We start from the raw sequence: 57671 nt of genomic DNA on the forward strand, positions 1-57671 counted from the left end.
AACCAGCATTTTAAAGAACTCTCACCAACTAATCTATGACCTATGCCCCATTCGTTAGCGGCTGCAAATATACAACCCTTTTCTTCTTTTAACCTAATTAATTTTGAAGTTTTTTTTAAATATTTCTTGATAAAAAACTAACCCATTGATTTTGGGATTTTTAAAAGGACAACTAATTTAGTGAAATAAGTTGAAAACAAAAAAAATCTCGATTTAAAATAATTTCAAATCGAGATTCAAGAGTAACAAAGGATTAATACCAACGCTTCTTTTTCTTTTTTGACGCCTCAGACTTACGTCCTTTTCTGTGTTTACTACCTTTTTTCTTATGAACTTCTGGTTTTGATTTTGGATCTAAAGGATAAGGATGCTCTTCTTCTACGGTTATATGGGTGTTAATTAATTTTTGAATACTTGCTAAATACACCTTTTCATCAGCAGAACAAAAAGAATAAGCAGTACCTATTTCACCTGCTCTACCTGTTCTACCTATTCTATGAACATAGGTTTCTGGGACATTCGGCAAATCGAAGTTAACTACTGCATCTAGATCTTTTACGTCAATCCCTCGAGCAGCAACATCAGTAGCTATCAAAACATTTACCTCGCCTTTCTTGAACTTATTCAATGCAACTTGTCTTTCTGACTGAGGCTTATCACCATGAATACTATCTACTTTATACCCATTACGAGAAAGTGTTTTCTCTAATTTGTCTACACCATATTTGGTTCTACGAAAAATAAGGATACTTCCTTTTATGGTATTTCTCAATAAATGCAAGCACAGTTCTATTTTCTTTGGTTTCGGCGTATAGTACAACACCTGACTTACATTCTTAGCAGCCGAAGAAACTGGTGAAACCTCAACTTTTTTCGGAGACTTTAAAATCTCGTTTGCCAACTGAGCCACTTTATGAGGCATTGTTGCAGAAAAAAGCAATACTTGCTTTTCTTCAGGACAAAGACGTTCAATTTTGTTAACATCATCAATAAAGCCCATATCGAGCATTAAATCTGCTTCATCTAAAACTAACATTTCAACAGCATCCAAATGCACTATATCTTGTTTATGCAAATCAAGCAACCTTCCGGGAGTTGCTATTAAAACATCTAAACCTTTAGTTAGCACTTCCTTTTGTGGTTCAATAGAAGTTCCTCCAAACACAACGGTAGATCTTAAATTCGTATACCTTGCATATTTTTTGAAATTCTCTTCTATTTGAACCGCTAATTCACGCGTAGGACTCACAACCAGTGCTCTAATTTTCTTTCCTCTTTTCGGAGCATCTTGTTTATCGAACAATAATTGAAGTATAGGCAAAGCAAAGGCCGCAGTTTTCCCTGTTCCTGTTTGCGCAGAAACAACAACATCATTCTTTTCTAAAATTAGTGGAATTGCCTGCTGTTGCACCAAAGTAGGAGTTTCGTAACCATTTTCAAGCAACGACCTTACTATCGGTTTGTTTAATTTTAAATCTTTAAAATCCATTTATTTGAATATTTTACTACGCCTCTTCTTCATAAGCTTTCATTTCATCATCGTAGAACTGAGATGCCTCTTCAATAAATTCGGCAACTTGAATAGATAATTCTTCTTCATCACTACCTATTAAATCGTCCATCATTTCAATCTCATCATCTTTTAGGTTGATGATAAATCTCGGAAACTCGGTATGTATTACAAAAATATCATCTTCGTTTGCTTTTGTGTTATCACCCAATAAAAACTTTGGTAATTCCATAATTCTTCTATTTCTCTCAATAATTTTGAGGTTATTTATTCTGTTCTATTAATTTTTTGGTCAATTTCTCGAAGCGAAGATACAACATAATTGCCGAGAGCGTTAACGAAACCAACATTCCAATCCACACTCCTAAAGCTCCTAAATCTGTTTTCAACCCTAAAAAATAACTTACAGGAAAACCGATGATCCAAAACGCAATAAAAGTAATTATCATAGGCACCTTCACGTCTTGCAAACCACGTAAAGCACCTAGAAAAACCACTTGAATTCCGTCTGAAATTTGGAATAACCCTGCAATTATCAACAATGTTGCAGCAATTTCTACAACTTGAATATCATCTATATACAACAAAGGCAGTACGTTTCTCAAACCGACAAAACCGATTGCTAAGAAAATATCTATCACAAACATCAGCAAGAGTACAGACAATGCAATCCTTTTTAAAGACACAAAATCTTTCAATCCTTTTTGGTTACCCACACGAATTGTTGCGGTAACGCTCAACCCTACGGCAATCATATAAGTCATTGTAGCTAGATTTAGACTGATTTGATTTGCTGCTTGTGCCTTTGTACCAATCATTCCAGTCAATAATATTCCTCCTGCAAAAATTCCTACTTCGAAAAACATTTGCAATGCACTCGGATATCCAACATTAAAAACCTTTAATACAAACCTTTTTTTAATATTGGAAAAACGAATACGATTTACGAAAACTGAAAAAACATCTTTTGTATGCACTATATACATGATAAATGCCAACATGAGAATTCTAGAAATTAGTGTACCAAGCCCTGCTCCAATAAGCTCCATTCTTGGAAAGCCAAATTTTCCATAAATCAATAGGTAGTTCAACAACACATTAATAACATTGGCAAAAATTGCGGACCACATAGGATATTGTGTTTGCGACATCCCATCTGAAAATTGCTTATATGCTTGAAACAATAACATCGGCACCATCGAATACATTATAATATCATAATAAGGAGAAGCGTACTCCACAACTTCAGGAGGTTGATCCATTTGATACATAATAGGTTTCATCAAAAATAAAACTACACATAGCACAATAGAAAGTAACAATGACATTAATATACCATGCTGAAAATAGTTTTGACCTCTTGATACGTTATTTGAAGTATGTGCCTCAGCGATAAGAGGTGTAATAGCAAACGTAAACCCAATACCAATGCTAAAAGCAATAAATGCCAAACTATTCGCCAGTGAAACCGCTGCCAAAGGTGCGGGTCCCAACTCCCCTACCATTACACTATCTGCAAAACCAACCAAAACATGCCCTAATTGCCCCAACATAACCGGGTAAGCCAATTGTAGGTTCTTCTTAAATTCGGACGTGTATTGTGTTAAATTCAATTCATTTTATTTGGATTTACAAAGGTACCCTTATTATCGAATAACGTTTCATCAACGCATATTCTTTTTTACTATTTAGACTCCCTCTAGTTGTTAATATTATACTTACATCACCTTGACAATTCATTCATTTTTATATAACGTTTGCGAAACGATTCGGTACAATTACAATAACAATGAGGTTTTATGTTTGCCTAAAACAAATACAAAAACTATTACTCATGAAAAAAACGAATGCAATTAAAACTTTAGCATTTTCCGCAATTGCAACTTTAGCAATCAGTTGTAATGAAAATGATGCTATGAATGGTATCAATGGAAAAGACGGTAAAAACTATGGAGACATTGACTACACGAACTCTTTAAAAGAATCAAAAACACCTAACTTTTTAAAAGCTAGTAATGATTTTTCAAACATCACAATAAAACCTATTCTATCTTCGGAAGACACTATCCCTGAAAGCAAAGATTTCGTATATGGTTCAATGGCTGATGGAGCAGGTTTGTTAGCAAATAGTGATGGCTCTTTTACATTGATCAACAATATTGAAGCAGATTATTCTATTGCGAGAATTAGACTAAATGAAAACTTAGAGCCAGTATTCGGAGAATACATCGTGAATTCTGACGCTACAGCAGCCACAGCACAATGTTCTGGATCAATGATTACTGAAGCAGAACATGGTTTTGGACCTCTATACCTATCTGGTGGTGAATGGGGTGGTGCCTCTAAAGGAGTGTTTTTAACAAACCCTAACAAACCAGAAAAAGGAGCAAGTTCTGCAACTATGCTCACGGAGTTTGGACAATGGTCTACAGAAAATACAGTTGTTATCGGTAAGAATGCTTATCCGAATAAAACAGTTGCCTTTATTGGTGATGACCATTCAGACAATAGCACTCCATCTGGTCAATTAGGTATGTATGTTGGAGATCAAGGTAATTTATTTAACGGTAAACTGTATGGCTTAAAAGTGACAACTAGTGGTATTTCAAACGAAGTTGATATGCTAGAGGGAACCACTTACGATGCAGAATTTGTAGAATTGACAGAAAGAGAAATTACTGCCTTAGATACAGAATGTAAAACAAAAGGAGTTATGGGCTTCTCAAGACTTGAAGATATCGATTGGAGAAGAGGATCTGCTCAAAACGAGAGAGAAATCTATTTTTGCGTTACAGGACGACATAAAGCAGATTTATTAAATAAAGGTACCTTGTTTGGTCGTATATATAAAGTTTCTTTAAACGAGACTAACCCTACAGGCGCTGCCAAAATAACTTGTGTATTGGATGCAGATAAAATAGGTGGAAAAGCTTACGGAATGCACTCTCCTGACAATATTTTAGTTACTGAAAACTATGCTTATATCCAAGAAGATCCGAATGGGTATGCTGGTAACACCAACCATGATGGTACTACAGTGAACAATGCTATAGAAGGTTTTGCGAAATTGTATCAATACGATTTAACTACTGGCATAATGAAAACCGTAGCTGAGTGTGATCAAACGACTGCAGCTTCGCTGGGATATGGTACTACAGATAAAAATTGGGAAATCACAGGAATGATAGACGTAACTGATGTGGTAAACAATGGGAAAAACACATTTATGATAATTACTCAAAACCACGGATGGAACGCAAAAACAGGACAATTATTTACGGATTATAGTGCTGTAATCAATGCAGAAAATCACTGGGCAAAAGAAGGATCAACTTTGTTTGTTATTGAAGGTTTAGATAGATAGTTCATGATTCGATATAATACAACACCCAACTTTAAGACATCCGTATTACTCGGATGTCTTATTGCTTTATTTATATTCTCATGTAACAGAATAAAAAAAAACAAAAACACATTAGAAACAACCCTAAAACACCATCTATTTGAATGCACTCAGGCTTTAAATAAAATTAATTCTTCAAAGGATTTACAACAAAACACAGAACACTTTAAAAAGGCAAGACATTTTTTTAAATCAGCCGAACCTTTACTCTCGTTTTTTGATAAAGAAAACTACAAGTCATTAAATTCACCCAACTTATTAAGAGTTCATGAAGAAGATGCAACAGATATCAAAATATGGAATCCTTTTGGTTTTCAAGCAATAGAAGAAACTTTACTTCTAGAAGACGATAATCAAAAACTAAACTCACTGATCAAACAAACTAGCAATAGATTAAATTTCATTCACAACAATTTACACATCAATCCTAAAGACTATCATTTGATATGGATCTTACGAGATGGTGTCATCAGAATTGCTACAACTGGCCTCAGTAATTTTGATTCTCCGGTATTACAACAATCACTTCAAGAATCGATAAGTGCATACGACGGCTTGCTAGAAATTATCTTTTCTTCTGAAGAAAACTTTCAAAACAAAAAATTATACAACGACTGGTTATCTGAAATTAAGAACACAAAAACATCATTAAATGTTCCTTATGACACATTTGACAGTTATGACTTTATTCAAAACCACACGAACAAACAACTTGTATTACTCAACAAAACCATTGATGATTGGCAAGTAAAATTCCCTTTCCAAATGTCGTTAAACAATCGTTTCAACTCCATGTTCGGAAATGACATGTTCAATCTTCGTTCATTTTCTAACAATCAAAACGATAGTCTCTTTTTTGAGGAAAAAATTATTTTGGGTAAACAATTATTTAATGACAGAAAATTGTCTCTTAACAATGATATGTCATGTGCCACATGCCATATAAAAGACAAAGCATTTACAGATGGTAAGAAAGTTTTCAATCAACACCAAAAAAGAAATACACCTACGCTTACTTATGCTGGGTTGCAAAGAAATTTTTTTCATGATGGAAGAGCAGGGAATCTCGAAGGACAAATTGTTGGCGTGGTAAACAATCACAATGAATTTGCATCAGATTTAACAGCAATAACGAATACAGTAAAAGAGAATGAAGCTTATTCGAAAGCGTTCGATACATTGTACCTCACAGGAATCAATCATTCCAACATCCGACATGCCATTGCAAGCTATATTAGAAGTTTGAATTCGTTCAACTCTAAATTTGACAACAATATCAACAAAAAAGAAAACACGCTTTCACCATCTGAAAAGAATGGTTTTAATCTATTCATGGGAAAAGCGGGCTGTGCCACTTGTCATTTCCCTCCATTATTCAACGGAACAGTTCCTCCAAACTTTAAAGAATCTGAACTCGAACTTATTGGAACACCAAAAAACAATAATTTCGAAAATCCAATTCTAGATAATGATTTTGGCCGCTATGATGTTTTTCAAACCGAAGAACGCAAACACTTTTTTAAAACTCCAACATTGAGAAACATATCAAAAACAGCTCCATATATGCACAACGGTGTCTATAACACTTTAGAAGAAGTTGTAGAGTTTTACGATCGTGGCGGTGGAACGGGACTTGGGTTTGACTTAGCCTACCAAACACTTCCTGGTGATTCACTTGGATTGACGAGAATTGAAAAAGATGCAATTATTGCGTTTTTAAAAACGCTCACTGATCAATAAAAAAAACAAGTCCTTTCAAAATTGAAAGGACTTGTTTTTTTTTATAATTCTAAAACGTAAAACCTAAAATCAAAAGGATCTAAATTTTCAAATAACTCAGAAAAAATTTCTTCCCCATAAAATTTATAGAGAGTAGCAAAATTTTGATTTCGTTCTTGCAAACCTTTTCTTGGAAACAAAGCATCTTGAATTGCTTTAATTCGTGTAACCAAATCAGCATGTTTTCTTTGCTCTGCCCGTTGCAATCTATGCTCAAGATTCTTAATTCCTTTCATTTGTTTTTTCTCTTGTGCTTCCAACGCTCCTTTAAACGTAACATCTGTTTGTTCTATCAAAGGCTTTAGCTCATCAAAAATTGCTTTTAGTTTATTTTTTTGATCCTGAAAACTAAGCTCTAACGTAGAACAATCTTTTACTGTTTTTTTACAAAGTATGTCTTGCTTTAAAAATAAATCTGGGTATCCAGCTCCTATTTTTTCTAATTTCTTAGAAAGTTTTTCGGTCGTGAATAAAACCGAATTTCTCAACATCAAAATAGGAAAAGGAATATTTGAAGAATTGAACAACTCTTTCAGCTGCAACCAATAAGCCAGCTCTCCCCCACCTCCGATATAACTGAGGTTCGGTAAAACTACTTCTTGGTACAAAGGACGCATTATTACGTTTGGACTAAATTTCTCGGGATTCTTATTTAGCTCCGTGAGAATTTCTTCTTTTGTAAATGCAATTTCAGTATTATTTACTTTGTACAACCCATCCTCAAAGACAATTCGCTCTCGTACTGTATCTTCTATATAGAAGAAGTTAATTTCTCTTGGGGTTACCTGAAGTCTATAATGTTTTTCTAAAAAAGTATTTGTCTCTTGAATCGATTTGACAGCATAACTTTCAAGAAGCTCTTTTTTTACATAAGGAATCAGCAGCGATTTTAATTTTTTATCATCTCCATCAACAATCACTAGACCTGTCTCACCAAACAACTCGTTTACTAAATACTTAGTTGCTTCAGTTAAAGTTTTTTGTTCGACATATGACTTTTTAAAGAGGCTTTTTAATTTATCTGCATTTTTGTTATTACCGATAATACTCGAAAATTCTTCAAAAACAGTCTCAATGGTTTGCGTGGATTTTCTACCCACAGGACCACTACTTTCTACTTCCCAAGCTACTTTTTTATTTTCTAGAAACAAATGATTGATTTCTTCAAAATCATGGTCTTCTGTAGCCATCCAATACACTGGAACAAAATTTTCTTCTGGAAAATTTTCTTTTAATTTTTTAGCAAGATTAATCGTAGAAACAATTTTATAAAGAAAATACATCGGACCTGTAAATACATTCAACTGATGTCCTGTAGTAATGGTGTATGTATTTGATTTCTTTAAAAGCGAAATATTCTGAGTAGTTTCTTCAGAAATATTTACCTCTTTATACTGCCCTTTCAAGGTTTCAAACAACATGATTCTCGCATTGTCTGAAAACTGATTTCCTTTTTCTATGATTTGTTTTCTGAATCCTTCAATATCTGGGAAATTTCCATAGAGGTGACTTACATTTTCATTTTTATCAATATAGTCACAAATCAACTTAGAAAAATAACCTGTCTCTTTGTAAGGAACTCTGTTTTTTAGCATAAATCTCAACTCAAAATTATCTTTTGCTTCTGTCGTATCAACGACACAACCTAACACAAAAGCTAAAATAAACAATCTTAACGAATACAACCGAGAATATCATACTTACTATTCGCGATAAGTTAAGGTGTTACTTAGATAATTTTGATGAAGAAACAATCATTTTTAACATTGTTATTGCGCAGGAAACACTAACAACTTAAAATTGCAAGCAATGAAAACAATTCATTCATTATTTTTTATTATTTCTATGAGCTTAATGGCTCAAACTCCAGTGCAAATAAGTACCGCTACTTATAAATTTTTGGAAGGTCCTACTTGGGATGGAACTGAATACATTTATTTTTCAGATTTAAATGATTTTAAAGTTCACAAATATTCAACAATAAATGAAACTTTCGAAGTTGCCTTTACCATGCCAACAAAACCCAATGGTTTGATGTTTGACAACAATCACAACTTAGTAGTTTGTGAATTCAACGTTGGAAAAATTTCTAAATGGAGTACGGATGGAACAAGAATTAGCTATTTAGCGGAAACTTATGACAACAAAAGTTTTGATCATGTAAACGACCTGTGTGTTGACAAAAAAGGAGGCGTATATTTTACAGACCCTTATGTAGGGAACGGAACTCCAAATCAGAGCTCAAGAAGAATATACTACATTACCCCTGAAGGAAACCTTACGGTAGTTGATGACGGAACTGGTTACATTTTCCCTAATGGAGTCTTAATTTCTAATGATGGTAACCATTTGTTTGCAAACGATTCTGAATCTTATAACATCTATAAATACGATATAGATTCGAATACAGGTGCATTGAGCAACAAAACAATATTTGCCACACTAACAAACAATCATGATGTAAGTGATGCTCTATCAAGAGCAGATGGTATGACCTTAGATACCGATGAGAATTTATACATCTCTTCTAAATCGACTGTGCAGGTTTTTAATAAAAACGGTGTACAGACGAACATCATTAATTTCCCTAAATACACAACCAACTTAACATTTGGAGGGGTATCAAAAAAAACTTTGTATGTAACCGGATGGAAAGAAGTTTATAAAGTAGAAATCTTTGATGAAGCAACAACTACTCACGGTTTTCATCATCCTTTTGATTTACCGGTATCAGGAAATCTATCAACACAAAATTTACGAAACAGTGATTTAGAAACTAATTTTTTTCCAAACCCAACCTCGAATTATAAGACTCAAATTGATATCGGAACTTCTCAAATAAAAAAGATTACCATTGTCACTCCTAAGGGAGAACAGTTTATTAACGAACAATACTCTTTAATCGGGAACATGTTAGAATTACAACTTAACCCTAACTTCAACAAAGGTGTTTATTTTGTTTCTATACAAACCAAAAAGGGCGATTTGCTGAATCGAAACATTATAATTAATTAAATATTCTATCCTAAAAAAACTCTGATTCACTTCAGAGTTTTTTATTCAGTAGCTATTTTGATGTACTTTGTAAAAGACAATTGACCCAAGCAGAAAAATCAACGTAGTTCTTTTGTTAAAAAACCAACCACTTCAGGAGAATGAATCATGGCATCTCCATTGTGATTTACACCAGGAACATACAATATTTCATGTGAATTATCAGGGAAGAAATAATTTAAATGTGCATCTACCAAACGTGCTCTTTCATGTCTATGGACTCCTTGATACAAATCCTCACAGTCTACCCCTCCACCAGAAACATCATCTGTACCCGTAGCAATTGTCATATTTCTATTTGGGAATTTCTCTAATATTTCGGAGGCACTAATTTCTTTATGGTACTCATTCGAAGAGAGATCATTTAACCCGTATATCCATTCATCATACCCTGAACAACTAGGTCCATTTAAAGGAACTTCCCACCTCTCTTTATCTTTATTCCACCTTTCAGGGCCTAGATAGGTTAAGCTTGATGGATTCATTGCTAAATAAACAACTCGTTGAGACACCAAATCAGGCAACCTGGACAAAACAGCATACCTATAGACGAATTGTCCACCAGCAGAATGTCCTGCCAGTACAACCGTTTCGATATTCGGATAATTTTTCAAAACATTGTCAATAATTAACGAATCTAAAACAGCATATGAACTTATCTTTGGAACTGCGTTTATAGATTTTCTTCCATCTTTCCAAGAGTATTTAGTCCAATAATAATTACCCCTAGAGTTACTCATTTCATAAGCGGGAGCCACTACTACTGTATTCAAAGAAACACCCGCTCTATTGATAGCACTTTTAGCTAGGTCATAGTGATTACTAGCATCTAGTGTTGCTCCATGAAGAAAAATAAACAAACTTGTAAATCTTTCTGTGTTCTCAGGTTCTTTCACATCGACATTACAATAGTAATAGAAATCCATTCCTTCTTCAACAGATAAAAACCTTAATGAATCTTTATAAATTCTATCAAAATTCTTATCGCAACTAGACAATAGCACTAAAACAATTGCAACAACTAAACAAAATAAATAGTATGATTTATTATCTCGCATCTTTGGGTGTAAAGGTTCCTAAATTGCTATAATCTTCTTTCTCTTTGACAATCCATTCTGAATTAAACTGATTTGTCCCTGCAGAATTCAACCAATTTACATTAGGCAAAGACACCTTCCATTTTCTCCACAGTACTTTATTTTTAGAGGCCTCTTCTTGTCCTGCAATATCCCATGCTCCTTCTGGATCATTTGACGAATCAAAAGGTTCTCCATATTGATCAATCAAATCATAAGTACTACCATTATATTTAAACAAACCAACCGCATCATCTCCATTTGCAGTTAAATCAGCCCAGACATAATCTGGATCGATCAGTGCTGGATCTGTATTTTCCCTTGCAACTACAATTACCTCACCATGTTCTAAAGAACCACTTAAATCAAGCTGAGTAGCAGCATCATACTCACCATTATTTCCATTAGATGCATACTGTAATGCATAGTTTGAAAGGTTTACGGGTTCAATCGTTCCATTATAGATTTCTATATAGGTATTTCTATAATCACCGTCTTCGGCAGTTGAGGTAACTCGTACCTCTGAAATCAATAACTCTTGGGTTAGAGGTGCAATTATTGTAGGTTCTTCCGGTTCAAATTCCGCAATATCTGGCGAATATAAGCCTACGTTGGAATAATCATCTTTACTAACAACGATCCATTCAGAACCAACTTTAGTCGTTCCTGCTGCTTGTATCCAATCTGTATTTGGATCTTGAACTTGCCACTTCCTCCATAACACATAGTCTTTCGATCCATCCTCAATACCAGCAATATCCCAAGCCCCATCAGGATTTGTATCATCACCGTAAGGTTCACCGTATTGATCAATAACAACAAATCCATTACCCGAATTTTTTATCAATGCAATTCCATCGTCACCATTCGCTGTTAAACTCGCCCAAACATAATCGGGAAACGGAAAAATTCTAGAATCTGTACCCTCTCTCACAATTATTATCACCTCACCATGTGGCAACTGTCCATCAAAAGTTATCTGAGTTGTTTGATCCCAAACACCACCGCTACCGTTGGAAGAATACCATAATCCATATTGAGACAAATCAACTGTCTCACCGGTTCCATTGTAAACCTCTACGAATGTATTTCTAAAACCATCGGTTTCTGAAATACTTGTGTTTCTAATCTCAGAAAGAATTAATTCATTTGTTGATGGTGGGTCATATACTACTGGAGGGGGCGTTTCATCTTCTTTATCGCATCCAAAAACAACTACTAATAAAATTATAAAGTTTTTTTTTAAGCCCATGATACTGCATTTATTAAGTCATATGAAATCACTCAACCCAAAGTTAAAAAAGTACCTTATTAAATCCTAAACAAAAAAAATCAATTTTTTAGGAATAAATCACAATACCAAAATCCAGTATCCCAAGAAACTTGGTCTTTCTTTTCTTTGTAACAGTCTTCATTAGTATCCTTCGAAAAATTGCTACAATTGTCATCTGAAGTATCTGTATTTGCTTTGTATGTTCTAAGAATCTTTTCTCCTATTTCAAACGAAACAGGCTCAGAAAAAATAGGGCCATCATATACAAATGTATGAAACTCACCATTTTCACCACATACATCAACTCCTTCAGGTAAATCGGAAATAAATTGTTCATCAATAACTCTTCCGACAAAACTTTCATTTAAAATTTTCGCATTTACACAAACCGTAATTGCTTTAAAACCTAAAGCTAAAAACTCTTTCAACAAACCTTTTGTGTCTCGTTTCCATAATGGATAAACGCCAACTAAACCTACTTCATTCAGTTTTTTATCACGATATGCTTTTAATTCTTCTAAAAATATATCTCCGAAAATAGCATGTTTATAATCCGATTTTAAAATTTTCTGCATTGCCTCTTTCATGATTTCATCATATAAAGACATGGTCACATCTCCTGGAAAATGAATCTTTTGCAAAGGTATTCCAATTAACTCAGCTTGTTTATCTAACAATTCTTCACGAAGACCATGCATAGACACACGACCAAATTCACCATTTACATTTGTCAACAAAGTACCAACTTCAAACTCTTTGTTTTGTAGTATCTTATATAACGCTAACGCTGAATCTTTTCCGGTACTCCAGTTGAAATAAGCTTTTTTCATTTTCTTCTTTTAAACCGGCTCTCCATACAAATCAAAATCTCCAGCTTCTGTAATTTTTACATTCACAAATTGACCTACTTGTACATAATGTTTTGTTGCATCAATCAATACTTCGTTGTCAACATCTGGAGAATCAAATTCTGTTCTACCAATGAAATAATTACCATCTTTTCTATCGAACAAGCATTTAAAAGTCTTTCCTACTTTTTCTTGATTTAACTCAAAAGATATCTGAGCTTGAATATCCATAATTTCTGCAACTCTTGCTTCTTTTACATCTTCTGGCACGTTATCATCTAAAGTACCTGCATGTGTGTTTTCTTCATGAGAATATGCAAAAGCCCCTAACCTATCAAAACGCGAATCAATAACCCACTGCTTCAATTCTTCATAAATTTCTTCAGTTTCACCCGGATATCCAACAATTAACGTTGTACGAATGGCCATTTCTGGTACTTCTTTTCTAAATTCTTTAATCAGACCTACAGTTTTCTCATGTGTAGTTCCTCTACGCATAGATTTTAAAATTTCGGTATTGATATGTTGTAAGGGTATATCTAAATAATTGCAAACTTTAGGCTCGTTACGCATTACTTCTAACACATCTAACGGAAAACCAGCGGGGAACGCATAGTGCAAACGTATCCACTCAATACCATCTACTTTAACCAATTCTTTTAAAAGATTTGCTAAGGCTCTTTCTTTGTATATGTCTAAACCATAATAGGTCAAATCTTGGGCGATCAAAATCAACTCTTTGATTCCTTTTTCAGCAAGCTTTGTAGCTTCTATAACCAATTCTTCAATTGGAGTAGATTTATGTTTACCACGCATAATTGGAATCGCACAAAAAGAGCAAGGACGATCGCAACCTTCGGCAATTTTCAAATACGCATAATGTTTAGGTGTTGTCGTTAACCGCTCACCAATTAACTCATGTTTGTAGTCTGCTTCTAACACCTTCAATAAGTTGGGTAAATCATGAGTTCCGAAATATTCGTCTACATCAGGAATCTCTTTTTCTAAATCTGGCTTGTATCTTTCACTCAAACAACCTGTAACAAAAACTTTGTCTACCAAACCTTCTGCTTTTTTTTCTGCGTAATGCAAAATCGTATTTACAGATTCTTCCTTCGCTTTTCCGATAAAACCACAGGTATTAATCACAACTATGTTTCCATCATCATTGGCATCTTCATGAACCACTTCTTTGTCATTCGCTTTCAACTGCCCCATTAAAACCTCAGAATCATATACATTCTTTGAGCAACCTAAGGTTACCACATTGATTTTATTCTGTTTGGTAGATTTCGTTCTCATCTATATAATTTTAGACTGCAAAAATACTCAATACAAATAATATTTATCTTATAAATCAAAGAAACCTCTAAACAAAAAAAGAGTGCCATAAAGCACTCTCATGTAGGTTTGTATTTTTTGTTTAATTATTTAAAGAAAGAATCCACAAATTCTACCTTATTAAACACTTGTAAATCTTCTATTCCTTCGCCAACACCGATATACTTCACCGGAATTTTGAATTGATCAGAAATTCCAATAACGACACCTCCTTTAGCAGTACCATCCAATTTTGTGACTGCCAACGAAGTCACCTCAGTCGCCAAGGTAAATTGTTTGGCTTGTTCGAAAGCATTTTGTCCAGTAGAACCATCTAGAACTAGCAAGACGTCATGTGGTGCATCCGCAACCACTTTTTGCATAACTTTTTTAATTTTCGTCAACTCATTCATCAAGTTCACTTTGTTGTGCAAACGACCTGCTGTATCAATAATAACGACATCAGCATCTTGTGCAACGGCAGACTTTAACGTGTCAAATGCCACTGAAGCGGGGTCAGACCCCATTTCTTGACGTACAATTGGCACACCTACTCTATCAGCCCATACTTGCAGTTGATCAATCGCTGCGGCTCTAAACGTATCTGCGGCTCCTAAAACAACTTTATGACCTTGTTTGGTAAACTGAGAAGCTAGCTTTCCAATCGTTGTAGTTTTCCCAACACCATTTACTCCTACAACCATTAAAACATAAGGTTTTTTATTCGTTGGTATTGTAAATTCTGATTCATTTACAAGGTTTGTTTCAGACAACAACCCTGCTATTTCTTCTCTTAAAATTTCATTCAAAGCACTGGTACCAACATACTTATCTTTAGCTACACGTGCTTCAATCCTTTCAATGATTTTTAATGTTGTTTCAACCCCAACATCAGATGTAATCAATACCTCTTCCAAGTCATCTAACACTTCTGCATCAACGGTTGATTTACCGGCAACAGCTGTCGTTAGTTTATCAAAAAAACTTGTTTTCGTTTTCTCGAGTCCTTTGTCTAAGGTTTCTTTTTTTTCTTTAGAAAAAATCTTTTTAAAAAAGCTCATATAGTTGTGTTGTGAAATTCTATTTCTTTTAGCAAGCGCTAAAAATAAGCATTAATATTAAATAAGAAAAGCTACTTCCAATAAATTGAAAGTAGCTTTAAATATCTTATAGAAGTGAATTACTTTTTAGATAAAAAGTCATTTACTTTAGAAGGATCCATAATTGCTTCAACAAATGTGTAAGCTCCAGTTTTAGGAGATTTTACCATTTTGATAGCTTTAGACAATCTTTTTGAACCTGTCTGTAACGTTGCTACTGATTTCTTTGCCATGTCTTACCTTATTTAATTTCTTTATGAACAGTCATCTTCTTCAAGATTGGGTTGAATTTCTTCAACTCCATTCTATCCGGAGTATTTTTTTTATTCTTCGTTGTGATGTATCTAGAAGTACCTGGTTTACCCGTAGCTTTATGCTCAGTACATTCTAAAATTACCTGAATTCTATTTCCTTTTTTTGCCATCTCTATATATTATTTAAAAGAAAAAAAATTATTTAATAAATCCTTTTTCTCTAGCTTCTTTTAAAACTGCAGATATTCCATTTTTATTGATATTTTTCAAAGCAGAAGTAGAAACTTTCAACTTTAACCATTTATCCTCTTCTGGAATATAAAAACGCTTCGTAATCAAGTTAGCGTTAAATTTTCTTTTTGTTCTATTCAATGCATGAGAAACATTGTTTCCTACCATTGCTTTTTTTCCTGTAAGTTCACAAACTCTAGACATCTTTAAAACTCTTTATAGTGTTATTTTCTAAACGAGGTGCAAATTAACGATTATTTCTAGTTACCACCAAACATTTTTCAATAGTTTTTTATAATTTCTTTTCTCAACATCTCTAATGCTTTGTTTGAAGTCCTTTCAATAACCTTTTCTCTTGGTTTACCAAAATTAAATTCCTCTGAAAAAACACCTTCTAAAGTTGCAATAGCTATACAAACAACACCGACTGTTTTATCAGTATTATCGGTAGTTGGACCTGCATTACCCGTTGTTGCAATCGCATAATCTGCATTCATTTTTTTTCTAATTCCGAGTGCCATAGCTTCGGCAACTTGACAACTAATCACAGAATGCTGTTGAATTATTTTTTTTTCTACCCCTAGCATTTCAATTTTTGATTTTTCGGAATATGCTACCAATCCACTAGTAAAAAATTTCGAAGCCCCAGGTTTTTCCGTTATCAGCGATGCTAACCTTCCACCTGTGCAACTTTCTGCAATTGCAAGCGATTTTTTCTTAGAAACTAACAATTCTGCCACCGTTTCTGCTAAACTATATTCATTTTCGAAACCCAAAATCAAATCACCTAAAATCTCTTGTAACCTGCTAACCTCTCTATCAATAGCACCTTTCAAGGCTTCTTTATTTTCTGATTTCCCTGACAAGCGCAACTTTACTTTACCGGGTGATGGCAGATACGCCAAACTTAGCATCTCAGGTAGCTCCTCTTCCCATGTCTCTAATTTTTCTGCTAGAGCACTTTCTCCAATTCCGTAAGTTATAATCGTCTTATGTTGAATATAAGGCAGCGTAAATTTGTTTCTTAGAAATGGTAAAACTTGGTTTGTCATCAATCCCTTCATTTCAAAAGGCACTCCTGGCATACTGACAAAAATGGTTTCGTTTTCTTCGAAAAGCATTCCTGGCGCAGTTCCTAATTCATTATGCAAAACCTTACACTTTGAAGGAACCAATCCTTGTAACCTGTTCAATTCTGAAAAAGGAATATTTCGTTTTGAAAACATACTTTTTACATGGTTTACTACCGCATCATTCAAAACTAATTCATCAGAGAAATATTTAGCAAATGTATGTTTTGTAATATCGTCTTTTGTTGGTCCTAAACCTCCCGTAACCAAAACAACATCAGCATTTTCTTCTGCATTTTTCAAGGCTTGTAGTATTTGCTTTTCATCATCTTGAATGGATGTTATCTGATGCACGGAAAGTCCTATTTTATTAAGTTCTTTACCCATCCATTGAGAGTTTGTATCTACAATTTGACCAATTAAAATCTCATCTCCAATGGTAATTATTTCTACTTTCAATTTGTTTTCTATTTATTATGTTTACAAAAGTAAGGAAGTCTCTTTCAAAACCTTTTATTTCACAACTTAATTATCTTATTTTTGAAGGTATGCGATTTTACCCTAATTCAACTTCTTCAAATTTAATAAGACAAGCGGTCGCACTATTTTTTTTAATTGGAATCTTCATGTCTTTGCCGCTATGGAACCTAAATCGTGAATTCCCTGTCGTTCCATTATTCTCAATTTTTAGCACTCCACATATTTTTGTCAATAGATTTGTGCTTGCATTGCTCATATTTGCACTGACAATGACTGTTCTTTTTGAAAACAAACGTTTTATCTACCTAATTTATGGCTGTAGTACCTATCTACTTACAGAAGACCAAATTCGCTGGCAACCATGGGTTTATATATATTTATTAACTCTTTTCCCTTACTCCTATAACACATCAGAAGAACAAAAATCAAGTTATTTAAGAGTTCTTTTTATTGGTATATATATCTGGAGTGGCATTCATAAAATCAACCCATATTTTAATGATTTAATCGTAGAAAGTTTTGCCATTGACATTTTTAGATTACAAAATCCACAGGTCTTAAGTCAAATTAAAAATATTGGTACATTAATTCCAATTTTCGAAATTACCTCAGGGGTTCTCTTAATTTTTAAATCCACTCGAAGCATCGCTTTATATGCATTAATCACCATGCATATTTTCATCCTTCTTTACCTTAGTCCCTTCGTCATGAATGGCAATTATATCGTATATCCTTGGAATATTTTAATGGTATTCTCTTTATTAATTTTGTTTTCTAAAACCGCCTTTTCCAAACAACCGAATTTCCTTTCTTTTACAAAGAGTAACATCTTGGTTTCGATATTACTCTTTTCTCTAACAACACCAATTCTATTATATAGTAACATTTGGAGCAACTTTACATCATTCTCACTTTATTCAGGTAACACCTCTAATATGTATCTTTTATCAGCAAAGAACATTCCACATTTAACCAAATATAACATTCTAGAAGAAGAGATTAAAAAAGGAGAAATAATTGACCTTAATTTGTGGTCTTCTAAAACCTTAAATGTACCTATCCCTCCTGAAAAAAGAATTTTTAATGAAATTGCTAAACAACTTTCAAAAGAAAACGAAAATGTAGTTTTTATAACATCAAGGACTCCTCTTTGGAAAAGAAAAATTCTACAGACCTATGTATCAGAATCTTACAAACAAAAACTACAATGGATAAATAGTCTTTCTCCAATTTATTTCAACGACTCTGTTTACATTAAGATTGATAGAAAATTTAAATTTTCAAACCCTAATCACTTGATTGAACTCAACGATTGAAAAGAAACTGCAAAGGTGTTACAAAAAAAAGCCTAACGAATGTTAGGCTTTATTTTATTTTTACCTCAAAGTTTTTGATTCCATTTAGTTCTCCAATCAAAACATCATTTTCTTGAACTTTACCAACACCAGCAGGAGTACCGGTAAAAATAACATCTCCCTTTTTTAATGTCAAGTATTGAGAGACATATGAAATCAACTCATCAATTCCCCATAACATTCGATTGGTATTCCCTTCTTGTACTATTGCTTCGTTTTTTTGTAAACTAAACGAAAGATCTTGCAAATCGCCTATAGATTCTTTAGCTAAGAATTCACCTACTACAGCACTACCGTCAAAAGCTTTTGCTTTTTCCCATGGCAATCCTTTTTCTTTGCATTTTCGTTGTACATCTCGCGCTGTAAAATCAATCCCCAAACCTATTTCATCATAATATTTATGAGCAAATTTTTTACTTATGTGCTTTCCAACTTTGTTAATTTTCACCAAAACCTCAACTTCGTAATGAATTTCCTCCGAGAAATCTGGAATAAAAAAAGGCATCTTTTTCGGCAATATAGCAGAATCCGGCTTCAAAAAAAACACAGGTTCTTCTGGTCGTTCGCTTCCTAATTCTTCGATATGTTTGGCGTAATTACGACCAATGCAAATAATTTTCATCGTATAATTTTTATTCTCCTGTCATTGGAAACACAATCGCTTTATTTCCATCTACAATGATCTGATTATTTAAATGGCAACTCACAGCTCTTGCCAAGACCATTGTTTCTATATCGGCTCCAACCTTTTTCAAAGAAGTCGGTGTACTTTCGTGTGTAACTCTTTCAACTCCCTGTTCAATAATTGGCCCTTCATCTAATTCTTCAGTAGCGTAATGAGCAGTTGCTCCAATCAATTTCACGCCTCTTTCATAGGCTCTTCTGTAAGGATTTGCCCCTTGAAATGCAGGTAAAAACGAATGATGAATGTTGATAATTCGGCTAGGATAATGATTGATAAAATCATTCGTCAAAATTTGCATATAACGAGCCATTACAATCAAATCAATATTGTTGCTATCAAACAATTCTATCAAATCTGCCTCTTGCTCTTTTCTCGTTTCTTTGCTAACTGGCAAATAATGAAACGGGATACCGAACATATCAGCAATCGGCTTTAATTTTTCGTGATTACTCACTACCATCTTTACATCACACAACAATTTATTTTCTTTATGTCGATGCAACAAATCATATAAGTTATGACTCGTATGGGAAACCATGATCGCAACTTTTTGTTTTTTACGACCATAATCAACCTTCCAAGTAATTTTGTAAGCTTCTGCCAACCGTGCAAATCGTTCTTCTAATTGATCTTTACTCAATAGCACAGAATCATCTGATGCCACGCGTAATCTCATAAAAAAACGTTGTTCTTCTTCATTTGTATATTGTTGAGAACTCACAATATTAAATCCTTCTTGATAGAAGAAATGTGTCAGTTTTGCTATAATCCCTTTTTGATCGGGACATTTAATTAAAAATGTTACTATTTGTGGCTTCATTGTTTCTCTTGTATCTGCGCTATTATTACCTATTTAGACAATATATTTTTTATCGAAATTTGGTTTTCTTTTTTCTAAAAATGCATTTCTCCCTTCTTTAGCTTCATCTGTCATATAAGCCAGACGGGTAGCCTCACCAGCAAAAACTTGTTGTCCAACCATTCCGTCATCAGTTAGATTCATGGCAAACTTTAACATTTTTATTGAAGTAGGTGATTTTTCTAAAATTTCTTGCGCCCATTGGTACGCAGTATCTTCTAACTCGTCATGAGGAATTACAGCATTTACCATTCCCATTTCATAGGCATCCTGAGCTGAATAGTTTCTACCTAAGAAAAAGATCTCTCTAGCCTTCTTCTGCCCTACCATTTTCGCTAAGTATGCAGAACCATAACCACCGTCGAAACTTGTAACATCAGCATCTGTTTGTTTAAAAATTGCATGCTCTTTACTCGCCAAAGTCAAGTCGCATACAACATGCAAACTGTGTCCACCACCTACAGCCCATCCAGGCACAACGGCGATCACAACTTTTGGCATAAAACGAATCAAACGTTGCACTTCTAAAATATTCAAACGATGTGCACCATCATCCCCTACATACCCTTTATGGCCACGAGCAGTTTGATCTCCTCCAGAACAAAACGAATACACTCCGTCTTTCGTTGAAGGTCCTTCTGCTGACAACAAAACAACACCTATATCGTTATCCTCTTGCGCATCGTAAAAAGCATCGTACAACTCAGAAGTAGTTCTAGGTCGAAAAGCATTTCTTACATTAGGTCTATTGAATGCAATCCTTGCAACATTGCCAGATTTGTTATACGTTATATCTTGATATGCGTCACCTAAATGTGACGAAGGTTTTACAGGCTTCCAATTTGCTTGGCTCATAGTTCTATAATTTAGGCTGTAAATATATAACTATTGAAAAAAGCTTGAAAGCTTTCGTTTTAAATTTTAATCTGGCAAAAGAAATTCGAAAAAAAAACGTTTTTCCTTTCTTAACATTGTTTAATCTGTAAATTTGCTTTAAAAGAAACTATGCACGCAACAAGCTTTGAGTTGATGCGTTTTAACAAAGTCACATCGCACGTCTATGAAAAAAATGTTTTTATTCTTTATAATAGTTTTATACAGTTTAAAAAACTATGGTCAAGAGTTTACAGAAATTGATATTCATTCTACCCAATTGAATGAAATCAAAGTAATTCGTGTCTTTTTACCAGAAAACTATAAAGAAAATAAAAAGAGAAGGTATCCACTTACTGTTGTTATTGATGCAGAATCACTATTTGACTCTTATGTCGCGAGTGCACGTTTACTTTCAAAAAATGAATTAGCACCGCAACAAATCGTCGTAGGTATAAAGCATTTTGAAAACAGTAATAAATCGAGAGATTACGGATACAACATACTTAATAGTTTTCCGCATGACAATAGTATGAACACTTTGAATTTTATCAAAGGTGAGTTGATACCAATGTTGAAAGACAAGTACCGAATTGCCAGTTTTAAAACTGTAGTGGGTGACGATATTACTGCGAATTTTGCCAATTATTTTTTGTTTGACAAATCACCTGCTTTCGGAGGATACATCAGTGTCAATCCTGAATTTGCACCTGACATGCCGGCATACATGAAGCAGTACACCTCAGAAATCAAAGGAGATGACACTTTCTATTATATGGCCAACGGGAACAATTTGGGAGAAAAGAAACTCAAACTCACCAATGATGTAGATATTAATTTGGTAGGAGTTTCGAACGTCTATTTCAATTACAAATACGATGCATTTAAAAACACAAACAAAGTGGTTTGCATTCCTCAAGCCTTAGCAAAGGGTCAAGAATATGTTTTTTCTATGTACTCACCTATTACAGACGAAGAATTTGAAAAGAATATTTCTTATTTGTCTCCAATGGCAGCCATGGAGTATTTGCAATACAAATACGAAAACATTGAATATTTATTTGGAGAAAAAGTACCTATCAGACAAGTTGATTTTGTAAAACTAGAACATATCGTTTTAGATTACGAAGAAGGTTCTCAACTTGAGGCTTATGGTAATTTAGCATTAGAAGTTCATCCGAAAAGCCCTTTAGGAAATTATTATATCGGTCAATTCTACGAAAAAACTAAAGAATATGACAAGGCCTTACTAGCTTACAAAAGAGGCTATTCTAAGATCCCTGAGAGCTCTCCAAAGTCTTATGGGTATTATATGAATATCAAACGTATTATTGCACTTCAAAAGTTAGAGCAAGAAGCATTGAATGCCCCTGTAGAAAAAACAAATGAAGAAGAAATAATAGAAGACACACCTTCTGAAGAAAACTTAGATAGTGATACAACCGATAACAATGAAACTGAAGAGTAACTCAAAATTCTAACCAAGCTAATTCGTTACAAGAAAAATGTAATCCCTTATTTGTTGGCTGCATAAAAAATTGCTGCAGCTTTTTTAGAAGCACCTATTCCACCTAGATCTTGTTCTAAATCATCATAATTTTTCAACAAACTATCACGAGTAGCCCCTGCTAAAATTTTATCCAATTCAACCTTCAAATTCTTTTTTTGAAAATCATTTTGAATCAGTTCTTTTACAACCTCTTTATCCATAATTAGGTTTACTAAAGAGATAAATTTCAAAGTAATAATTCTTTTGGCTATCTGATATGAAATATTACTTCCTTTGTAACAAACCACTTGCGGCACTTTAAACAATGCTGTTTCTAAAGTTGCAGTACCTGAAGCTACCAAAGCAGCATGTGACACTGATAACAGATCGTAGGTTTTATTATTGATGAAACTCACATTATCTGTATGGATAAAGCTTTTGTAAAAATCATAATCTTGACTTGGCGCACCTGCAATTACAAACTGATATTCTTTGTACTCATCCACCAAAGAAAGCATTACCGATAGCATTTTTGTGATTTCTTGCTTTCTACTACCAGGAAGCAGTGCAATAATTGGCTTATCATTTAATTGATGGGTCTTGCGAAATTCTAATTCTGTAATTTCTTTTCTCTGTGAAATTGCATCAATTAGAGGATGTCCAACAAAATTCACCTCGTAATCATACTTTTTATAAAACGCTTTCTCAAAAGGAAGAATGACACACATGGTATCAATATCACGTTTTATATCAACGACTCTTTTCGCTCTACTCGCCCATACTTGCGGTGAAATATAATAATTTGTTTTATAACCTTCCGCTCTTGCCCATTTGGCTATACGCAAATTAAAACCTGAATAATCTATAAAAATTAAAGCATCTGGTTTGTATTCAGCAATGTCGTTTTTACAAAACTTAACATTCCCCAAGATGGTACCCAAGTTCATAATTATTTCTATGAACCCCATGAAGGACAACTCTTTGTAATGTTTTACCAACGTTGCTCCTTGAGCTTTCATTAAATCACCTCCCCAACAACGAAACTCAGCTTGTGCATCTTCTTGTTTCAAAGCTTTCATCAAATTAGAAGCATGTAAATCACCAGAAGCCTCCCCAGCTATAATATAGTATTTCATAGATCAATAAATAAATTTTACGAACACCGTAAATAGTGCAATCAATATAGTTGCCAACAATACTCCTTTTGCTCTTGCCTCTTGATTTTTCTTCAAATAAACAAAAAACACAAAAATATTGGCAACTGCCCCTAAAGTAATAATTTGACCATACAAATCTCCATCTTGAATCATTTCAATGGTCGTTGCGAAATCATACTTTGAAAACAATTCAACATACAAATACATACCTGACAGGGTTGCGAAAATGGCTACAAAAAAACCAATAAAAATTTCTTTCTGCTTACCCATTTAGAATTTCCAAGTATTTAAGGTTTGAATAAAGTGATGTGCTGTTAAATCAAACTGAACGGGAACCACCGTTATATAATTATCTGCCAATGCAAATTCGTCAGTATCTTCACCTCCATCGAGATTTTCAAATACACCTGTGAGCCAATAATATTCTTTCCCCATAGGATTTACACGTTTGTCAAATTGCTCATTCCAATTGGCACGAGCTTGACGAGCGATTTTAATTCCTTTGTATGGATTCTCGGTTTTTTTTGGAAAATTAACATTTAAAACAACTCCATCTGGCAATCCGTTCTCTAAAACATTTTGAGCGATTTTTTTTACATAAGGCTCTAACCCTTCAAAATCGGCATCCCAATCATAATCCAACAAAGAAAAACCAATTGAAGGGACTCCTTCTATACCTGCTTCAACTGCGGCGCTCATTGTTCCAGAATAAATTACATTGATAGAAGCATTCGATCCATGATTGATCCCTGAAACACATAAATCAGGTTTTCTTTTAATTATTTCTTTGATTCCTATTTTAACACAATCAGCAGGCGTACCAGAGCATTCATACTCTTGAATATCTGTATTGTTGTTTTTCAACTTGTTCACATATAACGTGGCATCCAATGTTATTGCATGTCCCTTTCCACTCTGCGGGTTATCTGGTGCTACTACAACAACATCACCAAGTTCACTCATTACGTTAATTAGTTTACGAATTCCTGGTGCAGTAATACCATCATCATTTGTAACTAATATCAAGGGTTTTGTATTCATGCAAATATCATTTTCAAAGCAAATTTACTATATTTTTCAACGATTCTTCTTTGATTATTTAACATTTTCTAAAGATTGAATCCACGGGTTATTTCGTACACTTGTAACAACTAAAGAATCTATCTCTTTTGTAGGTTCGTAAATTTGATAAATTTCCTGTTTTATTTAGAAAAATAGGCCGTATCTTAGTAGTTCTGATAATCGATAAGTAGTAAACATCACCCTATTAAAAAAAATCATTTGAAAAATTTCATTCATACTTTCCATAAAAAACTTCAATTACTTGCAGCAATATTAATATTAAGTGGAGTATTGGTAAGTTTTACTTACGAAATAAATACCTCACCAGATCCTAAAAAAGACAAAGTTCTTGTAGGTGTTTTGCGCTATATATTAAAAAACGGACATTATGAGCCTAAAGATGTAAATGATGACTTTTCAAAAGCTGTTTACACTAAATTCATTGATGAAATGGACCCCGTAAAAAGGTATTTTATCAAAAGTGACATTGAAGAGTTTTCTCAATACAAGTATAAAATTGACGACCAGTTGAAGCGTGAAGACTTAAGTTTTTACAACTTGGTTATGGAGCGTTTCTACCAACGTTTAGAGGAATCTTCAACCTACTACAAAGAAATACTTGCCCAACCTTTTGATTTTGAAAAGAAAGAGCAAATAAAAATGAATTATGATGAATTGGATTTTGCAAAAAACAAAAACGAATTGATTGATTCATGGAGAAAGCAAATGAAATTCAATGTCTTGAATCGTATTCAAGTACAATTAGAGATCGAGGAAGACAAAGTCAAAGAAGACAGCACCTATGTAAAACGTGATTTTGCCACAATTGAAATTGAAGCACGAGAAAAAACATTAGAGAATATCAATGATTTTTATGAGCGAATCACAGAGTTAGATCATACAGATTGGTTTTCGACATTTGTAAATTGTATGGTAGAACAATTTGATCCACATACGACTTATTTTGCACCGAGAATTAAAGAACAATTCGACATCAATATTTCTGGAAAAATTGAAGGAATCGGAGCTCGATTGCAAGAAAAAAATGACTACACCAAAATTGTAGAATTGATTTCTGGTGGTCCTGCTTGGAAACAAGGTGATTTAGAAGTAGGAGACATCATACTTAAAGTAGCTCAAAAAGACGAAGAACCTGTTGATATTGTTGGTATGCGTTTGGATGATGCGATCAAACTAATAAAAGGAAAAAAAGGTACTGAAGTTATACTAACTGTAAAAAAAGTAGACAACTCAATTCAAAAAATTACGATTGTTCGTGATGTTGTAGAACTTGAAGAAACTTTTGTTAAATCGAGTATTGCAATCAAAGACGGTAAAAAATATGGAATCATAAACCTTCCTAAGTTTTATATAGATTTTGAAAACCCTGACGGTAGAAATTCAGGTTCCGATATGGAAAAAGAGATTGAAGCTTTGAAAAAAGAAAACATCGAAGGTTTGTTGATTGATCTGCGAAACAACGGAGGCGGCTCGTTAAAAACGGCTATTGAAATAGGTGGTTTATTTATTGACAAAGGACCTATAGTTCAAGTAAAATATCGAGGGAATTCACCTTCGGTAAAAAAAGATACTGATTCAGACATGCAATGGGATGGTTCTTTAGTTATTTTGGTAAACGAATTATCTGCATCTGCCTCAGAAATTTTAGCAGCTGCCATGCAAGATTATAAAAGAGCCGTTATCATTGGTAGCAATCAAACTTATGGTAAAGGGACTGTTCAAAATGTTATCCCTTTGAACAAATACTACAACTACCCTGACGACCTAGGTGCTGTGAAATTAACAATTCAAAAATTTTATAGAATCAATGGAGGTTCAACGCAATTAGAAGGTGTACATTCAGATATTGCTATGCCAGACAAATATAGTTACGTAGAAATTGGAGAGCGAGACTTGAAAAATCCGTTAGCTTGGGATAAAATTGAAAAGGCAAACTACGAGGAGATGGATTTCTACAAAAACTTTGATCAGGTTGTAAATACAAGTAAAGAAAGAATTTCAAATAGTGAAGAATTCACCAAGATAAATGAATATGCCATCTGGCTTAAACAAGCACAAGAAAATAATTCTTTTTCTTTAAATTTTGAAAAATATATTGAAGAGGAAAAAGAACATCAAGCCGAAATTGATCGTTTTAAAGATGTTTTCAAACACGAATCGAACTTAGAGTTTCAGTCGCCTTTAAAAGAGCTTGACTTGGTGAAAAAGGACAGTTCTTTAGCTGCTAAAAGAGAGGCTTGGCACAAAAATTTAAAAAAGGACATTTATATTGACGAAGCCTTGAAAGTATTGAGTGAATTAGAGCCAAAAAACAACAAATTATTGGCTAAAAAATAAATAGCACATGAGAAAAAACCCAAATTCTCTAAGTGCCAAAGCAGTCCAGAAGTTTAAAAAAAACACTTCTGGACTGTTGTCGTTTGTATACATCTGTATCTGTGCATTTATTGCAGTGTTTTGTTATGTGTTAAGTCCTGACAGTTCTAACAATGCAAACCAGATGCATTTAGAAATTCATTCGAAAAAACCTGGTTTTGAAACATTGATGTTAGAAATCCCTACTAAAAACGAACAATCCTATTTTAGTTTTTTATTGTCTGGAAAAAAAACACCCAATATAGAAATTCCACTTTCAGATTACAGAATTCAAAACGACAGTCTTTTTGTTAAGACCATAGAAAACAATGGCATTGAAACGGTTTATACTCAAAGTCAATTCGACCACCCTTTACATTCTTATATCTACCAAAAGAAATATTACTTTGGTACAGACCGTTATGGACGAGATTTATTAAGTAGGATATTAATCGGAACTCGTATTTCGTTTTTTATTGGATTTATCGCTGTATTTATTTCTCTATTAATTGGCGTTAGTGTTGGCGCAGTAGCAGGATATTTCGGTGGAAAAGTAGACACTTTTATCATGTGGTTAATTAATATTACATGGTCTATACCTACTTTATTATTAGTAATAGCAATCACACTAGCTCTAGGCAAAGGTTTTTGGCAAGTATTTATTGCAGTAGGATTAACCATGTGGGTTGAAGTTGCACGTGTGGTCAGAGGACAAATTTTAAGTACTAAAAAGCAACAATATGTCGAAGCTGCAAAAGCTTTGGGGTTTTCTGATTTTAGAATAATTTTTAGACACATACTACCGAATATTATGGCTCCAATAATTGTTATTTCTGCGGCAAACTTTGCAGGAGCCATTCTCATAGAAAGCGGTTTGAGCTTTTTAGGAATTGGTGCACAACCTCCTACTCCGTCTTGGGGAGGCATCATAAAAGATCATTACAACTACATCATTTTAGGAAAACCTTATTTAGCCATTATTCCTGGAGTAGCTATTATGAGTTTGGTAATGGCTTTTATGCTCATCGGAAACACGCTTCGAGACGCTCTGGATGTAAAAAGCAATTCATAAAATATTTTTACATTTCAGCAATCTAACTGAGTATCAACTGGTTTAAAATAATTTCTTATAGTTATTAACAATACGTCTAATAACTTCTTAGCATCACACTTACAATCGTACACAAACATTATTATATTTAGTAAGAAAAATAAGAAGATATATGACGAAAACCAGCACTACTAAAATATTTGTATTGGATACTTCAGTACTTTTATTTGACCACAATGCCATAAACAATTTTCAAGACAACAATGTAATTATACCAATTACGGTACTCGAAGAACTAGACAATTTTAAAATAGGTAACGAAACAAAAAACTTTGAAGCCAGAGGTATCATTCGTTTCTTAGATAAAATGTCTGACAACGGAGGATTGAACAAATGGATTTCTTTGGGAGACAAAAGAGGTAATATCAAAATTGCCATGGTAACTACTCCTCTTGATATAGATGCCGAAAATGTTTACGGTGCAAAAAAGAACGATCACAAAATTATCAATGCTGCTTTAGAAGCACAACAAGAATATACAAAGGCAAAAGTTACTTTAGTAACAAAGGATATCAATCTCCGTATCAAAGCCAAATCAATTGGACTTTCTGCAGAAGATTACCTAACAGGTAAAGTAAAAAATATAAAAGAAATATTCGACGGTGTTGTTGACTTAGATAATATTGACCCTACTTTTATCAAAAATCTTTACAACCATAGTAAAATTGATGAAGATGGTATTTTAAAAAATGCAAAAACAGCGAATGGATATTATATCTTAAACAAATCATCTGATTCTGTATTGGCAAGATACAACGCCAAAACAGACCAAATTGAGCGTGTAGAAAAAACATATGCTTACGGAATAAAACCTAAAAACGCAGAGCAAACATTTGCCATGGATGCGTTGCTAAATCCAGACATTCAGTTAATTGCTTTACAAGGAGTTGCCGGAACTGGTAAAACACTTTTGGCACTTGCCTCTGCATTAGAACAAAAAAATAGGTTTGATCAAATAATTTTATCCAGACCGATTATTCCTTTGAGCAACAGAGATATTGGTTTTTTGCCAGGTGGAGCAGATGAAAAAATATCGCCCTACATGCAACCCCTATGGGACAATTTAAAATTTATTAAATCTCAGTTTAGAGAAAACGAAAGAAAGCGAAAAGTTTTAGACGACATGGAGTCTAGTGGTTACTTAAGCTTAACCGCATTGGCATTTATTAGAGGTAGAAGCTTGAGTAATGTGATGTTTATTATTGACGAAGCCCAAAACTTAACTCCTCATGAAATCAAAACTATTGTAACGAGAGCTGGAGAAGGAACCAAGATTATTTTTACAGGTGATATCAATCAGATTGACACCCCATATATGGACGAGCAAAGTAACGGACTTTCTTACCTAATTGACAAATTCAAAGGTCAAGATTTATTCGCGCATGTAAAACTAGAAAAAGGTGAGCGTTCTGCCCTAGCGAATCTTGCAAACAAACTATTATAAATAGAGAACTTACCCCATATAGAACCTCCCTAAGATCAAAAGGCAAATGTTTTTAACAATTGCCTTTTTTTTGTTCAAAACATTTCTTTGTCTCCCACTCTATTTATAATATATTTGCTTTGCATCGGTGAATTTCACAACAATTTCAAAAACGATTTGATCCAGAATAAATTGACACCTCTGCAACTAACACAACTACAGAATAAAACTTACTGAAAATGAAATTTATAGCATCTAGTTCTCAATTATTAAGACAACTTCAAATATTAGGTGGAGTAATCAATAATAACAACACTTTACCAATCTTGGATAATTTTTTGTTTGAATTGAAACAAAATGAGTTGACAATTTCTGCTTCTGATTTAGAAACTACAATTACATCTACCATAGATGTAGAGTCAGATTCGAATGGTAGCGTTGCGATTTCTGCAAGATTGTTACTAGATACGCTAAAAACATTTCCAAATCAACCGTTGACATTTAAAACGGAAGACAACAACACAATAGAAATAAGTTCTGAACAAGGAAAATACGACATGGCATATTTTAGCGGTGAAGAGTTCCCTAAAACTATTTCTTTAGATGCACCAAGCTCTACTGTAATTCCTGCTTCTGTATTAGGTTCAGCAATTTCAAAAACTATTTTCGCCACCGGAAATGACGATTTAAGACCTGTAATGAGTGGTGTGTTTTTTCAATTTAGTTCAGACAACTTAACGTTCGTTGCAACTGATGCTCACAAATTGGTAAAATATACGAGAACAGATATTACAGCCAACGAAGCAGCGGAATTTATCATGCCTAAAAAACCTTTGAACTTATTGAAAGGTATCTTAGGTTCAGATGATACTGATGTAACCATTGAATACAACAATACCAATGCGAAATTCGTATTTGACAATATTGTTTTGATTTGTCGATTGATCGATGGTAAATATCCTAACTACGATGCCGTAATTCCGAAGGAAAACCCAAATAAATTAACCGTTGATAGAGCTTCTTTCTTGAACTCTACCAAGCGTGTTTCTATTTTCTCTAGTAAAACAACGCATCAAATCAGATTAAAAATGGCTGGTACAGAATTAAATATTTCTGCCGAAGACATTGATTATGCTAACAAAGCAGACGAACGTTTGAACTGTGACTACCAAGGAGACGACATGCAAATTGGTTTCAACTCACGTTTCTTAACTGAGATGTTAAGTAATTTGACCTCTGATGAAGTATTGATTGAAATGTCACTTCCAAACAGAGCTGGAATTTTAACACCTGTAGATGGTAACGAAAATGGTGAAGAAATTACAATGCTAGTGATGCCAGTGATGTTAAACAGCTAACAACAAACGCTTTTCATATTGAAAACCCATTGATTTAATTCAATGGGTTTTGTTTTTTAAAGCAGTAATATTTTAGCGTTTTTGCGGAAAATTGATATTCATCTATACGTTGTTTTGGTATCTTTAACTTATCAACGTATAGGTCAAACAACTGTAAAACGCATAAAAAACAAACAACAACTTATGATTATTGTATTATTAGGATTTATCAGCGCACTATTCTTCGGAGGTAATACAGCCGAATACTACATGGTAGACCAATTAGATAAAGGCATAAAAAAATGTATTGAAGACAAAGACACAAAGAAAAAAATTCAATTCATTTTAAAATCAAACAAAAAAGAAGGGAAGAAATTTTTAAAACGAAAGGATAAAAAAATTAAGGAATTAAACAGCCTGATTGCCTCTACTTCTTCTACTAAGGCTGATTTCGACAACTTCTGGACTGATCAATCAGCTGCTTTAAAGACCTACGAACATTTAATTTTCACAACTCGTATAAGTTGTTTGAAACTTATGACGGAAGAAGAATGGAAATGTATTTTGACTTTATCTGAAAAGAAAGCAACTAAGAAAGTAACCAAATCCCAAAAGTCAAAAGATGTACTATTTTTCGAAAAAACACAAAAGGCTATTGAAAAACAATTGTTAAATACCGCAGAAAAAGACAAAGCATTCGCATACTTGAAAGATTTTGATGCAAAATACCACAAGCTAATAGGTGAATTGATCAAGCAAAATGAAATTGACAGCAAAACGATTCAAAACTATCATTCTTCAATTCAAGATTTCGAAACGATTGCAAGCGGAATTCATGTACACCGAAAAAATGCTTTTGACCAATTATCAAAATTTCACAACGCAATGCTCTCTATTTGCAACGAAAAACAGTGGAAGTCAATTTCTAAAGCATTTATCAAAGAATTCAATTCAATCAACTATTAATTCATATCTCTAATGAAAGCTAATTTCAACTATTTTAATTTGGCATGTATCTCGATAGTATTGCTATTTTTATCTTGTGATAAAAACAAAAACGATGCTAAAATTGATAGTTCCTCAAAGAAGGAGTTGACTTTAAAAATTGCTGGTTATGATTTAGATAGAATAAAAGCGGTTTTTTCTGATCCAAAACTCATAAATGGTTGTAAAATTGAGTTTTCAAAAACTGGAATTGGAGATGCCAATACAGCCGCTTTTAGCGGAGCTGGCACATATGATATTACAGAAATTGGTTTGCACCCATTTATGTTAGCATATGCCAATAATAATTTCAGAGAATACATTTTGATTCCCGTATTTCCTATAAGAGCATTTCGACATAAAAGTATTTTTATACACAACAAAAGAGGCATCAATTCACCTAAAGATTTAAAAGGAAGAAAAATTGGTACACCTGGTTATTCTTCAACTTCATTGACTTGGATCAGAGGAATTCTACAAGACGAATATGGAGTATCACCCAGTGATATCCATTGGGTGTTCTCAAACAAAGACTCTTCTTCTGATGCAGCTGGTAAAATCTCTAAAGAAGAACAAATGATTCCTGATGGTATCGAATTCTCGCATGGTAAGGCAGGTCTAGATGAGTCAGAATTATTATTGAATGGTACTGTTGATGCATTATTTCATGCAGCAGAACCCAAAGCATATATAGAAGGAAATCAAAATGTTTCACGATTGTTTGCTGACTCTAGACAAACTGAAAAAATGTATTACAAGAAAACCGGTATTTTCCCAATCATGCATGCCGTTGCCATAAAAAAATCTCTTTTAAAAGAAAATCCTTGGTTGGCAAAAGCTGTATTTGAAGCCTATTCTATCGCTAAAACAAAACACTACAAACAATTAGACAAGGTGGGTTGGGCATACTCTTCTTTGCCATGGTTCGCGCAAGAATACGAAGAAACGAAAGCACTACTAGGCACTAACTTTTGGCCTTATGGCATCGATAAAAATAGAATGACACTTGAAACCTTGTTTAGATACTCATACGAACAAGGTCTTAGCAGTAAGCATTTAACAATCGAAGAATTATTTGAAGCTTCAACCCTAAAACTTGTAGAGTAATTTTAAACCTTCACATTTCTCAAATAAACATCTGAGGGCAACACACCAAAATGTTTTTTAAAATCATTGGCAAATTGGCCCATGTGCCAAAAATCATACTTCCCAGCAATAGTCGAAATTTTAATCCCGGAGCCTCTAAATGCAATCAATTCTTTTTTCACTTCATTTAGTTTGTAGGCCTTAATGTATTGACTCGGTGAAATATGGTATTTCTTTTTAAAACCATATTCTAAGCTTCGTTCACTCATACCCGTCTCTTTACACAATTCTTTTAAAAAAATCTTTTCACCAACATTTTGATGAATAAAATCGACCGCTTTAGTAACAGCCAACTGACTTTTTGATAGTAATTGTAGTCTTTCCATAAAAGTTGACTTATTAAGATAAGACAACAAACTATGAATGATTTGATTGCTCAATTGTGCACTCAACGGCTCTGATAAATTTTCATGCAACAAATAATTTGTGAGTTTATTAAATTCTTGAAAATACGCAGTTGATAAATGAATATATTGCTCTGACTGATTAAAAACTGATGGTAAGTTTACCATTCCCATAATATGAATAAAATCATCAATCAAGGTTTCTCGAACATCAACAACAAACACATCAAAGCCTTCGTAAGAAACCGAATCTAACGTACCGTCTTTAGGGAAAATCAAAATATTACTACCATCAACCTCTTTATGCAGCCAAGAATATGTAATTGCTGCATTGGCAGGAATTACAATCGACCGAAATCCTTCTGGCGTCTTTCCATATTGATCAATTTTACCTTGCAGACTTGTTCTACTTATCTGAAAAGATTCTGTAGCAAACATTGTCAAGGTTGCTCTAAAATCATTGCTGCTGAGTAAACGAAAATCAATATCCCAATTCTTCGCAGCTTCACTAAACAATTCGAAATTTGAAAATTCTGATTTTACGTGAATCATAGTACATAGCTTTTCTCAAATATAAGATTTATAAACTTAAGTTAAAACCGTATTGCGGAATTTTGATGTTTTGAGTTTTGAAATTCAAGTAATTTAGACTAGTATAATTAAAAAAATGAATCATGATTAAAAAGAAAACTACTTTACTATCTCTCTTTGTGTTAGGTTTTAGTGCACTTACTTTAAATGCGCAAAAAATCATTCACGATGCAGAGCAAGCAATCTTAGAAGAGCAATATGGAAATGCTTGGGCCAAACAAGACAAAGACATTGACAAGAAATTAAAAAAACTAGAAAAACGTTTCGGTAAAAAACCAAATATTGTTCATATCATGTGGGATGACAATAGTTTTGGAGAAGTTGGTATTCCTGTTTTTAATAAAATTAGAGGTTACGATACTCCAAGATTGAATAAAATGGGACAAGATGGAATTATTTTCACAAGAATGTATACTGAGCCATCTTGTACCCCAACCAGAGCAGCATGTTTAACCGGTAGGCTTGCCGTAAGAAGTGGAATGTATACGGTAGCTTTCCCTCCTGAAGGAGCTGGACTACCTGCCGAAGAAGTTACAATCGCAGAGATTCTTTCTGAAGCCGGTTATAGCACTGGTTTTTTTGCAAAAGCACATCAAGGAGATATTGAAGAAAGTTATATGCACAACCAAGGATTTGACGAAGCTCAATTTTCATTATACAACCAATTCCCTCCAATTTTTTGGCATGAATCTGGTCAAGCTGGAATGATGACGATAGGATACACGGAATCTATGACTGAAAAAAAATATTTAGTTGACAAAACCTGGAGACCTTATGGATACATTATGGATGTAGAAGGAAAAAAAGGTGAAAAAGCAAAAGAAACTTTACCTCCTAGCCTTGAAAATTATAGAAAGTTAATTGATATCCACCAAGAAAAAGCGCTAGACTTCATAAAAAGAAAAGCGAAAGAAGACAAACCTTTCTATCTTGCATATTGGCCAAATATGTATGACCTAAACAGAAATGGTCTTGATATTACTGCTAGTAATGGTAGTCCATACTCTCATAATGTAGAAAGACTTGATAGACATATTGGAGAAATCTTAGATGAATTGAAAAAACAAGGAATTTCTGAAAACACGTTGGTAATTGCCATGGCTGATAATGGGCCAATGACCGAAGCACCTGCAGCAATGTATCAAACTGTTTTCTCTGGAGGAAAAGGAGATTACAGAGAAGGTGGTATTCGAGTAGCTGCCTTTGCTGAATGGCCTGGTGTTATCGAAAAAGGAACTATTGTTGGAGATATCATTACGTGTCACGATTTATTTACAACATTTGCAAGATTGGGTGGAGGAACTAAATACATTCCTAGAGACCGAATTATTGACGGTATTGATCAAACGGCTGTATTTTTGTATGGAGACGGACAATCAAGAAGAGATTACCACCATGTTTATACAGGACCTTATCATGCAGCTACTATCAAACAACAATACAAAAGAGTTTGGTTAGGAGGAAGGCCTGGACTGGTGAAAAATGACTTTTATGACTTGTATCAAGACCCTAAAGAAATCAGAGGTATGATGGCTCAGTTTTTATGGGCTTGGGGACCATTTGACATGATGAAAAAACGTCATGACTTGATGAATGAAAAATATCCATTCACACCAACAAGACATGGAGTTCCTTTCGAAGGAATCACAAACCTGAGACCAGAAAGTCTTCAATATCAAAAAACTGTAAAAAACACTTTCAATACAGGTAAATAAAAAAATAATTATCAAACACACAGCCTTAATATCAAATATTAAGGCTGTTGTTTTTTAAACCCAAATAGTTTGAAACAAACTTTCTTTTTACTTTTCATGCTACTTATGGTGCAAATCATTTATTCACAGAAAAATAACACCTCAATAGATGACCTCGCTGAAATTAGCAGAAAATTAGACAACCCATTGGCTAAAATGTGGTCGTTGGTATTTCAAGAAAATTTAACTATCTCTGAAAAAGAGGGAGTTGACAACAACTTTGTCTCGAACTCATTTTTCTTTCAACCTGCCTTACCAATTCCCGTAGGAAAAAACGCTGTTTTTACCGCAAGACCGGTAATTCCATTAGTAACTTACCCTAACTTTTCTGTCGATCCATTTGGTAAAACAACCTCTACTGGATTAGGAGACATACAAATGATTACACTTATAGGCCCAGGGAATGCAACAGGTTGGGTTTGGGGAACTGGAGCCACATTCGTATTTCCTACTGCAGCGAAATCTGAATTAGGTAGTGGTAAATACCAAGCGGGTCCAGCTCTAATGCTATTTCACCTTTCAAAAAAATGGTCGAAAGGAATTCTATTACAACAATGGTGGTCTTATACAGGAGATACCAATAGAAAGAATGTTTCTAAAATGGATTTACAATATGTTTTTAGACGCAACTTGGGAACCATGTCTCTTGGAATGGGACCAACAATTTCTGTTGACTGGACAAAAAAAAGCAATGAGGCTTTGACGATACCTATTGGACTCGGAGTTACCAAAACCATTAGAATTGGTAGTACTCCATTAAAAATGAGGTTCGAACCTCAGTATAGTATTGTTCGCCCAAACAATTTGGCTAATATTTGGAATATTCGCTTACAGATTGTACCTGTTCTCAATAGTCCTTTTGTGAAGAAATAGTTTACAAAATAAAATCCCTCTTTTAAAGAGGGATTTTTTTATGAACTATATAATTATAAACTTCTATCAATTATTCTATACCCCAATTAGCCTCAAACTCTTTTAAGTCCTTCGTTCTTTTCATTACCTCTTGTACGTCGAAAGGAACATCTTTTTGGTTAAATCTTGGCTTTGATGCTTTGATCGTTTCTGGTCGTGCATTTTCAATATTTGTGAATGGGAAACCTCTTGCTTCTATTGAATGAGGGTATTTTTCATTCCATAATTCATGACGAGCTCGCATCGCATTAAACATACCTTTAGTTGTAAAACCAGGTAACATTTTTGGTTGTACCTCTCGAGGATCATTATACAAATCATAAAACGAAGCTCCGCTTAAACCCGGTAAATCACCGACCCAATGACGCTTGAATCTTCCTTTTACGGTTGCAGCATATACTTCTCCTGTATAAATATGCACATAATCTCTTCTACTAAAAGAATCTCCGTTTAACAATAATGAAGTTTGATTTACGCCATCAATAACTCTATCTGTAGGAATATGTTTTTCAGCTCCAGCCAACTTAGCAAACGTTGTAAACCAATCCGTTTCATGAATAATATCGCCTACTGTTTGATTTGGAGCAATCATTCCTGGCCACCACGCAATCGCAGGAACGCGAACTCCTCCTTCTAAATAATCTCCTTTACCTCCTCGATACAAAGTTTCAACCATTCCCGGAGGACCATTATGAGTCATCGGTCCATTATCTGCCATTAAAATTACAAGCGTGTTTTCGGCAATACCTTTATCTTTTAAATGTTTCTTTAATTTCCCAACAAAAGGATCAAATCTTACCAAACCTTCTTGAAGAAATCCTCCAGACAGTGTTTTTCTTTCTGGAAAAGGTACAAATGCAATTAACTCAGGCCAATATGCAATGAAAAAAGGTTTCTTAGCTTCAACATTTTTATCGATAAACGCCAATGTTCTATCTTTTTGAGCTTCCATGTTTTTATACCATCCTGGTAAATCTCCTGGCTGAACAACTTCTCGCACAGGCCCTCCTTTGGTTCCTTCTAGCGCAGCAACATGTCCCATTGTTCTCCATTCCTTATCCATGTCATAAGGATCTTCAGGATAAATCTCTGGGTTTGTTGTAGTTGGTAATACTCCTCCAGCTACTTCGGCTTTTGGCCCATAAATAACTGGGAATTGATTATATGGGTTCCAATTTGCCTCATCAAAACCCTGATTCGTCATATAACTTTCTTCAATATCACCTACATGCGCTTTTCCATAAAACGCAGTGGCATAACCCGCTTTCGATAAAACCTCGGCAATAGTAACCTCAGAATCTCTTAAACCACCATACTCGAAAGGAAATCCAACCTGCGTTAAACCAGTCCTAACAGAATGTCTACCAGTTAATGCTGCTGCTCTACTTTGTGTACAAGAAGGCTCTGTATACATTCTTGTAAAATTAATTCCTTCAGATGCCAATGCATTTATTTCAGGAGTTTTAAAGCCTCTCAATTGCTGTAAAGCAGGCATCCCAACCTCACCCACTGGAGTGTCATCCCACATAATGTATATTATATTTGGAGTCGTTCCGTGTTTCTTTTTTAATTTTTTTAATTTTTTTGCAATTTCAGAATTTTGTTTTTTCCACTTATCCCCATGTTGTGCTTTTAGTATGTAATACTCGGGATCCTGCACTATTTCTTGGCCTGAAACCGAAATCATTGCCAAGAGTCCGAGGATCATTGATAATCCTTTTTTCATTTCTTTCATAATTATTTATTTTATTAATTTTCAACGTAATAAGATACTATTTATATTTAAAATAAAATTGTTATTCATAGATATAATTAGCTCTCATTTCAAAACTACTAAAACAAGAAAAGAACTTCAAAAAATGCACATTACATTACATCAAAAGATCAAAAATCCGCAAAAACAAACTATCAATAAGAATACAAATAACTTAAACTATCTCGACTCTAAATTATTATATTTATAAATCAATGAATCAGATACTGATCATCAAATTTGATTCAAAATTACAAAATTTGAAGAACTACACTGTATATCCTATTTTTTCATTTAATTTGAATTCAAATAATTATATCAATTAAAAATGTCGATTTTTAAGGCTGAATTTACAGATTACGACCACTATCAAGAATTCACCCAAAATTGGGATGTAGATTTTAGAGTACTTAGTAAAACAAATTTTTACGTTTATTTAAATATGTATCTAAGTGATACTATTCAATTAAGTAAAACAAGTTTAAACGGAAAAATAGATCAATATGGTTTATCTCCTAAAGGGTTTAGATCTATCGTAATTCCTAATTTAAAAAATGGGAGTTTTAATTGGTTAGGTAAAAATGTAACCAATAATCAACTATTAATTTTTCCGAAAAACAGAAATTTAGATGCTGTATCGTTTGATGGATTTGAAATATTTATTTTGGATATTAAAGAAGAGTATCTATTTCTCTTATTAGAAAAACTAGCACTCAACAAAGCCCTCCTCGTATTTGAAGGAAATCAACATATTTTTCACCTAGATCAAAGATTTGCATTAACTTTTCTTCAAAACGCTGAAAAGTTTCTTCAACGAGCAATGATTCAACAATCCAAAGGTATTGAGAATAATCAATTACATTTATTCTTATTAGATAATCTGGTAACACCTCTATTAAAATATATAAATATTGATTATAGTACAAATAGCAAACCGAAAAAAAGAAAAAGAGACAAAGCATTATCAGATGCTATTGAAATAATAAATTTTCAAACCGAACTCACACCTTCTATCAGTGAATTATGTAGCTTAACAAATGTAAGTGAGCGCACATTAGAATATGCTTTTTTAGAAAGATTTCAAGTTTCACCTAGTGAATACATAAAAGCGACCAAACTTCATAAAATCAGAAATGAACTCACTGTTGCAAAAGAGCAGAATCTTGATATTTCAACAGTTGCTAATAAGTATGGGTTTTGGCATTCAGGTCAGTTTGCACTAGATTTCAAAACTCAATTTGGAGTTTTACCATCTTCTATTTTTAACAAATACTGATATTTCATCTTCGTATAAAACTAGAAAAACCTTCAAATTCTTACGTTATTATCTTTTATGCTACTAAATTAGATTTTTGTAATTTCACCTAACAAATCAATTCACATGAAAAAGCTATTCTATTTATCAATTGCAATCTGTTGCAACATCCTTTCAGCGCAAACCTCTGAAGAATCTGAAAAAGCAGCTTTGGCAAAAGCCACGCAAAATCCATTAGCTGCTATGTATAGTTTACCTTTTCAAAACAATACCACATTCGGAAACGGACCGCATAAAAGGCCCCAGAATGTAATGAATATTCAACCTGTAATTCCGGTTAGTTTGACCAAAAACTTAAACCTAATCAATAGAATTATCATGCCGGTGATTTCACAACCTGATAATCTTGTAGACAAGAGCAGTACTGGTTTAGGAGACACTAGTTATTCAGCATGGATTTCTCCGAAAAAAGGAGGAAAAATAATTTACGGAGTGGGTCCTGCATTGCAAATTCCCACAGCAACCAATAGCAATTTCGGATCTGGTGAATTTGGTATTGGTCCTTCAATAGTTGCCTTGACCATGATCGACAAATGGGTAGCAGGTGTTGTTACAAACAACGTATGGACATTTGGAGACGTCGCAGAAAACAAATTTTTGTTTCAATATTTTGTAAACTATAATTTGCCTAAAGCTTGGTATTTGGTCTCAGGTCCAATTATAACAGCGAATTGGAACGCCACTAGTGGACAAAAATGGATTGTTCCTTTCGGCGGAGGTTTCGGAAAAGTATTTAAAGTAGGTAAATTACCCATAAATTTTAACGCGCACGTTTACTATAACTCGGTTCGTCCAGACAGTTATGGTGAATGGTCTACTCGTTTTCAATTGCAATTTTTATTTCCTAGAAAATAACATGTGTTTTATCTCTAATAAAAAATATTAGGGATGTATTTTTTTGTACTTTGAGCATATGAATTTTTTAGCCCACCTCTATTTAGCAAACGATCATCCTGAAAGAAAAATTGGTAATTTTATTGCAGATGCGATTAAAGGTTCTCAATACGATCATTTGCCTTTTGAGGTTCAAAAAGGAATCATTCACCACCGTGCGATTGATACCTTTACCGATTCACATGAAATTGTGAAACAAAGCAAACGTAGACTCAACGATCGTTACCGTCATTTTAAATCAGTAATTATCGATATTCTCTACGATCATTATCTAGCAAAAGATTGGCAAAATTACGCTGCTATTTCCTTGGCAGAATTCTCAGAAAACAGCTATACTTTACTACATGAATATTTTGAGATTTTACCCGATAAAACGCAATATTTATTGCCCTATATGAAAGAACAAAATTGGTTGTATAATTACAGAACCATAGAAGGGATTTCTCAAATTCTTTGGGGCATGAACAAAAGAACCAAAGGGATTTCTCAAATGGATTTGGCAAAAGAAGATCTCGTTGTTCACTATGATGCTTTTCAAGCTGATTTTGATTCTTTCTTCAAAGAGTTAAAGGTTTTTTCTGATAATTTTATAGAGAACAATACCGCAGAGATCATCTTAAAAAATCGACTGAAACCTTAGTTTTGACACTGTTTTTCATAGAATTTCCTTAATATTGTAACTTACGAACAAAATAAATAACTATGAATGCCAAAACACTATCTAATGGAATCATTAGAGCTCTTTTAACAGTTTGTGGAGCCTTACTTTTTTTATGGTTCTTATACACGGTACAATCGGTAATAGTTTATTTAATCATCGCAGCTGTAATCAGTCTTATTTCTAGACCATTTATGCGCTTCTTTCGTCACACATTAAAAATGCCAAATACCATAGCGGTAGTAATTACGATGTCGTTCTTTTTAATTTTAGTAATGGGATTGGTTGGTATGTTTATTCCTTTGGTTTTAAAACAAGGTGAAAATCTATCACTTTTAAACACAGATGAATTTAAAACGACAGTTGAACAAATATTCAAAAAAGTCAATACGTTTTTTATGAATAAAGGAATTGATGTTTTTGACGAATTGAAAAGTTTTGACCTTCTTTCTAAACTAAAAAACATACCCGATATTTTTACCACAATTATAAGTGGTATTGGCTCTTTAGCGATGGGCTTATTCTCTGTTTTATTTATCTCATTTTTCTTATTAAAAGACAGCAAAATTGTACACAATAGTTTTTTCGCTTTTATTCCGGAAAAAAATGAAAAACGCGTAGAAAAATCTATCAATACAATCAAAGAGTTATTGTCTAGATACTTCTTAGGTTTGGTGATGCAAATTACCATATTGTTCGTAATTTACACTTCCGTACTTTTAATTTTTGGCATTGAAAACGCGGTCGTCATTGCATTTATTTGCGCTCTGCTTAATTTAATTCCTTACATCGGTCCTTTGATTGGTGGTGCATTGATGTTTATTCTTACCATCACAGAAAATTTAGGTTTGAACTTTCAACACGAAACTTTACCAACCACGATGTATGTAATGCTAGGTTATATGATTGCTCAATTGGTAGATAACTTTTTTAGTCAACCTATTATCTTCTCTAAAAGTGTTAAATCGCATCCTTTGGAAATATTTTTAATTATTGTGATTGGTGGATTGTTATTCGGAATCACAGGGATGATCGTTGCTGTACCTTGTTACACAGCCATAAAAGTTATTTTAAAAGAATTTTTATCTGACAATAAAATCGTCATCTCTTTAACTAAAGATTTATAATAACCTTGAATAATATCAATAGAAATATTTTTAGAGAAGAGGTACAAGATTTTATTGCCGCGAATCTAAAAACAGATATCAACCTTCTTATTCTAAAAGGAAGTCCATTTACAGATATTTCAATTCAAGAGTTAGCACAGCAAATTGTAGGGAAACAAAAAGCAAAAGATAAATTACCGTTATGGTTTGAACAGGAGCATATTTTTTTTCCAAAAAAAGTAAACTTAGAACAAACCTCATCAGGAAAAACGGCTCTCTACAAAACCGAAATCATCCATGGAGATTCTATCATAGATTTAACAGGTGGATTTGGAATAGACTGCACCTATTTTTCTAAAACTTTCAAAGAGGTTGTGCATTGTGAAATGAATTCAGCACTCGCAGAAATTGTTCAATACAATAGTGATGTATTCGGTGTTTCAAATATGAAAACCATTGCAGGAGACAGTCTGAATACGCTGCAAAACCTCAACAGAAAATTTGATTGGATTTACATCGATCCGTCCAGAAGAAATGACGCCAAAGGAAAAGTTTTTTTACTAAAAGATTGTGTCCCAAATGTCCCAGTAAACTTAGATGTATTCTTCAATTATTGTGACAATATATTAATCAAAAACTCTCCCATACTCGATATTTCAAATACGATTGATGAATTGCAGTTCGTAAAAGAAATTCACATTGTGGCTGTTGCAAACGAAGTAAAAGAATTATTGTTTTCATTAGAAAAAAACTACGACGGTAAAATCACTGTAAAGACTGTAAACCTATTAAAAAATTCTAGACAAGAATTCTCTTTCGAGTATGGTTCGGTAACTCAAGCAACGTATGCCAAACCTAATGCATTTTTATACGAACCGAATTCAGCCATCTTAAAATCAGGAGCATTTCAACAAATCGCCACGCAACTAAATCTATCAAAACTTCACCAACACTCACACCTCTATACCTCACAAGAGTTAAAAGAGAATTTCCCTGGTAGAAGTTTTAAAATCGAGGCGATACATACCTATGACAAAAAAAAAATAGCAAAATTACTACCTGAAAAAAAGGCCAATATTACCACACGCAACTTTCCAGAAACCGTAGCTACTATTAGAAAAAAGACAAAAATAAAAGAGGGCGGAAACATTTTTTTATTTTTCACGACAGATCTCGAAGAAAAAAAAATTGTCATATTTTGTAGTAAGATCTAATGTTTTGTTGATGTATTTTCACTAAAACCAATAGTTACAGTATTAATCCTGCAAAAAAACAGGTTTAAAAATTGCTTTTGCAGAATTTTTCGCAATTGAATTTTACAAACTCACGAAAATACAGCATAAGAATCAAATTCTATTAGATACATACAGATTATGCGTATTTTTGCAACAAATAAAACGATTGAACATGTCAGTAAAAGTAAAAACATCAAAAGAGTCATCAGTTACTATTACAGAATTGATGCTGCCTTCTAATTCAAATTTCAGTGGAAAAATTCACGGAGGTTACATTTTAAATTTAATGGATCAAATTGCTTTTGCTTGTAGTTCAAAATACTCTGGAAAATATTGTGTTACTGCATCAATCAACACGGTAGACTTCTTGAACCCGGTTGAGGTTGGAGAATTATTAACACTTAAAGCTCGCGTCAACTATGTAGGTAGAACTTCAATGACGGTTGGGATCCGCGTAACCTCAGAAAATATTCATACAGGTGAAATCAAACACTGTAACTCTTCTTACTTTTTGATGGTCGCCAAAAATGAAGATGGCAGCAATGCTGAAGTGCCAAAATTGAAGTTAACCAGTAAAGAAGGTGTACGAAGATTTATTAGATCTTTAGATCGTTTGAATATGAAAAAACAAAGAAAACAAAACTTCCATAAAGACGAATTCTCTTATGAACAATACCAAGAGGAAATAAAAAAACACAATGTCATCATTGACTTAGAAGAAAATTAGTAAAAAGGATAGTGAAAACTATCCTTTTTTGTTTCTCAGAACAAACAACAATTCATAGAATTCGGTCAAAATACAGATTACTACTCGATTTTAAATTCCTTAATTTTACAAAAAAGGAATTTTATGCAAACATCAATCTATAAGAGCTTAAAAAAACAAAACGAGAATTCGATCGAAATAGACGATTACCTCGTAATTGAAGCTCCAATAGAAATTAGCATCAATAACGAACCGTTTACCATGGTAATGCGAACACCAGGTAATGATGTACATTTTTTACGTGGATTACTTTTTGCAGAGGATATTTACAAAGGCAATCAACCTTTAACTATTATTTCAATTGAAACAAAAACCAATGGCTTTACAAAAGTAAATATCAATATTTCAGAAACCGAATTAGGAGGTGCTTATTTAAACAAGCGTTCACTTTTGTCTGTATCTTCTTGCGGCATTTGCGGCAAACAAGAATTAAATGACATTAACCCTTCAAAAAAACGTTTAAAATCTACTGCTTTACTAGATATTGATAAACTTCCTGAAATGTTTGAAGTAATGCGTGAAAAGCAACATACTTTCGATTTAACAGGGGGCTCTCATGCTGCTGTGATTTTCGACAAATTTTATAACTTCTTGTGTTTATTTGAAGATATCGGACGTCATAATGCAGTAGATAAATGCATTGGAAAACTTTTGAACACAAATAAAATTTCTGACGCTTCATTTTTACTGGTAAGCGGTCGTGTATCCTACGAAATTATTTCAAAAGCCTTTTTTGCAAAAATAACAACTATTGTTGCAGTTTCAGCATGCTCTTCTCTTGCTGTTGATTATGCTAAAGAATTAGGCATTTGTCTTATTGGTTTTTCTAGAAACGGAAAAGCCACCGTATATGCAAACCCACAACACATTTTATAATTTTTTCATGACTCAAAAAAAAACCAATGCGCAAGCACCTGAAAAATTAACAGGTATTCAACTCACCAAAGTTCCTGAAGTTTCTGTGGGACCTACAGCAATAAAATCTGCTCTTACGCATATCAAAAATGAAGTGGGTATGATAAAAGGAATCGGATTGTTGTCTAAAATGAATCAAAAAGACGGATTCGATTGCCCAGGTTGTGCATGGCCAGATCCAGATGAAAAAAGAGCTTTCTTAGCAGAATATTGTGAGAACGGAGCAAAAGCAATCGCAGAAGAAGCTACGAAAAATCGTGTTTCTCCCCTGTTTTTTGCAACACATGCTATAGACGAATTGGCTCAATTGTCGGATTATGAATTAGGAAAGAAAGGGAGAATCACCCACCCTATGCTATTGAAAGAAGGAGCTACTCACTATGAAGAAACCACTTGGGACAAGGCTTTTGAAATAATTGCAACCGAATTGAACCAACTCGACTCACCGGATGAAGCCATTTTTTACACTTCTGGTAGAACTAGTAACGAAGCGGCATATTTATATCAATTATTTGTAAGACAATATGGAACAAACAATTTACCAGATTGTTCCAATATGTGTCATGAATCAAGCGGAGCAGCTCTATCTGAAACCTTAGGAATTGGTAAAGGCTCTGTGACCCTCGAAGATTTCAATCATGCCGAATTGGTAATTGTAATTGGTCAAAATCCTGGCACAAACCACCCTAGAATGCTTTCTGCACTAGAAGGCACCAAAAAAAATGGTGGAAAAATAATTAGCATTAACCCATTGAAAGAAGTTGGGTTGGTGAATTTTAAAGATCCACAAAACCCCTTTTCGTGGTTAGGTAGCGGAACATCGATCACCGATTTATATTTACAAGTAAAAATCAATGGTGATGTTGCTCTATTAAAAGCTATCTTATGTCTGCTTGTTCTAAAAGAAAAGGAAAATCCAGGTACTGTTTTCGATTATGATTTCATTGAAGAACATACATTGGGTTATTCCGATTTTGTGAACGATATAGAAAAACAAAATCTTGAAGAGTTGATTGCCTTGTCTGGTGTTTCTAAACAGCAAATAGAAGCCGCAGCAGAACTCATTACGAAAAACAAAAAAATTATCATTTGTTGGGCTATGGGCTTAACTCAGCATAAAAACGGAGTCGACAATATTCGTGAACTCGTAAATATTTTATTACTAAAAGGTAGTATTGGTAAGAAGGGAGCTGGTACTTGTCCTGTTCGTGGTCACTCCAATGTGCAAGGTGATAGAACCATGGGTATTTGGGAAAAGCCACCGATTTCTTTTTTAGAAAGTTTAGAGAAAGAATTCAAGTTTCAAGCTCCTAGACATCATGGATATGATGTTGTAGAAGCTATTGAAGCAATGCATCAAAAAAAGGCCAAATTCTTTTTAGGAATGGGCGGAAATTTCATCAGTGCCACTCCTGATACGGAGTTTACTGCAGAAGCTCTCAGAAATTGTAATTTAACAGTACATGTCTCTACAAAAATCAACCGAAGTCATCTAATTCATGGCAAACAAGCATTGATATTACCATGTCTAGGGAGATCAGAAAAAGACATGCAAACAACGGGAGAACAGTTTGTAACTGTAGAAAATTCTATGGGAGTTGTTTCAAAATCAAACGGACATCTTACACCTTTGTCTGAGGCCTTGAAAAGTGAAACAGCCATTGTAGCTGGTATTGCAAATGCAACGTTAAAAAACAGCACCACAAATTGGATTGAATTGGCCAGTAACTACGACTTGATACGAGATAAAATAGAAAACACCATACCTGGTTTCGAAAACTACAATGATCGAGTACGAATTCCTGGAGGGTTCTACTTACCAAATAGTGCTCGAGCAAACGATTATTCTAAAACCGAAACAGGAAAAGCAAATTTCACTTGTAATCAAATATCTGATATCAAAATTGAAAAAGATCAATTCTTGATGATGACTATCAGGACACATGATCAATACAACACAACCATTTATGGTTTGCATGACCGCTACCGAGGAATTCTTAACGAACGTCGTGTTGTACTGATGAATGAAAATGACATGGAAGAAATGAATCTAAAAAAATTAGATCTTGTCACCTTAATTAGTCATTTTGAAGGAGAAAAAAGATACGCACACAAATTTCTAGCAATTCCATACGATATTCCAAGAAAATGTACCGCTACTTATTTCCCTGAAACCAATGTTTTGGTACCAATAAAGAGCAAAGCAAGAATCAGTAACACCCCTGCTTCAAAAACAGTAATTATTACCATCGAAAAGGAATAGAACCATTGCCAAACTTTCTAAAACTGCAATAGCACGCTTTATTGTTTTCAATTCTTCAAAAATACTAGTTAAGTCCTTTTGATTTTCTTACTTTTGAAAAAAAATTAACATCTTTTAACATTTATCAACTATGAAATTTTTTAAGGTAAAAAAATCAACAAACAACTTCGATAAAAGTTCAGTTTGCAAAGCATTGGTAGTTCTATTTTTTATTGCTGCCTTACCTGCAAATTTAGTAGCTCAGAAAAAAGAACTTACGAAGCACGAAACAACCAAGAAAAAAGAAAGCTACGGTCATTTTAAATATTTAGAAGTTATTGGCCATACAGGTAGTCACTTTTACTCTGGTCAAACATTGGATGATGCCTTAAAAAACGGGTATGGTTCGGCTGAAATACGATTAGGATGGAAAAGCGGTGACCCAGAACATTGGAGTAATAAATATTACAACTCGATGAGTTATGGTGTTGGGTTTTACACAGGTTATATTGGTGACCCAGACGTATTAGGAAACCCTAATGCATTGTATGGTTTTGTTGATTTACCCATCGGTAAACAAGGTACTGGTAAAAGAACTACTTGGTCTTTTAACCCAGCATTCGGTTTGACTTATAATCTAAAAGCTTACAACCCTTCTGAAAACCCAACTAATGACGCCATCGGCGCTAGTTTCGCAGTCTATATCGCTTTGGCTGGTAAAGGACATACAGTAGTAACAAGAGAACTAGATATTTCGTATGGAATTGACTTTACACATTTTAGCAACGGTCGTTCTTTCATGCCTAACTATGGATTAAATATGGTAGGATTGAATTTTGGTATGAGATATCACTTCAACTCTGATCAAAGAAAACTAAGTAAAGATCCTTATACTGAACAAGTATTACCTGCAAGATATAAAAGAGTTAGAAGTTTAAAAGTTCCGAAAGAATCTAGCAACAAAATCAATATTTTAACCTCTATCGGTACGGTACAAAATGGATTTGAAGAAAATCAAAACGGAGGATACCCAAGCAACCGTTACTTTACGTTCTCGGGGTATGTTGAATACGTTCATAATTTTGACATGATGCATGGTATTGCTGCTGGTATTGATTTATTTTATGATGAGAGTTTGGTAATCAGTCATCCAGACAACAGGTATTTATTAGGATACCATATTGGATATGATTATACATTCTGGAGAATTACGGTAAAAACGCAATTAGGAGGATATATTGGTGATGACAAAGGAAAAAATGCCATCTGGGCAAGACCAGGTGTTCAATACAAAATCAACAACTGGTTGAGTGCGCATGTTGCCTTAAAAACAAGAAGAGGTTTTGCTGCTGACTGGGCTGAATTTGGAGTTGTATTCCACCCTTTCAAATGGTAATCAACTTACTATAAAACTAAAAAGGACATATGAAGAAATATTCATATGTCCTTTTTTTATGTGAAAAATGTATATCCTAATTTACTATATACACTTTTAAAGGACTCTCTAATTGCTTTGCAAAAGTAGACAAATAAGCTTCCCATAATTCTTTGGTCGGATATTGTTCACTTTTTTGCCAAGCAAAACCAGCATAGTAAACTACTTGATTGTCTACTACTCTCAATTTCGCATAAGCATTGCTTAGATCTTTTTCAGGAACATCATATACTTCAGAACCAGAAAAAGTATTTTGAGTAGCTAAAATAGCGGTACCCAATTCAGAATCTGCATGAGGTTGCCAATAAGAAACAAATTGATTTTCCTCTGAAACCACACCATCCTTTTCGTGCAGTGTTAAACCTGCATAAATATAATCTGTATTTGTGATTTTTGTATCAAATTTCGTCAAGTTATTTCCTAAATCCAAAGTCAGTACTTTACTTTCTTGAATTTCTTTTCCTCCAGCATCCCAAGAGGCATACTCCAAATAAAAACTTGTTCTTAAAGGACCCGTTGCAATGGTTTTCCACTTGGTATAGTTCTTTGAATAAAACAAGGTGTCGTCAGCTTTGATTGCAATTCCACCAACACCACGACTTACACCTACGTGAAAATTATCCAAACCTTCACCTGTATCTTTATGATAACTTCCAGTTTTATCAACCAAAGTTTCTTTATACCATTTGTCAATAACTGGGTACTCTACTCGCTTCAGCCAAGCATCAACACCACTTGACAATGTTCCTCCTTTTTTACCTTCTTCCATCAGGCTTTGAGCTGTGGGTCCATAAACTCTAAAAGCAACTTTGTCATTTTCCCATGTATAATCGTCAGTACGTTCAGGCACAAAACGAGAATAACACAATTCTTGAGCTTGAACCTGTTCAGTTTTACCTAATTTAATTATTTCGTACTTCTTCTTTGAATTTGCTTCAATACTAGGTTGAAATAACAATTGATCCATCTGATTATCTCCGTCAAGGTCTACTAGCTGAGTAACTAGTAATTTCCCCGTTTCGAAGTCTTTTACTCCTAAGTTTTCTAAATTATCTACTTGAAGTGCATCTTTCGATAGCTCAACAACTTCTTGATTTCTTTTAAAATCCAAATTGTTTTCTATGAAAACAACACCTGTTACTTTTTTAGAACAACTCACAAGATTGAATAACCCCAGAGCAATAATAATGAGATTCCTTTTTAACATACACATTTATTTAATCTTCGTTTGCTGGTTTACCAATAGTAGCTAAAATTCCTCCATCTACGTAAACTACTTGTCCGTTTACAAAATTACTCGCATTAGAAGCTAAAAAGATTGCAGCTCCTTGTAAATCATCCGGGTCACCCCAAACTCCTGCAGGCGTTCTTCCAACAATAAAATCATTGAACGGATGTCCATCAACTCGGATTGGTTCAGTCTGACTCGTTGCAAAATATCCAGGCCCTATTCCATTCGTTTGAATGTTGAATTTTGCCCATTCAGTTGCCATATTTTGAGTTAACATTTTCAAACCTCCTTTTGCAGCTGCATATGCCCCTACAGAGTTTCTTCCCAACTCACTCATCATTGAGCAAATATTGATGATTTTCCCTGCGTTACGGTCAATCATTCCTTTAACCACATATTTCGACACAATAAACGGAGATACCAAATCAACCTTTATTACTTGTTCAAAATCTGCTGTTTCCATCTCTGCAAGAGGAGTTCTTTTGATAATACCTGCATTATTAACTAGTATATCAATATTACCGACTTCAGACTCTATTGCTTCAATATTGGTTTTTACCGCGTCTTCATCCGTTACGTCAAATAAGTATCCGAATACTTTAAGCCCAGCTTTTTTATAGCTCGCTACAGCGTCATCTAATTTTTGTTGAGATGAATTACCTGTAACAACTATAGTCGCTCCTGCATTACCTAAACCTGTGGCCATCGCCATTCCTAATCCGTGTGTAGCACCTGTAATCAAAGCTACTTTACCGGTTAAATAAAATAAATTTACTGACATATCTTTTATCTTAAATCTGTTATTTTACACACATCCATATCTCCATAGTCCAAGTTTTCACCAGCCATACCCCAAATAAAAGTATAATTGCTAGTACCCGCACCAGAATGTATTGACCAAGGTGGTGAGATGACAGCTTCGTTTTCTCCCATCCATATATGTCTTGTTTCATCTGTTTGTCCCATAAAGTGACATACCGCTTGATCTTGTGGAATTTCAAAATAAAAATAAACCTCCATTCTTCTATCATGAACGTGTGCTGGCATTGTATTCCATGCTGATCCTGATTTTATTTCAGTCATCCCCATTTGTAATTGACATGTATCAACGATACTGTTTACTATTAATTTTCTTAATGTACGCGCATTTACCGTTTCAACAGAACCTAATTCAACAACTTCTGCGTCTTCTCTACCTACTTTTTTATTTGGAAAAGATTTGTGAGCAGGAGTTGAATTCAGATAAAATTTCGCTGGATTTGCTGCATCTTTACTAGAGAAAATCACAGACTTAGCGCCTCTACCAATGTATAATGCTTCTTTGAAGTCAACATCAAACACCTCTCCATCAATTGAAATACTTCCAGCACCTCCAATATTAATTGCTCCTAATTCTCTTCTTTCTAAGAAAAAACTAGATTTTAATGGGGCTATTGACTCCAGTTCCAGTGGTTTCGATACAGGCACTGCCCCACCGATAATGTACCTATCGTAATGAGAATACACCAACTTTACATTATCATTTGTCAACAAATCCTGAACAAGAAATTCATCTCTTAATTCTTTAGTATCCATTGCTTTAACTTCTCTTGGAGAGGCTGCATAACGTACTTCAAATTTTTCTTCCATAATATTCTATAAATTATTTTGCTATTATTTTTTTGTAAAAGTACTAAAATTATCCAAAAATACAATCGATTGTATTTTTGTTTTTTAATTTTATATCTTTGTGACTATAAACCTACATATAGGAACCTCTATCTATGATAAAAGGAAATAAGATTACGATTCACGACATTTCAAAAGCTTTGAATATAGACAGCTCAACAGTATCACGAGCATTAAACAATAGCCCTAGAGTTTCTTTAAAAACTCGAGAAAAAATTCAGAAAAAGGCAACTGAACTTGGCTACCAAAGAAATAGTTTGGCGTCGAACCTAAGAACAAATCGTACCAATACTATTGGTGTAATAATTCCTAGAATTTCTAGACATTTTTTTGCCACTGTTATTGCTGGAATTGAAGAAACTGCATATGAAGAAGGCTACAATGTAGTTATTTGCCAATCTTTAGAAAGTTTAGATCGTGAAGAAAAAATCATGAACTCTCTTGCTTCGAATCGCGTAGATGGTATCCTGATATCCACTTCGATGGAAACATCAAAGTTTGAACACATAAAATCATATATGGATAACAACAATCCTGTTGTTTTCATTGACCGACCTTCAGATGCCTTTCCAAATTGCTCAAGTATTAGTATTGATAATTTTAAAGCGAGTTACGATGCTACAAAATTGTTAATTGAAAAAGGAAGAAAAAACATAGCGCACTTTTCTGGTCCACAAAACATCGGACTCTATAAAACTCGAAAAGAAGGTTATATCAAAGCATTACAAGAACACAACATTCCAGTAATAGAACGCTATATTTTTGAATCTAACCTCTCAGAGGAAGACGGTATAGCTTGCGCTAAAAAACTTCTCAATCATCCTGATATTGACGCAATATATTCTGCAAATGACACTGCTGCCATAAGCGCAATCCAATACCTAAAGTCACAAGGAGTTGATATCCCCAATAATATCGCTGTAATTGGTTTTAACAACGACCCGATTTCTGAAGTTATTGAACCTTCGTTGACAACCATCAATCAACCAGGTTTTGAAATGGGAAAATTGTCGACAGAAATTTTAATACAACAAATCAGAAATAAATCTGAAAACACTAAAAACGAATCTAAAGTTTTAGTACCTGAATTAATTATTAGAAAATCATCTGAAAACTCTTAAGCATGAAGTTTCTGAAACAAATTTCTTTTTTCCTTCTAATACTTCTTTGTTGTAAAGTAAGTGCTCAGTTTTCTGAAAATAATTTCAATAATTTAAAATTCAAACACTATACTACAACACAAGGTTTGTCTCAAGGGTCGGTAATTGACATTCATCAAGACAAAACTGGATATCTTTGGTTTGGAACTAGAGAAGGCTTGAATAAATTTGATGGTACCAAATTTAAAACCTTTCGCTACAACTCTGAAGAAAGTGCCAGTTTATCTGACAGTTGGGTAACTTGCATCTATCAAGATTCTAAAGAAAATCTATGGGTAGGTACTAAAAAAGGACTCAATCAATACAATCCAGAACTAGAAAACTTCACACCAACAGAAAAATGGACCGATAAAACAGAACTTAATAAGCTAGAAATATGGGGAATAACTGAATACCAAGATTCTCTTCTATTCATAAGCACCAGTTCTGGCATTGCAAAAATCAACCTCTTTAATAAAAGAACAACTTTTTTACTGAGTTCAAATAAGAACTCAAATAGTATCTCAAACGATAGAACTAGATCCATATTTAATGCCCAAAATGGCAACATATGGGTTTGCACGATTGAGAACATTGAAAAATTGGATGTCGAAAAAAATATATGGAGTCATTATAATTATCCAAAGGGAGCGACGCAAAACAACAACAGAACAAGCTCTCCTAAAATATTCAAAGACTCACAGGGAAATGTTTGGTGTGGTTATGAAAATGGATTAGCAAAACTTAATGAAGAAAAAAATATTTTTGAAGACTATCGTATCAATGGTGTTAAACCCATAACGAATGAAGTAAGGGCTTTTTGCGAAGACAAATTCAACAACTTATGGATTGGAACCTACAAAGGGCTAAGAATTTTAAACCACTCAGAACAGACTATAAAAACCATTGTTCATGACGAAAACAACCCTACTAGTTTAAGTCAAAATTCTATCTACAAAATTTTAAAAGATAGAAAAGGAGATTTGTGGATCGGAACTTGGGCAGGAGGCATCAATTATTTCGATTATAGTTATGATATCTTTAAGCATATTCCTGCGGGCCCAGTAAAAAGTATGTTAAACTACAAAGTTATCAGCTCCATAATAGAAACAAAAGAAAATAATTTATGGATTGGAACTGAAGGAGGTGGATTAAATTACTTAGATAAAACAACGGGAGTATTTACTTATTACACCAACAAAAAAAACGACAAAACGTCAATCAGTTCTAACAATATAAAATCTATGATTCAAGATCATAATGGAAATTTATGGATCGGAACACACGATGGAGGATTGAATTTTTTAGACACTTCTAAGTCCAAATTTTATTTTGAGCACTTCGACCGACCTCAAAAAAACGGAATCACAGTTGCGGACAAAAGAATTTTAGCAATCTTAGAAGATTCAAATCACAATATTTGGATTGGGACACTTACCAATGGACTATTACATTATGACACGAAAAGAAAAGAATTCATAAAATTAAATTATAGTCTAAAATCAATTAATGCTATATACCAATCTGATAATCCCGAAATACTTTTTATTACTGGTTCTCAAGGTTTAGAGAAAATAAACATCAATACAAAAGTAATTTCAAAGATACCTATAGACTATAGTAACGATTCAAATACTACGGTAAATTGTGTGCATCAGCACGATGATGAAACTATATGGATCGGTACTGAAGGTGATGGACTGTTTTCATATAATATCAGGACTAAGCAAACCAAAAAATATGGTATAAAGCAAGGGCTTCTAAATGAAGTAATTTACGGTATTCTCTCAGATTCAGAGAATAATCTATGGTTCTCTACTAACAGTGGTATTAGTCGATTGAATCTCGAAACAGAAAAAGTTAAAAATTTTGATGAATCAGATGGTTTACAAGGGAGTGAATTCAATTATGGAGCATTTTCTAAAGCGAAAAATGGCATGTTATATTTTGGAGGAACCAATGGTTTAAATTACTTCGATCCTTCCAAAATTTCTGAAAACAAATATGTACCGACCGTAGATATTTATAAAATGCGAGTTAGCAACAAACCATATAAAATATTAACGAAACAAACTTCAATCATTGATTTAAATTACAATCAGAATGATTTTAGTTTTGAATTTACCGCACTTAACTTTTCTCAAGCAAATAAAAATCAATTCGCGTATAAACTAGAAGGATTTGACAATGATTGGAATTATATTGGAAATAACAAAACTGCAACTTACACCAACATAGACCAAGGAAAATATATTTTTAAAGTAAAAGCCTCTAATAACGACAACCACTGGAATGAAATTGGTGATGCCATTGCTATTCAAATTCAGCCAGCACCTTGGAAAACTAAATGGGCATACTTCTTTTATATTTTATTTATTTCCATAATATCATATGCTACATATGCATTGATAAAAGTCAGAAATAAAGAAAAAAATGAATTAAAGAAAGAAAAATCAAACAGAGAAAGATTAGAAGAAGTAAACCAAATGAAATTGAAGTTATTCACAAATATTTCTCATGATTTCAGAACACCTTTAACACTAATTATAGGTCCATTGCAGAGAATGATTGAGAACAACATGGGAAATGATTTTGTTCAAAAACAACATATAACTATGCAAAGAAATGCAAACATGTTGTTGCAGCTAATTACTCAATTATTGGATTTTAGAAAAAGTGAGTCTGGTAAACTAGAACTACATGCTTCGAAATCGAATATTGTGACTTTTACCGAAGAAATAAAACTTGCTTTTGAAGATTTGGCTAAGGTTAAAAATATCACATATAATTTCACCTCAGAAAAAAAGGAAATCGATTTGTGGTTTGACAAAATTAAAATGAAAAAAATCCTTTTCAATTTATTGTCAAATGCCTTTAAATACACTCAAGATGACAGCGAAATAAAAATACATATTGAAAGTAATAATTCCGAAGTTATTATCAGTATTACAAATTTCGGTGAAGAAATTCCAAAGAAAAACATTAAATATGTTTTTGATAGATATTATAGATCTGATCAAGACGAATTCAAGTCAGGGTCAGGGATAGGCTTGGCTCTTACTAAAAGTTTGGTCGATTTACACAAAGGAACCATTTCAGTAACCAGTTCTCAAAAAGAAGGTACCACATTCAGAGTAAAATTTTTACTTGAAGATCATCATATCAAATCTTCAGAAAAATTAATCGCACCAAAAAACAGTGGTTCTATATATGAAGATCAACCAGAATCTCAGTCTCACAGCCCTGAAGCGGTTTCGAGTATTGACAACAGTATCTCTATAGACGAAAACAAAGCAACATTGTTAGTAGTAGAAGACAATTCAGACGTACGAAATTTCATCAAAGAAATATTTGAAAACAAATACAATATTTACACAGCTGAAAATGGAAACTCAGCAATAACAATTGCTAACAATAAAGAAATCGACCTTATAATAAGTGACATCATGATGCCCGTAATGGATGGTTTAGAATTATGCAAACAAATAAAATCTAATATTACTACTAGTCATATTCCAATCATACTGTTAACCGCCAAAACAGATGCCGCACATCAAAAAGATGGATATCAATTCGGTGCGGATGCGTACATCACAAAACCATTTGACGCTAGTATCTTAGAAGTTAGGGTCGACAATCTACTAAACACACGAACTAACTTAATAAGTAAATTTAAAAAGGACATCATACTAACTCCAAAGGAACTTACCGTAACCTCTGCAGATGAATTATTTTTAGAAAAAGCAATAAAAATAATTGAAGAGAACATAACCGATCCTGAATTCAACGTTCATGTTTTCACCAAACAAATGAGTATGAGTAGATCAGTTTTGTATAGAAAATTCAAGGCACTAACAAATCAATCTATAACGGAGTTTATTAGAACTATTAAATTAAAAAAAGCAGGGCAGCTCATTGCAAATACAAAAATGCACATTTCAGAAATTGCTTATGAAGTTGGATTTAGCGACCTGAAATATTTTAGAAAATGTTTCAAAGCTCAATTCAATGAACTCCCCTCTAACTATCGAAACATGCATAATGAGAAGAACGATGAGTAAAATTCATCTCCTCAAACTCTAAAACTACCAACGTTAATCTATATTAATTTTGGTAGTTTTTTTTATATATTTCTACAATAAACCCATAAATCAAAGGGTATTGAACAATTAACACCTCTATATAGAACATTATACACCACAGAAAAAAGCATAGTAATTAGCAATTTTACAAGGGTAAAACAAATACAAAACCCAAAACCAACCTTATCTATGAAAACAATATCCAAATTATTATTAATGTCTCTTGGAGCTCTGTTCGTATTATACGGATGCAACCAAGATACATTTTCTCCAAACGTCAGCTTGGATAATTACATGGGACCTAGCGAACTCAACTATCATGAGATTCTAAACGCTAGAGAAAATGCAGCATTAAAAACTGGAACCCCAACCATCC

Annotated in this window: 49 protein-coding genes (1 of these 49 running past the window's edge); 25 read left to right on the top strand and 24 right to left on the bottom strand. The window is 33.7% G+C overall.

From position 1 onward, the window contains the following. Positions 1–253: 253 nt before the first annotated feature. From F6P99_RS12720 to F6P99_RS12730, 3 genes are read right to left on the bottom strand one after another with little or no spacing between them, the layout of a single operon-like run. Complete coding sequence (locus F6P99_RS12720) at positions 254–1489, bottom strand: DEAD/DEAH box helicase (RefSeq protein ID WP_152287878.1); 1236 nt, start codon at positions 1487–1489, stop codon at positions 254–256. Between the two features lie 16 nt (positions 1490–1505). Then, positions 1506–1742 (bottom strand): hypothetical protein, encoded by a 237-nt coding sequence (locus F6P99_RS12725; RefSeq protein ID WP_152287879.1) that lies wholly within the window; start codon positions 1740–1742, stop codon positions 1506–1508. A 31-nt stretch (positions 1743–1773) separates the two neighbouring features. Beyond that, the gene (locus F6P99_RS12730; RefSeq protein WP_152287880.1) at positions 1774–3123 is read right to left on the bottom strand and encodes an MATE family efflux transporter; all 1350 of its coding nucleotides are present in this window, start codon (positions 3121–3123) and stop codon (positions 1774–1776) included. A gap of 221 nt (positions 3124–3344) precedes the next feature. On the opposite strand from F6P99_RS12730, the gene F6P99_RS12735 reads away from it, so the two are divergent. Next, the gene (locus F6P99_RS12735) at positions 3345–4874 is read left to right on the top strand and encodes a PhoX family protein (protein ID WP_152287881.1); all 1530 of its coding nucleotides are present in this window, start codon (positions 3345–3347) and stop codon (positions 4872–4874) included. A 3-nt stretch (positions 4875–4877) separates the two neighbouring features. Next, positions 4878–6653 (top strand): cytochrome-c peroxidase, encoded by a 1776-nt coding sequence (locus F6P99_RS12740; protein WP_152287882.1) that lies wholly within the window; start codon positions 4878–4880, stop codon positions 6651–6653. A 41-nt stretch (positions 6654–6694) separates the two neighbouring features. Here F6P99_RS12740 and bshC read toward each other — a convergent pair whose 3' ends face one another. After that, positions 6695–8362: a bacillithiol biosynthesis cysteine-adding enzyme BshC gene (gene bshC / locus F6P99_RS12745; RefSeq protein ID WP_226913082.1), complete on the bottom strand. Its 1668-nt coding sequence runs from the start codon at positions 8360–8362 to the stop codon at positions 6695–6697. Between the two features lie 139 nt (positions 8363–8501). On the opposite strand from bshC, the gene F6P99_RS12750 reads away from it, so the two are divergent. Then, positions 8502–9707 (top strand): SMP-30/gluconolactonase/LRE family protein, encoded by a 1206-nt coding sequence (locus F6P99_RS12750; RefSeq protein ID WP_152287883.1) that lies wholly within the window; start codon positions 8502–8504, stop codon positions 9705–9707. A gap of 98 nt (positions 9708–9805) precedes the next feature. On the opposite strand, the gene F6P99_RS12755 is transcribed toward F6P99_RS12750, so the two are convergent. The 9 genes from F6P99_RS12755 to F6P99_RS12795 form a co-directional block, all read right to left on the bottom strand. After that, positions 9806–10804: an alpha/beta fold hydrolase gene (locus F6P99_RS12755; RefSeq protein WP_152287884.1), complete on the bottom strand. Its 999-nt coding sequence runs from the start codon at positions 10802–10804 to the stop codon at positions 9806–9808. Further along, positions 10794–12074, bottom strand: coding sequence for a lamin tail domain-containing protein (locus F6P99_RS12760; protein WP_152287885.1), 1281 nt, complete (start codon positions 12072–12074; stop codon positions 10794–10796). Before F6P99_RS12760 ends, F6P99_RS12755 begins: the two co-directional genes overlap by 11 nt. 80 nt (positions 12075–12154) lie before the next feature. Next, complete coding sequence (locus F6P99_RS12765) at positions 12155–12925, bottom strand: Dph6-related ATP pyrophosphatase (RefSeq protein WP_152287886.1); 771 nt, start codon at positions 12923–12925, stop codon at positions 12155–12157. 9 nt (positions 12926–12934) lie between these two features. Beyond that, positions 12935–14245 carry a 30S ribosomal protein S12 methylthiotransferase RimO gene (gene rimO, locus F6P99_RS12770; protein ID WP_152287887.1) on the bottom strand — a complete coding sequence of 437 codons (1311 nt, stop codon included), beginning with the start codon at positions 14243–14245 and terminating at the stop codon, positions 12935–12937. Between the two features lie 125 nt (positions 14246–14370). Further along, positions 14371–15324, bottom strand: coding sequence for a signal recognition particle-docking protein FtsY (ftsY, locus tag F6P99_RS12775; protein WP_152287888.1), 954 nt, complete (start codon positions 15322–15324; stop codon positions 14371–14373). Positions 15325–15443: 119 nt separating this feature from the next. Then, entirely contained in the window at positions 15444–15596 is a 153-nt protein-coding gene (locus F6P99_RS12780; protein WP_152287889.1) for a DUF4295 domain-containing protein, read from the bottom strand. 8 nt (positions 15597–15604) lie between these two features. Then, positions 15605–15787, bottom strand: coding sequence for a 50S ribosomal protein L33 (rpmG, locus tag F6P99_RS12785; RefSeq protein ID WP_152287890.1), 183 nt, complete (start codon positions 15785–15787; stop codon positions 15605–15607). A 28-nt stretch (positions 15788–15815) separates the two neighbouring features. After that, a complete protein-coding gene (gene rpmB, locus F6P99_RS12790; protein WP_152287891.1) occupies positions 15816–16052 on the bottom strand; it encodes a 50S ribosomal protein L28 in 237 nt (78 codons plus the stop codon). A 77-nt stretch (positions 16053–16129) separates the two neighbouring features. Beyond that, on the bottom strand, positions 16130–17377 hold the full coding sequence (locus tag F6P99_RS12795) for a competence/damage-inducible protein A (protein ID WP_152287892.1): 1248 nt from the start codon (positions 17375–17377) through the stop codon (positions 16130–16132). A gap of 17 nt (positions 17378–17394) precedes the next feature. Here F6P99_RS12795 and F6P99_RS12800 point away from each other — a divergent pair, with 17 nt between their 5' ends. After that, positions 17395–18714, top strand: a complete 1320-nt coding sequence (locus F6P99_RS12800) for a MauE/DoxX family redox-associated membrane protein (RefSeq protein ID WP_152287893.1) — start codon at positions 17395–17397, stop codon at positions 18712–18714. A gap of 49 nt (positions 18715–18763) precedes the next feature. Here F6P99_RS12800 and F6P99_RS12805 read toward each other — a convergent pair whose 3' ends face one another. From F6P99_RS12805 to F6P99_RS12815, 3 genes are read right to left on the bottom strand one after another with little or no spacing between them, the layout of a single operon-like run. Then, on the bottom strand, positions 18764–19375 hold the full coding sequence (locus F6P99_RS12805) for a fumarylacetoacetate hydrolase family protein (RefSeq protein ID WP_152287894.1): 612 nt from the start codon (positions 19373–19375) through the stop codon (positions 18764–18766). Positions 19376–19385: 10 nt separating this feature from the next. Continuing rightward, complete coding sequence (gene purU / locus F6P99_RS12810) at positions 19386–20258, bottom strand: formyltetrahydrofolate deformylase (RefSeq protein WP_152287895.1); 873 nt, start codon at positions 20256–20258, stop codon at positions 19386–19388. 33 nt (positions 20259–20291) lie between these two features. Beyond that, the gene (locus tag F6P99_RS12815) at positions 20292–21152 is read right to left on the bottom strand and encodes a 1,4-dihydroxy-2-naphthoyl-CoA synthase (protein WP_152287896.1); all 861 of its coding nucleotides are present in this window, start codon (positions 21150–21152) and stop codon (positions 20292–20294) included. A 205-nt stretch (positions 21153–21357) separates the two neighbouring features. On the opposite strand from F6P99_RS12815, the gene F6P99_RS12820 reads away from it, so the two are divergent. Further along, entirely contained in the window at positions 21358–22638 is a 1281-nt protein-coding gene (locus tag F6P99_RS12820) for an alpha/beta hydrolase-fold protein (protein ID WP_152287897.1), read from the top strand. 47 nt (positions 22639–22685) lie between these two features. On the opposite strand, the gene lpxB is transcribed toward F6P99_RS12820, so the two are convergent. The 3 genes from lpxB to surE are packed head-to-tail and all read right to left on the bottom strand — an operon-like array spanning position 22686 to position 24857. Beyond that, complete coding sequence (gene lpxB / locus F6P99_RS12825) at positions 22686–23795, bottom strand: lipid-A-disaccharide synthase (protein ID WP_152287898.1); 1110 nt, start codon at positions 23793–23795, stop codon at positions 22686–22688. Positions 23796–23798: 3 nt separating this feature from the next. Further along, on the bottom strand, positions 23799–24086 hold the full coding sequence (locus F6P99_RS12830) for a hypothetical protein (protein WP_152287899.1): 288 nt from the start codon (positions 24084–24086) through the stop codon (positions 23799–23801). Beyond that, entirely contained in the window at positions 24087–24857 is a 771-nt protein-coding gene (gene surE / locus F6P99_RS12835) for a 5'/3'-nucleotidase SurE (RefSeq protein ID WP_152287900.1), read from the bottom strand. Between the two features lie 240 nt (positions 24858–25097). Here surE and F6P99_RS12840 point away from each other — a divergent pair, with 240 nt between their 5' ends. The 6 genes from F6P99_RS12840 to F6P99_RS12865 all read left to right on the top strand — a co-directional run bounded on the left by F6P99_RS12840 (position 25098) and on the right by F6P99_RS12865 (position 33216). After that, positions 25098–27236 carry a carboxy terminal-processing peptidase gene (locus F6P99_RS12840; RefSeq protein ID WP_226913083.1) on the top strand — a complete coding sequence of 713 codons (2139 nt, stop codon included), beginning with the start codon at positions 25098–25100 and terminating at the stop codon, positions 27234–27236. A gap of 7 nt (positions 27237–27243) precedes the next feature. Next, on the top strand, positions 27244–28326 hold the full coding sequence (locus F6P99_RS12845) for an ABC transporter permease (RefSeq protein WP_152287901.1): 1083 nt from the start codon (positions 27244–27246) through the stop codon (positions 28324–28326). Between the two features lie 151 nt (positions 28327–28477). Beyond that, complete coding sequence (locus F6P99_RS12850) at positions 28478–29809, top strand: PhoH family protein (RefSeq protein ID WP_152287902.1); 1332 nt, start codon at positions 28478–28480, stop codon at positions 29807–29809. Between the two features lie 218 nt (positions 29810–30027). Further along, positions 30028–31146, top strand: coding sequence for a DNA polymerase III subunit beta (dnaN, locus tag F6P99_RS12855; protein WP_152287903.1), 1119 nt, complete (start codon positions 30028–30030; stop codon positions 31144–31146). Positions 31147–31329: 183 nt separating this feature from the next. Further along, positions 31330–32091 carry a hypothetical protein gene (locus F6P99_RS12860; RefSeq protein WP_152287904.1) on the top strand — a complete coding sequence of 254 codons (762 nt, stop codon included), beginning with the start codon at positions 31330–31332 and terminating at the stop codon, positions 32089–32091. A gap of 12 nt (positions 32092–32103) precedes the next feature. After that, positions 32104–33216 (top strand): ABC transporter substrate-binding protein, encoded by a 1113-nt coding sequence (locus F6P99_RS12865; RefSeq protein ID WP_152287905.1) that lies wholly within the window; start codon positions 32104–32106, stop codon positions 33214–33216. A gap of 2 nt (positions 33217–33218) precedes the next feature. Here the strand turns inward: F6P99_RS12865 and F6P99_RS12870 are convergent, their stop codons facing one another. Next, a complete protein-coding gene (locus F6P99_RS12870; RefSeq protein WP_152287906.1) occupies positions 33219–34151 on the bottom strand; it encodes a helix-turn-helix domain-containing protein in 933 nt (310 codons plus the stop codon). Positions 34152–34273: 122 nt separating this feature from the next. Between F6P99_RS12870 and F6P99_RS12875 the strand changes: the two genes are divergently transcribed. Together F6P99_RS12875 and F6P99_RS12880 are read left to right on the top strand one after the other, a co-directional pair. Next, positions 34274–35905: a sulfatase-like hydrolase/transferase gene (locus F6P99_RS12875; protein WP_152287907.1), complete on the top strand. Its 1632-nt coding sequence runs from the start codon at positions 34274–34276 to the stop codon at positions 35903–35905. 69 nt (positions 35906–35974) lie between these two features. Next, entirely contained in the window at positions 35975–36817 is an 843-nt protein-coding gene (locus tag F6P99_RS12880) for a hypothetical protein (protein ID WP_193316081.1), read from the top strand. Positions 36818–36887: 70 nt separating this feature from the next. On the opposite strand, the gene F6P99_RS12885 is transcribed toward F6P99_RS12880, so the two are convergent. After that, the gene (locus F6P99_RS12885; protein ID WP_226913084.1) at positions 36888–38591 is read right to left on the bottom strand and encodes a sulfatase-like hydrolase/transferase; all 1704 of its coding nucleotides are present in this window, start codon (positions 38589–38591) and stop codon (positions 36888–36890) included. A 346-nt stretch (positions 38592–38937) separates the two neighbouring features. Here F6P99_RS12885 and F6P99_RS12890 point away from each other — a divergent pair, with 346 nt between their 5' ends. The 9 genes from F6P99_RS12890 (at position 38938) to F6P99_RS12930 (ending at position 49136) form a co-directional block, all read left to right on the top strand. Beyond that, on the top strand, positions 38938–39885 hold the full coding sequence (locus F6P99_RS12890) for a helix-turn-helix domain-containing protein (protein ID WP_152287909.1): 948 nt from the start codon (positions 38938–38940) through the stop codon (positions 39883–39885). 105 nt (positions 39886–39990) lie between these two features. Then, entirely contained in the window at positions 39991–40779 is a 789-nt protein-coding gene (locus F6P99_RS12895; RefSeq protein ID WP_152287910.1) for a neuromedin U, read from the top strand. 58 nt (positions 40780–40837) lie between these two features. Then, complete coding sequence (locus tag F6P99_RS12900; protein ID WP_152287911.1) at positions 40838–41458, top strand: acyl carrier protein phosphodiesterase; 621 nt, start codon at positions 40838–40840, stop codon at positions 41456–41458. Between the two features lie 62 nt (positions 41459–41520). Then, positions 41521–42603: an AI-2E family transporter gene (locus F6P99_RS12905; RefSeq protein ID WP_152287912.1), complete on the top strand. Its 1083-nt coding sequence runs from the start codon at positions 41521–41523 to the stop codon at positions 42601–42603. A gap of 5 nt (positions 42604–42608) precedes the next feature. Further along, positions 42609–43796, top strand: coding sequence for a class I SAM-dependent methyltransferase (locus tag F6P99_RS12910; RefSeq protein WP_317162589.1), 1188 nt, complete (start codon positions 42609–42611; stop codon positions 43794–43796). A 193-nt stretch (positions 43797–43989) separates the two neighbouring features. Then, the gene (locus F6P99_RS12915) at positions 43990–44544 is read left to right on the top strand and encodes an acyl-CoA thioesterase (RefSeq protein ID WP_152287913.1); all 555 of its coding nucleotides are present in this window, start codon (positions 43990–43992) and stop codon (positions 44542–44544) included. Between the two features lie 123 nt (positions 44545–44667). Continuing rightward, entirely contained in the window at positions 44668–45459 is a 792-nt protein-coding gene (gene fdhD, locus F6P99_RS12920) for a formate dehydrogenase accessory sulfurtransferase FdhD (RefSeq protein WP_152287914.1), read from the top strand. 7 nt (positions 45460–45466) lie between these two features. Beyond that, the gene (locus F6P99_RS12925) at positions 45467–47761 is read left to right on the top strand and encodes an FdhF/YdeP family oxidoreductase (RefSeq protein ID WP_152287915.1); all 2295 of its coding nucleotides are present in this window, start codon (positions 45467–45469) and stop codon (positions 47759–47761) included. A gap of 130 nt (positions 47762–47891) precedes the next feature. Beyond that, entirely contained in the window at positions 47892–49136 is a 1245-nt protein-coding gene (locus F6P99_RS12930) for an acyloxyacyl hydrolase (protein ID WP_152287916.1), read from the top strand. A gap of 76 nt (positions 49137–49212) precedes the next feature. On the opposite strand, the gene F6P99_RS12935 is transcribed toward F6P99_RS12930, so the two are convergent. The 3 genes from F6P99_RS12935 to kduI are packed head-to-tail and all read right to left on the bottom strand — an operon-like array spanning position 49213 to position 52035. Next, positions 49213–50382, bottom strand: coding sequence for a DUF4861 family protein (locus F6P99_RS12935; protein ID WP_152287917.1), 1170 nt, complete (start codon positions 50380–50382; stop codon positions 49213–49215). 10 nt (positions 50383–50392) lie between these two features. Next, positions 50393–51187 carry a gluconate 5-dehydrogenase gene (locus F6P99_RS12940; protein ID WP_152287918.1) on the bottom strand — a complete coding sequence of 265 codons (795 nt, stop codon included), beginning with the start codon at positions 51185–51187 and terminating at the stop codon, positions 50393–50395. Positions 51188–51192: 5 nt separating this feature from the next. Further along, positions 51193–52035, bottom strand: coding sequence for a 5-dehydro-4-deoxy-D-glucuronate isomerase (gene kduI, locus F6P99_RS12945; protein ID WP_152287919.1), 843 nt, complete (start codon positions 52033–52035; stop codon positions 51193–51195). Between the two features lie 134 nt (positions 52036–52169). Between kduI and F6P99_RS12950 the strand changes: the two genes are divergently transcribed. From F6P99_RS12950 to F6P99_RS12960, 3 genes are all read left to right on the top strand, one after another. Further along, on the top strand, positions 52170–53195 hold the full coding sequence (locus tag F6P99_RS12950) for a LacI family DNA-binding transcriptional regulator (protein ID WP_226913085.1): 1026 nt from the start codon (positions 52170–52172) through the stop codon (positions 53193–53195). A gap of 2 nt (positions 53196–53197) precedes the next feature. Continuing rightward, on the top strand, positions 53198–57274 hold the full coding sequence (locus tag F6P99_RS12955; protein ID WP_152287920.1) for a hybrid sensor histidine kinase/response regulator transcription factor: 4077 nt from the start codon (positions 53198–53200) through the stop codon (positions 57272–57274). A 210-nt stretch (positions 57275–57484) separates the two neighbouring features. Continuing rightward, positions 57485–57671: the start of a hypothetical protein gene (locus F6P99_RS12960; RefSeq protein WP_152287921.1), read on the top strand. 1352 nt of this gene lie beyond the right edge of the window; 187 of the gene's 1539 nt are visible here — the first part of the coding sequence; the start codon lies at positions 57485–57487; the stop codon falls past the right edge of the window.

The sequence above is a fragment of the Flavicella marina genome (assembly GCF_009193215.1).
Taxonomy (GTDB): domain Bacteria; phylum Bacteroidota; class Bacteroidia; order Flavobacteriales; family Flavobacteriaceae; genus Flavicella; species Flavicella marina.

Bases quoted from the DNA above. Each gene is read 5' to 3' on its own strand.
- F6P99_RS12860 (WP_152287904.1), top strand. From the start codon at position 31,330: ATGATTATTGTATTATTAGGATTTATCAGCGCACTATTCTTCGGAGGT.
- F6P99_RS12930 (WP_152287916.1), top strand. From the start codon at position 47,892: ATGAAATTTTTTAAGGTAAAAAAATCAACAAACAACTTCGATAAAAGT.
- F6P99_RS12950 (WP_226913085.1), top strand. From the start codon at position 52,170: ATGATAAAAGGAAATAAGATTACGATTCACGACATTTCAAAAGCTTTG.
- F6P99_RS12905 (WP_152287912.1), top strand. From the start codon at position 41,521: ATGAATGCCAAAACACTATCTAATGGAATCATTAGAGCTCTTTTAACA.
- F6P99_RS12875 (WP_152287907.1), top strand. From the start codon at position 34,274: ATGATTAAAAAGAAAACTACTTTACTATCTCTCTTTGTGTTAGGTTTT.
- F6P99_RS12720 (WP_152287878.1), bottom strand. From the start codon at position 1,489: ATGGATTTTAAAGATTTAAAATTAAACAAACCGATAGTAAGGTCGTTG.
- F6P99_RS12725 (WP_152287879.1), bottom strand. From the start codon at position 1,742: ATGGAATTACCAAAGTTTTTATTGGGTGATAACACAAAAGCAAACGAA.
- F6P99_RS12820 (WP_152287897.1), top strand. From the start codon at position 21,358: ATGAAAAAAATGTTTTTATTCTTTATAATAGTTTTATACAGTTTAAAA.
- F6P99_RS12830 (WP_152287899.1), bottom strand. From the start codon at position 24,086: ATGGGTAAGCAGAAAGAAATTTTTATTGGTTTTTTTGTAGCCATTTTC.
- F6P99_RS12845 (WP_152287901.1), top strand. From the start codon at position 27,244: ATGAGAAAAAACCCAAATTCTCTAAGTGCCAAAGCAGTCCAGAAGTTT.
- F6P99_RS12850 (WP_152287902.1), top strand. From the start codon at position 28,478: ATGACGAAAACCAGCACTACTAAAATATTTGTATTGGATACTTCAGTA.
- F6P99_RS12800 (WP_152287893.1), top strand. From the start codon at position 17,395: ATGTTTACAAAAGTAAGGAAGTCTCTTTCAAAACCTTTTATTTCACAA.
- F6P99_RS12940 (WP_152287918.1), bottom strand. From the start codon at position 51,187: ATGTCAGTAAATTTATTTTATTTAACCGGTAAAGTAGCTTTGATTACA.
- lpxB (WP_152287898.1), bottom strand. From the start codon at position 23,795: ATGAAATACTATATTATAGCTGGGGAGGCTTCTGGTGATTTACATGCT.
- rpmB (WP_152287891.1), bottom strand. From the start codon at position 16,052: ATGTCTAGAGTTTGTGAACTTACAGGAAAAAAAGCAATGGTAGGAAAC.
- F6P99_RS12955 (WP_152287920.1), top strand. From the start codon at position 53,198: ATGAAGTTTCTGAAACAAATTTCTTTTTTCCTTCTAATACTTCTTTGT.
- ftsY (WP_152287888.1), bottom strand. From the start codon at position 15,324: ATGAGCTTTTTTAAAAAGATTTTTTCTAAAGAAAAAAAAGAAACCTTA.
- purU (WP_152287895.1), bottom strand. From the start codon at position 20,258: ATGAAGCCACAAATAGTAACATTTTTAATTAAATGTCCCGATCAAAAA.
- fdhD (WP_152287914.1), top strand. From the start codon at position 44,668: ATGCAAACATCAATCTATAAGAGCTTAAAAAAACAAAACGAGAATTCG.
- F6P99_RS12935 (WP_152287917.1), bottom strand. From the start codon at position 50,382: ATGTTAAAAAGGAATCTCATTATTATTGCTCTGGGGTTATTCAATCTT.
- F6P99_RS12925 (WP_152287915.1), top strand. From the start codon at position 45,467: ATGACTCAAAAAAAAACCAATGCGCAAGCACCTGAAAAATTAACAGGT.
- F6P99_RS12890 (WP_152287909.1), top strand. From the start codon at position 38,938: ATGTCGATTTTTAAGGCTGAATTTACAGATTACGACCACTATCAAGAA.
- F6P99_RS12885 (WP_226913084.1), bottom strand. From the start codon at position 38,591: ATGAAAGAAATGAAAAAAGGATTATCAATGATCCTCGGACTCTTGGCA.
- F6P99_RS12865 (WP_152287905.1), top strand. From the start codon at position 32,104: ATGAAAGCTAATTTCAACTATTTTAATTTGGCATGTATCTCGATAGTA.
- F6P99_RS12895 (WP_152287910.1), top strand. From the start codon at position 39,991: ATGAAAAAGCTATTCTATTTATCAATTGCAATCTGTTGCAACATCCTT.
- F6P99_RS12735 (WP_152287881.1), top strand. From the start codon at position 3,345: ATGAAAAAAACGAATGCAATTAAAACTTTAGCATTTTCCGCAATTGCA.
- F6P99_RS12755 (WP_152287884.1), bottom strand. From the start codon at position 10,804: ATGCGAGATAATAAATCATACTATTTATTTTGTTTAGTTGTTGCAATT.
- rimO (WP_152287887.1), bottom strand. From the start codon at position 14,245: ATGAGAACGAAATCTACCAAACAGAATAAAATCAATGTGGTAACCTTA.
- F6P99_RS12870 (WP_152287906.1), bottom strand. From the start codon at position 34,151: ATGATTCACGTAAAATCAGAATTTTCAAATTTCGAATTGTTTAGTGAA.
- F6P99_RS12740 (WP_152287882.1), top strand. From the start codon at position 4,878: ATGATTCGATATAATACAACACCCAACTTTAAGACATCCGTATTACTC.
- F6P99_RS12815 (WP_152287896.1), bottom strand. From the start codon at position 21,152: ATGAGCCAAGCAAATTGGAAGCCTGTAAAACCTTCGTCACATTTAGGT.
- kduI (WP_152287919.1), bottom strand. From the start codon at position 52,035: ATGGAAGAAAAATTTGAAGTACGTTATGCAGCCTCTCCAAGAGAAGTT.
- F6P99_RS12760 (WP_152287885.1), bottom strand. From the start codon at position 12,074: ATGGGCTTAAAAAAAAACTTTATAATTTTATTAGTAGTTGTTTTTGGA.
- F6P99_RS12750 (WP_152287883.1), top strand. From the start codon at position 8,502: ATGAAAACAATTCATTCATTATTTTTTATTATTTCTATGAGCTTAATG.
- F6P99_RS12780 (WP_152287889.1), bottom strand. From the start codon at position 15,596: ATGGCAAAGAAATCAGTAGCAACGTTACAGACAGGTTCAAAAAGATTG.
- F6P99_RS12805 (WP_152287894.1), bottom strand. From the start codon at position 19,375: ATGAAAATTATTTGCATTGGTCGTAATTACGCCAAACATATCGAAGAA.
- F6P99_RS12900 (WP_152287911.1), top strand. From the start codon at position 40,838: ATGAATTTTTTAGCCCACCTCTATTTAGCAAACGATCATCCTGAAAGA.
- surE (WP_152287900.1), bottom strand. From the start codon at position 24,857: ATGAATACAAAACCCTTGATATTAGTTACAAATGATGATGGTATTACT.
- dnaN (WP_152287903.1), top strand. From the start codon at position 30,028: ATGAAATTTATAGCATCTAGTTCTCAATTATTAAGACAACTTCAAATA.
- F6P99_RS12765 (WP_152287886.1), bottom strand. From the start codon at position 12,925: ATGAAAAAAGCTTATTTCAACTGGAGTACCGGAAAAGATTCAGCGTTA.
- F6P99_RS12915 (WP_152287913.1), top strand. From the start codon at position 43,990: ATGTCAGTAAAAGTAAAAACATCAAAAGAGTCATCAGTTACTATTACA.
- rpmG (WP_152287890.1), bottom strand. From the start codon at position 15,787: ATGGCAAAAAAAGGAAATAGAATTCAGGTAATTTTAGAATGTACTGAG.